A 56,320-nucleotide genomic window follows, 5' to 3' on the forward strand; every position below is an offset into this window, starting at 1 on the left:
GCTCTCTCCCGCGAATCATCACTCAACTCACGGAATCAGCGATCAAATTCCTCCGCAAGATGTGTGAATTGGACAGCCGCAAGCGGGGCGAGGTGAAGCGGAGAGAGTCGCTCGCTAGATCAGCTCGCGGCTTCCAGCCGTTCCTCAGTCAGCAGCCGCATCGCGGCATCGGCGTCCATCGGCTCGCCGAACGCAAAGCCCTGCGCATATTCGCAGCCGAGCTGGTAGAGCTCGACCGCATCCGAATCCGTCTCTGCGCCTTCCGCGACCACGTCCATGCCGAGGTCGTGGGCGAGCGCGATGATCGATTTGAGGATCACCGGACGCGTGCCGCGGCTGGTGGTGCGGACGAACGACTGGTCGATCTTGATGGTGTCGAACGGGAAGCGCTGCAGGTAGGACAGCGAGGAATGGCCGGTGCCGAAATCGTCAAGCGAGAGACCGGTGCCGAGCTCGCGGATCCGCGTCAGCATCTGCGCCGCGTGCTCCGGGTTCTCCATCACCAGTGACTCGGTCAGTTCCAGCTTGAGCGTGCCGCGCGCCACCGACGAGCGGGACAGCACCGTGCGGATGTCATGGATCAGGTCGTGCCGCAGCAGCTGGCGCGACGAGACGTTGACGCTGGCAAAAATCGGCTCGCGCGAGCGCATCGCGCGCTGCCACACCGCGAGCTGCCGCGCGGTCTGGTCCATCACGAACATGCCGAGATCGACGATCAACCCGATCTCCTCGGCGATGCTGATGAACTCCGACGGCGACATCCGTCCGAGCTTTGGATGATCCCAGCGCGCCAGCGCCTCGAAGCCTGCGATCGAGCGATCCTCCAGCCGCACGATCGGCTGGTACAGGATGGTGATCTCCTGCCGTTCGATGGCGCGGCGCAGCTCGCTCTCGAGCGTGAGGCGGTCGGTCTTTCGCGCGCGCATCGCCGGCTTGTAGACGTCGATACGGTCGCCGCCGATCCGCTTGGAGTGATACATCGCCAGCTCGGCGTCCTTGATGATTTCGTCGGACAGCTGGGTCTGCGGATCAGAGAGCGCGAGACCGATCGATGCGGTCAGGAAGATTTCGCGGTCGTTGAAGGCAATCGGCGCGCGGATAGTCTTGCGGATGGTTTCGGCAAAATTGGTGATCCGCGCCGGGTCCTGCTCGGAGAGCAGGATCAGGCCGAACTGATCGCCGGCAAGCCGCGCCAGCGTGTCCTGTGGCTTCAGGATGCGAGTCAGCCGCCGCGCCAGCGTCAGCAAAATGGAATCACCGACCGCGATGCCGACGGAATCATTGACCTGCTTGAAGCGGTCGAGATCGATCACCATCAGCGTCGGCCGCAAGGTCGGCATCGTCTTGGCGAAATTCGCGACCGCGCCGAGCCGGTCCATGAACAGCTTGCGGTTCGGCAAGCCGGTCAGATTGTCATGCACGGAGTCGTGCAGCATCCGCTCTTCGGCGTTCTTGCTCTCGGTCACGTCGGTCAGCGTGCCGACCACGCGGGAGACCTCGCCGTCGGAGCCGACCACCGGGCGCGCCTTCAGCGCAAACCACATGAAATGGCCGTCCGGGGTGCGCAGGCGGAAATCCTGCACCAGGCGGCCGCGGCGCTGGTCGAGCACGCTGTCGAGCGCGGCGCGGAAGCGGTCCTGGTCGAGCGGGTGCAGCACTTCGAGCCATTTGGCGGCAGGGCCTTCCAGCGTGCCGCGCTTCAAGCCGAGCAGCGCCTCGGTCTCGGGGCTGGTGAAAACCTTGTCGGCGGAGACGTCCCAGTCCCAGATCAGGTCGCCCGAGCCGGTCAGCGCCAGCGCGCGGCGCTCGACGTCGGAGACCACGCCGGTGGTGGCGCCGCCGCCGGCGAAGGCGTGCTGCATGACCGTGAATCCGATCAGCATCACAATCAGCACGAGGCCGCCAAGCAAGGCAGGGCCGACGATGTCGTTGGTGACCGAGCCCGCAACCGTCATGCCGGCCGCGACCACCCAGACCACCAGCAGGAACCAGGTCGGGATCAGCAGCACCGCGCGGTCGAAGCCGTGGGTCGAGAGATAGACGATCAGCGCAAAGCCGGCGAACGCGATCATCACCAGCGACATGCGCGCGATGCCGGAGGCCACGGCCGGATCGAACAAGGCGAGCGCAACGAGCGAGCCGAGGAAGGCGAGCCAGCCGATCGTGATGTGGGAGTAGCGCACATGCCAGCGGCTGAGATTGAGATAGGCGAACAGGAACACGAGAAGCGTCGCCGCCAGGATCGCTTCGCCCGCCGCGCGCCAGACGCGCTCGGCGTTGTTCGACATGTCGAGCACCTTGCCCCAGAAGCCGAAGTCGACGCCGATATAGACCAGCACCGCCCAGGCCAGCGCCGCGGCGGCGGGGAACATGATCGAGCCCTTCACCACAAACAAAATCGTGAGCACCAGCGCCAGCAGGCCGGAGATGCCGATCACGATGCCCTGGTAGAGCGTGAACGAGTTGACCTTGTCCTTGTAGGCGTCGGGCTCCCACAGATAGAGCTGCGGCAGCTTGTCGGTGCGCAGTTCCGCGACATAGGTGACGACAGCGCCGGGATCGAGCGTGATGCGGAACACGTCGGCGGTCGGGCTCTCCTGCCGCTCCGGCCGGTCGCCGACCGACGGCGTGATCGTCGCGATACGGGACAGGCCGAGGTCGGGCCACAGCAGGCCTGATGACACGATGCGATAATGCGGCGCGACGATCAGGCGGTCGAGCTGGTCGTCGGTGTTGTTGGCGAGCGCGAACACCACCCAGTACTGGCCGCCTTCGCGGGCGCGGACCTCGATGCGGCGCACGATGCCGTCGGTGCCGGGCGCGGTGGAGACCTGGATGCGATCGGTTTCGCTACGCTGATGATCGAGGACGGCGGTGAGGTCGATCGCAGGCGCGTCGCTGCGGACGCTGACGGCGTCGATCGCGTACGCGTTGGGCGCCGCGGCAAAAATCATGAGGCCCAGCGCGAGCAGCGCAAGGCACCTGATCAGACGCAAGATGAGTACTCCGCGATCAACGACCTGCCCGGGGCCGTGACCGCCCCGAATTGATCGCGATAGATGCCATGAAAGCGAAGGAAATCAAAGGGTTTCCGGCCCTGCATGGCAAGTCATCGTTAAACCGCCAACACAATTTTGCCAATATGTGCTGACGTCTCCATCCGCCGGTGCGCGTCGGCGGCCTTTTCCAGCGGGAATGTGCTGTCCATCAGCGGTTTGACGCGGCCTTCACGCAGCAGCGGCATCACCTTGGCCTCGATTGCGGCGACCATGGCGGCCTTGTCCGCATTACTACGGGGACGCAGCGTGGAGCCGGTATGGGTCAGCCGCTTCACCATCACCTTGGCGATGTTGACGCTGACCTTGGGGCCGTTGAGGGTCGCGATCTGCACGATCCGGCCGTCGACCGCGGCGGCGTCATAGTTGCGGTCGACATAGTCGCCGGCGACCATGTCGAGGATCAGGTTCGCGCCGGCATTGTTGGTCTCCGCCTTGACCAAGGCGACGAAGTCCTCGGTCCTGTAGTTGATGGCGCGATCGGCACCGAGCTTGAGGCAGGCGTCGATCTTGTCCTGCGAGCCGACGGTGACGATCACCTTGGAACCGAACGCCTTCGCCAGCTGGATCGCCATCGTGCCGATGCCGCTCGAGCCGCCATGGATCAGCAGCGTCTCGCCGGGCTTGAGTGCGCCGCGCTCGAACACATTGTGCCAGACCGTCATCAGCGTTTCCGGCAGGGCGCCGGCTTCATGCATGGAAAGGCTTGGCGGCACGGTCATGGCCTGGCCATCCTGCGCGATGCAGTACTGGGCGTAGCCGCCACCGGCGACAAGCGACATCACCTTGTCGCCGACCTTGTGCCGCGCAGCGCCTTCGCCGACCGCGACCACGGTGCCCGCGATTTCGAGGCCGGGCAGGTCGCTCGCGCCGGGCGGCGGCGGATAGGCGCCTGAGCGCTGCGCCACGTCAGGACGGTTGACGCCGGCCGCCTCGACCTTGACCAGCAGCTCACCGGGCTTCGGAACCGGCAGCGCGCGGGTCTCCGGAATCAGCACCTCCGGGCCGCCCGGCTTGCTGATGGCGACAACGGTCATTTGCGCGGGCAGCTTTTCCATGATTTGTCCTTGGCCAAGAGAGGGATCTGGATATGGATCCGAAAGCGGCCCTGATTAGCCAGCCCCGCGCAGGCTGGCAACCGCTTCGAGGTGAGGTGAGGACAGCCATGCCAGTTGAGGATGACGACCGGCCGCGGAAGAAGATCACCCACGAGATCGGCCAGGATCTCTACCTCTTGTCGGTCGAGGAATTGGCCGAGCGCATTGCGCTCTTGAACGCGGAAGCCGATCGCCTCAAGGAGGTGATGACCAGGAAGCGCGCCTCAAAGGACGCCGCGAACAGTATCTTCAAGTCCTAGGCTTCGTAGCTCGGCCATGCAAGGCGCGACACTTGCCAACTGTGAACTATAGTTTACAGTTGGCTGGTGATCGAAGTTATCCAGACGGACATGTTCCGGACTTGGCTTGCGAGGTTGCGCGACCGCCGGGCGGCTGCGCGTATCGCAAGCCGCATCGCGCTGATTGAACGCGGCACGCTGGGTGACGTGAAGTCGTTGGGCGGCGGTCTGTCTGAATTCAGAGTCGATTACGGCCCGGGGTATCGTCTTTATGCGGCGCAACGCGGAGCTGCGCTGGTCATTTTGCTTTGCGGTGGCGACAAGCGAAAGCAGGACGCGGATATCAAGCGAGCGCGGGCGCTATTGACGGAACTGGAGTAACGAGATGGCACTGAAGACAACTCCGTTCGATGCGGCAGAGTATTTGGACACGCCGGAGGCGCAGGCCGAATTCATCACAGCGGCGCTGGAAACCGGCGATGCGGCTTTCATCCGCGATGCCGTGAATACGGTCGCACGTGCGCGAGGCATGGGCGAGATCGCCAAATCGGCGGGCCTCACTCGCGAAGGGCTCTACAAGGCATTGGGCGAGGCGGGAAATCCCGAGTTCTCGACGATGCTGGGCGTGTTGCGCGCACTTGGCCTGGGTCTGACCGCCCGTCCGCTAACCGGAAAAACCGGCAAATCGCGCAGATCGACGAAACCCCGGCCTCGCAAAGCCGCCTAGACAACGCGTGGCCTGCCGTTATTTATCCGCGCAGTCGGCCTCGCCATCGACCTCTTTCGGATATTGCTCGTCGCAGAATTGATCGCACCGGCGCTTTTGCGACTGCGCCATTTCTTCACATGCCTTGTTCAACGGCAGCTCGCGGCACGCCGCCAGATTGTCGGCAAGATTCCGATCGCAGTCGCGCTGCTTGCAGATGTTCGCCGTGTGCCTGTTGGTCGCGCAGCTCATCGATGTGACGGCGGAAGCCTCGCCGGCGATCAAGATGGTTGCCATGACCGCGATCAGGCCGGCGAAGAAGGTCCGTCTCATTTCAAATCCCGCGCCGTGATCCCGGTCACGCACCTGTCCCAAACTCGGCCAATGACCGACATGGCAAATGAAGTTTAAAGAAATCGCATCATTTACGATCAATTAAGCTTTCTCGCTTATGAATTGAATTGTCCTCGTTTGGACACCGAGTGGCTCCTGTCCACTCTGTTTGACGCCTCCCTGTTATCAACTTCAAAAGCCGCCGGAAACGGCGGCTCTTTTTTGTGCGTCACCCCGGCTGGAAACCATATTTCGGGTTGCGGCTGGACTCTTCGCCACGCAAGCGCAATGATTTGTTCATCATAACCCGGCGCGTAAGACGCCGGCGGCGTAATAGTGGTGTGAGGGCGTTAACCATGTCGGATCGTTCGCTCAGCGAATCCGGGCTTGTGCTGTTCAGCGAACGGCTGACCAATTCTGCGGCCTTCGGGGCTCTGTTCCGCGAGGGCATGGACCTGGTCGAGCAGACCGCGGCCTATCTCGACGGCGACGGCCGCACCGAGGCCAAGGCGCTGGAGCGTTCCGTCAGCCTGACCTACGCCACCGAAAGCATGCGCCTGACCACCCGTCTGATGCAGCTCGCCTCCTGGCTGTTGCTGCACCGCGCGGTCAAGGAAGGCGAGATGACGCTGACCCAGGCCAACCGCGAGAAGACCAAGGTCAAGCTCTCGGCCGCCGATCCCGGCCCGGCCGACATGATCGAGAAATTGCCGCAGCAGCTGCAGGATTTGATCGCCCGCTCGATGGATCTGCAGACCCGCGTCCGCCGTCTCGACACCACGATCCATGCCGCGCCGCCGGATCGCACCACGATCGGCAACCCGCTGGTGCCGCAGCTCAACCGCCTCAAGGCGGCGTTCGAGCAGTAAGCTCAAACATCCCGTTTCATTTCAGCCGTACGTAGCGCGTCCAAAAACGCGCGCGTGCGTGCGTTTGCGCCGGGCCCCGCGGCAAACCGCACATCCTCGCTAGCGACGTCGCCGCGATTGTTGCGCAGCGTCACCGGCGCGATCGGCCGCCCGCTTGTATCGGTGACGATCACAGGTGGCTTGTTGGCGGAGGCAAAGCGGTCGCCCCACTGCATCAACGCCACCATCGCGGGCAGCAAAGCGCGTCCCTTCTCGGTCAATTGATAGAGCGGACGTCGCTCGGGGCCGCTGCGCGCCATGATGCCGGCTGCGCAAAGTTGCTGCAGACGCGTCGCCAAGATGTTTTTGGCGATCCCGAGGCTGTCCTGGAAATCGCCGAACCGCCGCACGCCGATGCAGGCGTCGCGCACGATCAGCAGCGTCCACCAGTCGCCCACGATCGCGAGTGTCCGGGCCAGCGAGCAGTTCAGTTCCGAGAGGTCGGTCTTGCCGGGCATGGTTGCAGAGTGAAACCTTCTGTTCTATGGTTGCACTCTGCAACCATATGACGCTTCTTGCAAGGGGAGGTCGGACATGACCACGGCCAGGCCAGCCGTCGGCATCAGGACGCACGCGGCCGCGGATCCGTCGGCGCTGACAGTCGGCGGCATCGCGCTCGCGTTGGGGTCGCTCGGGGTCGTCGCGACCAGCGCGCTCTATGCGCTGTCGCCGCCGGCCGCAGCACTGCCGGGCTTTCAGTCGGATCTAGCGCTGGCGGGCGCAATCGCCGGCGCGCGAAAGCTCGCCGCCGCCGGTCTGGTCGGGATATTCTCCGATGTCGTGATGGCGACCGGGGTGCTCGTCATCGCGCTCGAGTTATTCAGGCGCGAGCGGGCGGTCGCCGCCGCAGGCTGGATCGGCATCTTCCTCAGCGTGGCGATCTTCATCCTTGTCGATGCGACGGCAGCGTGGGTGCTCGGTCCGCTCGCCGGCATGAAGGATGCGGCCTTCGCGGGTTTCAAGCTGCTGTTCGACGTGCTGTTCCTGCTCGGCACGGCCGCGTTCGGCGGTGGTGCGACGTTGGCCCTGTTGGATGAGTTGCGTGCGCCGATGCCGATGGTCGGCAAGTCTCTGGCGGCAGGTGGTGTGCTGATCGGACTTGCAGCGATCCTCGCATCGGCGGCCTGCTTTGTCGGATTGCCGTTCGGGCAGGGTGTCGGCATCAGCGTCGCGCTTGGATCGGCCCTGTTCGCAGCTCTCGGCGTGCAGATCGCGCGGAGCTCGGCTTAGGGACGCCCGCAGGTCGCCGCAAGCCATCCTTGTCCATGACGTGCCGCAGCCGTGCCGCTGCCGCCTCAAGGTCGTCCGGCGCAAATCCGCCGAAGCCGAGCATCAGCCCGGCGCGTGCGGCCCGATGGTACATCGGCGAGATCGCCCGCACGACGATGCCGGCATCGAGCGCCGCCTGCGCCAGCCGCACGTCGTCGGCGCCATCGGGCAGCCACAGCAGCAGATGCATGCCCTGGTCGCTCGGCTGCAGCGCGACACCGTCGGGCATGTGATGCGCAAGCGCTGCGATCAGCGTCGCACGCCGCGCGGCGTAGACGCCGCGGATACGCCTGATATGGGCTTCGAACAAACCTTCCTGCATATAGGCTGCGAGCACATGCTGATCCGCCGTCGGTGAGTGACGGTCGAGCAAGGCGCGTGCGCCGGCGAACGCATCGATTAAGGCTGAGGGCGCGACGACATAGCCGAGCCGCAGCGAGGGAAACAGCACCTTGCTCAGCGTCCCCAGATAGACCACGCGCTGCGGGTCGAGGCCCTGCATCGACGGGAAGGGATGGCCGGAATAGCGCAGCTCGCTGTCGTAATCGTCCTCGACGATCCAGGCGCCCTGGCGCGCGGCCCAAGCCAGCAACGCCTTTCGTCTGATCATGCTGACCGGCATGCCCAGGGGATATTGATGCGACGGCGTCACGAAGGCGGCGCGCGCATCCGCACAAGCGGCGATTCCCGCATCGACGTCGATGCCTTGCGCATCGACCGGGACGCGCGTCGTGACGAGGTCGAGATCGTCCAGCACCGCCGTCATACCGGGATAGGCAGGGTCTTCGGCCCACACCCGATCGCCGCGCGACAGCAGCACGCGGCCGGCGAGATAGAGTCCCTGCTGCGTGCCGGCGGTGATCACCACCTGCTCGGGCTCGCACAGCACCGCGCGCGACTTGCGCACATAGTCGGCGATCGTCTGCCGCAGCGCCATCAGCCCGCGCGGATCGCCATAGCTCGAAGGCGCCGCCACGCGTGAGGCCCGCACGCGGTTGCCGAGCCGCCGCCAATGGTCGTCGGGCGCCACCGCGCCGGCAGGCACGGCGATCGCGAACGGCACCTCCGGCATCGGTGTGAAGGCGCGCACCACCTCCGCCAGCCTCTCTGCACGCGGCGGCAGCTCGATCGGCGCAGTCTCCGCTTTCCGGCTGCGCGGCGATCGCGCGGGCGGCGGCTGCTCGGCGAGCATCGGCGCCACGCGGGTGCCGGCGCCGACCTGCGAGTCCAGATAGCCCTCGGCCTGCAATTGCTCGAAGGCCTCCGTCACGGTGCCGCGGGCGACGCGTAGCGAGGCCGACAGCGTCCGCGTCGACGGCAGCAATTCGCCGGGCTTGAGCTCGCCCTTGGCGATCGCGGTGCGCAGGGCATGCGCGATCTGGCGGCTGACCTTACCTGCTGCGCGGTCGATCGCACCCAGCGAAGGGATGTCTGTTGCGGCGCGCTGTCGCGGCATAATGGACCAGTCAAAATTCTCGAAAGTGGACCTGATGATAGACCATTCCGCAGCTAATATGCGAGCCAATCACGCGAAAGAGTTTGCCACGAGGTCTGCGATGTATCTGCCAGCACATTTTGCGGTCACCGAAACAGGCGAGATCCACGCCGCGATCCGTGCGTCGCGGCTGGCGACGCTGGTGACCGCGACCGCCGACGGCCTGATCGGGACGCCGCTGCCGCTGATCCTCAATGAGAGCGAAGGCGAGCACGGCACGCTCTACGGCCACGTCGCGCGGCCCAACCCGCAATGGAAGACGCCGGCCATCGGCGAGGCGATGGCGATCTTCGCCGGCCCCGATGCTTACGTGACGCCGTCCTGGTATGTGACCAAGGCCGAGCACGGCAAGGTCGTGCCGACCTGGAATTACGTCGCCGTGCACGCCTATGGCCCTGTGGAATTCTTCGAGGATGCGGACCGGCTGCTCGACATCGTGACGCGGCTGACCCATCTGCATGAGCGCGAGCGCGCGGAGGCCTGGCAGGTCAGCGACGCGCCCGAGGATTTCATCCGGGCGCAGCTGCGCGGCATCGTCGGCCTGCGCATGCCGATCACACGGCTCGACGCCAAGCGCAAGATGAGCCAGAACCGCAAGCTCGAGGATCGCGCCGGCGTCATCGCCGGGCTGTCCACGAGCGATCGCGCCGGTGATCGCGAGGTCGCCGCGATGATCCCGACGACCTGACGGGGATTTGCCGACCATGGAGTTGTATCTCGCCTTCGCGATCACCACCGCGACGTTTGCACTGATGCCGGGGCCGGCCATGCTCTACGCTGCCGCGCGCACGCTGGCGGGCGGCACGCGCGCCGGCCTGATGGCCTCGCTCGGACTGCATCTCGGCGGTTATGTGCATGTGATCGCGGCGGCCGCCGGCCTCGCGTTCCTGTTTCACGCGGTGCCGCCATTGTTCATGGCGATGAAGCTCGCGGGCGCGGCCTATCTGGTCTGGCTCGGCCTGTCGCTGTTTCGCAACGCCGGCACTGCCGAGAAGCCAAAGCTTCCACCCGTGACCGCAAAGCGCGCCTTCGTGCAGAGCATCACGGTGGAGGTGCTCAATCCCAAAACCGCGATCTTCTTCCTCGCCTTCCTGCCGCAATTCGTCGACGCCACGCTCGCAGCTCCGGTCTGGCTGCAGCTGTTCGTGCTCGGCACCATCGTCAATTTGAGCTTCTCACTGGTCGATATCGTTTGTGTGGTGTTCGCCGGCGCCGTGATGACCCGGCTGCAGCGCTCCGACCGTGCGCAGCGGCTGCTGCAGCGGATCGGCGGCAGCATCCTGGTCGGCCTCGGCGCGCGGCTGGCGATCCAGGACCGCTAATTCGCGGTCGCAAATGGGGAAACAAGCCGGTAACGCCGATGAACGTTTTCCCGGATCAATGCCACTAAGCTCACGATGAGCATGTGACCTGGCGCAGGGCTCTCACGGAGATCGGAGTTCTGCCATGAAACGTCGAACAAAAGCTGTGCTGATCGGCGGCCTGGCCACTGTGGCGACTGTCGTCACGGCGTTCGTCATGCTGAATGCGGCGTTCGCGCGGGTCGTGGATCCCACTCACCAGTGTGGGTCCGGTTACTCGACCCTGGTCGACTGCAGCTACCGTCGGTTCTCGCAGACCATCAGGCAGGGCACCCCGGTCTTCCCGTCGAGCACGCCTTACAGGTTCCAGCCGACCTATACCGACACCACGTCGTGGGCTGTTGTCGATTGTCCGCAGAATGCCGTCGCCAGGCGCCTGCTCTGCGCCGTCCCCGCGGCCGCGGCGGCTGCAGACGGCGGAATGGATGACAGCAGCACGGGTCTCCCGCTGCCCAGGCCGTGGCTCCTCAGGACGGCGAGGGATTCCCGCTTCATCACGTCGCTTCACGTCGAAACGCCGCTGGCTCTCGCGTCGACGCTCGGCTTCTATCGCGCCGAACTGGGCAAGCGCGGCTGGACCGAGAACGACAATGCGGTCGTTGCGCCGGACCGAGCCGCGATTGCATTCACGACCAAGGATGGACCGGCGCTGCTCCGCCTGATCCATCAGGCCGACAGGACGATCGTGGACCTGTCGCTGCACAAGCCCGCCGAAGCTGACGACGCCATCCTGCCAAAGCCGGGGCAGGTGAGGCTCCGGCTCGGCAATTCGACCGATGAGGAGACCGTCGTCACGATCAACGAGCAGACCATCGAGCTGGCGGCTCGCACCGGAGACAAGTTGACGGACAACCCTGAAACCGGACGCCAGGCGCCTGGTGCCCACGAGATCGATCTGCCGCCGGGCAAGTACAAGGTTGCCCTCAAACTCGCGAGCGGCGTGACGCAGAACGGTGCGTTCGAGGTTGCTGCCGGCGAGACCTGGGGACTTGTCGTCGGCAAGGCTGGCGTCCTGCTCCCCGTGCAGCTTTATTGACTCGCGGCACGGCTGCACGGCTGTTCCTGTTCGCAGCTGCGCCAAATCGCCTCAGCTTGCGCGCAGGGCGCGCACGAGTTCACCGAGATGAACGAGATGAACGCCCGTTTATCTTCGTGACTCTTGTTGCGCGCGGGAACGCGCTTGCAACTTTTGCCCGCCGTTAATGTTGGCCCGACATCGAAACACCAACGATGGAGGGACGCATGAGAAAAACCGCACTTGTTCTGGCAACCGTCGGCGCGCTTGGCATCAGCGCGGTGGCGGCGCCGACGCCGGCGGAAGCCCGCTGGCGCGGCGGTTTCGGGCCAGGGCTGGCAGGTGGATTGATCGCAGGTGCCGTGATCGGCGGCCTCGCGACATCCGCTTACGGTTATGGCCCGGGCTACGGCTACTACGGCGGCTATCCCGGCTATTATGGCGGCTACGCGCCGGCTTATTACGGCGGCTATGATCCGTATCCCTGGGGTGGCTACACCACGAGCTATTACAGCACGGGTTACGCCCCGGCCTATTACGGCTACCGCTATCGGCGCGTCGTGCGTCCAGCCTATGCCTATTACGGCGGACCGTTCCCGCGGCCGTACTTCCATCATCATCGCTGGCACCGTCACTGGTGATGCGAAGCCGCGATGCAGGGCTCTGCGTGAGACGCTGAGCCCCGGAATATTTCTGGTCGATGTCTTCCGGCTTCGACTCTGAAAGGTCCGAGATGCGCGATCGCAACGATGCAACCGCGCAGCTCCCACCCACGAACAGGAGCGATGACATCGGCGCTTCGTTCATCGGGAGATTCGGAAAGCCCGGATGAGGGCTCGTGAGGCGCGTTGTCTCGAGCTCGGTCATTCGAACGTACCCATCCAGACACGCTGAAAGCAAATAGAGGAGATCGAGATGAACATGAGCAAGAGCAAGTTCCTGCTGACCACAGCAGTGCTATTCGCCGGCGTCAGCCTGGCGTCGGCGCAAGGCATGCGTGAAGGTGCTGGCGGCGGAATGGGCGCCGGTGGAGGCGCTGCAGAACAGGGCCGGTCCGGCGAAGCGCCACAAGGCGCACCGCGTGCGTCCCATAACGAAGGAATGACCCAGGGCCGCGCAGGCAATCGGGGCGAGGGATCCTCTGCGGCGCCATCGCGGGCCGAACGCAGCGAAGGCATGCGCGATAGCGGCCGCGCCGCCGGCAACGCCGACAAGGGCGAACGTCAGACCATTGGTCAGGGCCGCGGCGATCGCGACAATGCGCGCCAGTCGCAATCCGAACGCGAGAAGAGTGGCAAGGACCAGACCATCGGTCGGAGCGACCGTGACCAGGCGCCTCAGTCCAGGTCCGAGAGCGACAAGAGCGCACAGGACAAGAGCGGCCGCAAGGACCAGACCGTCGGACAGGGCCGCGGTGATCGCGACCGCGCGCGTCAGTCGCAAGGCACAGAGCAGAACAAGAGCACTGAGCAGAATAAGAACGCGACCACAGGCGCCAACACCAGGGAGAATGTCCAAGGAAAGGACCAAGGCAAGAGCGCGCAGAGCCCGAGCACGACAACGACCGGCGCGAACACCGGGAGCAACGCCCAAACTTCGCCGCAGGGCCAGAATGCACAGCAAGGCCGGAATGCGCAGCCAGCTCCGGGCACAACGACCGGCGCCAACACGCAGGGAGCGGCCAACAACCAGGCGCAAACCCAGGCCGGCACCACCCAGAGCATGTCCGGCCGCGTGCAGGTGAGCGCGCAGCAGCAGACAACGCTGCAGCAGTCGGTGCTGAACGCGCGCAATGTGAGCCGCGTGCGGGTCAATGCGAACTCCATCAACTTCGGGATCAATGCCGGCGTGGTCGTGCCGCGGAACATCTCCGTGCTCTCGGTCTCGGCATATCCGGCGCTGATCGACATCTATCCGGACTACCGCGACGACAGCTTCTTCGTCGTGGATGACGAGATCATCGTCACCGACCGGAGCCGCCGGATCGTCGACGTCATTCCCGCCGGCCCGCGGATGCATTATGCGCGCCGTGGCGGCGTGAGCGGTGGCGGCGGCAGCGTCGCTGCGCTCGATCTCAGCCCCGACGAGATCCGCATCGTGCAGCGGGTCCTGATCGAGCGTCGCCTGCTGTCCGGTGAGGCCGACGGCGTGCTCGGGTCCGATACGCGCGCCGCGCTGATCACCTTCCAGCGACAGGAAGGCTTCCAGACCAGCGGCACGATCGATAGCCGCACGGTCGCCGCGCTCGGCGTGTCGAGCCAGATCCGCGCCACGCAGGGGCAATCGAGCACCGTGGGGCAGGGTGGAAGCCAGTCGACGCAGCAGAACACGACCGGGCAAAACACCGGTCCGAGCAATGCGCCGGCGCAGCAGAACCAGACCACCACCGGTCAGGCTCCGCAGAACCAGCCGTCCACAACCGGCCAAGCTCAGCAGAACCCGCCGGCAAATTCGAGCCAGGCCGGCACGCAGCCGTCGTCGGGCCAGACCACCGGCCAGGCTCCGGCGCAAGGCAGCAACCAGAGCACCAACCAAGGTGCCAATCAGCCGAGCACCAACCAGAACATGCCGTCTGGGCAAACCAACCAGAACAATGCCCCGCCGCCTTCGACGCCGGGACAGCCGGCGCAGCAGCAACCCAGCCGGTAACGCATTCCTTGAGCCCCGCCTTTGGCGGGGCTCTTTTGTCTTGGACTGAACTCGCGGGCTCCTGCACCGCGCAAGCCGCATAACAAAAAACGCCCCCGCTTGGCGGGGGCGTTTTGCGCTCGGCGATAGGCCAAAAAGCGGAATTTAGTCCTTCTTGAGGAAGCCCGAGAACTTCTTCTGGAAGCGGGAGACGCGGCCGCCGCGGTCCATCAGCTGCTGGGTGCCGCCGGTCCAGGCCGGGTGCGACTTCGGGTCGATGTCGAGGTTCAGCGTGTCGCCTTCCTTGCCCCAGGTGGAGCGGGTCAGGTACTCGGAGCCGTCGGTCATGACGACCTTAATCGTATGATAATTCGGATGAATATCGGCTTTCATGGCAGTTCCTTCGGCGCGCCGGCGCCCGTCTCAAGATGTCTGGGATACGGGAATTTGGCGGCTCTATAACGCAAGGAGGCCCCTAAAACAAGCCGGTTTGGCCCCTCAAAACCCCTTCACCGCATTGGGACTTTACCGGATTTGCCAGCCGCGGGCCGGGGGCCTATGTCGGGGCGGGAAAAACCGGTCATCAGCATGAGCGTCGCCGAACATATCGAGCCCCCTCGTAACGCCCCGCAGCCGCCGCACGATGCGCTGCTCGAGGGCGAAGCCCTGATCGAAAGCCAGCTGACGGAGCCGGCCAAGAACCGGGCACGCTTGCGGCCGCTGCTGGCGCTTGCGCCCTATGTCGCCCGCTACAAGGGCCGCGCGATCCTCGCCTTCATCTCGCTGACCATTGCCGCGATCACCACGCTGGTGGTGCCGGTCGCGGTCCGTCGCATGATCGATTTCGGCTTCACGCCGGAAGGCATCGCGATGATCAACTCCTATTTCAGCGTGATGCTCGCGGTGGTCGCCGTGCTCGCCTGCGCCAGCGCCTCGCGCTACTACCTCGTGATGACGATCGGCGAGCGCATCGTCGCTGATCTCCGCCGTGACGTGTTCGCGCATCTGGTCTCGCTGTCGCCGTCGTTCTTCGATTCCGCGCGAAGCGGCGAGCTCGTCTCGCGGCTCACCGCCGACACCACGCAGATCAAGTCCGCGGTCGGCGCGTCCGTCTCGATCGCGCTGCGCAACATCATGCTGTTCCTCGGCGCCGCCACCATGATGGTGATCACGAGCCCCAGGCTGTCCGGCTTCGTGCTGCTGGCGATCCCGATCATCGTGATCCCGCTGGTCGCGTTCGGGCGCTGGGTGCGGCGACTGTCGCGCACCGCGCAGGATACGCTGGCCGACGCCAGCGCCTACGCGTCCGAGCTGGTCGCGGCGATCCGCACCGTGCAGGCCTATACTGGCGAGAAGCTCGCCACCGCGCGGTTCGGCCGCGAGGTCGAGCAGGCCTATGCGGCCGCGCGCAGCTCGACCAAGGCGCGCGCCGTGCTGACCCTGATCGTCATCTTCATCGTGTTCGCCAGCGTGGTCGTGATCCTCTGGGTCGGCTCGCACGACGTGCTGACGGGATCGATCAGCCCGGGCCGCCTCGGCCAGTTCGTGCTCTACACCGCGTTTGCCGCCAGCGGCCTCGGCCAGCTCAGCGAGGTCTGGGGCGAGGTCTCGGCCGCCTCGGGCGCCGCCGAGCGGCTGTTCGAGCTTCTTCGCGTCAAGCCGGAGATCGCAGCGCCCGCGGCACCGCGCGCGTTGCCGCAGCCGCCGCGCGGCGATGTCGGCTTCGACAATGTCAGCTTCGCCTATCCGGCGCGCGCGAGCGTGCGCGTGGTGGACGGCGTGTCGCTCAGCGTGCGCTCGGGCGAGAAGGTCGCGATCGTCGGCCCCTCCGGCGCCGGCAAGAGCACGCTGTTTCATCTGCTGCTGCGCTTCTACGATCCCAAATCCGGCACGATCTCGCTCGATGGCGTCGGCATCCGCGAGGCCGATCCGGGCGAGGTGCGCGCACGCATCGCGCTGGTGCCGCAGGACTCCGTCGTGTTTGCCGCCAGTGCCCGCGAGAACATCCGCTTCGGCCGGCCGGATGCGACCGACGCCGAGGTCGAGCGCGCCGCCGACCTCGCGCATGCCACCGAATTTCTGCGCCGGCTGCCGGGCGGCTTCGAGGCCCAGCTCGGCGAGCGCGGCGTGACGCTCTCGGGCGGCCAGCGCCAGCGCATTGCGATCGCGCGCGCGATCCTGCGCGATGCACCGCTGCTGCTGCTCGATGAAGCCACCTCCGCGCTCGACGCCGAAAGCGAGACCCTGGTGCAGACCGCGCTGGAGGAGCTGATGCGTCACCGCACGACGCTCGTGATCGCGCATCGGCTGGCCACCGTGCTGTCCTGCGACCGCATCCTGGTGATGGACCAGGGCAAGATCGTCGAGCAGGGCACCCATGCCGAGCTCGTCGCAGCGAACGGTCTTTATGCGCGGCTGGCGCGCCTGCAGTTCGAGGGGATCTGAGCCCGCCAGTCGCGCAGGCGCGAGGCGAAGTTCGAAAGCCGACTACCGCTCCGTCAGCTTCAGCTCGATGCGGCGGTTGCGCTTGTAGGCATCTTCGGTTTGCGCCGTGTCGATCGGCTGGAATTCGGCGAAGCCCGCCGCGACCAGGCGCTGCGCGGGCACGCCGAGCGAGATCAGATACTGCACCACCGAGATCGCGCGCGCCGACGACAGCTCCCAGTTCGACTTGAACAGCGGGCTGTTGGTGATCGGACGCACGTCGGTGTGGCCGTCGACCCGCATCACCCAGGCGATCTCGGGCGGGATCTGCTTGTCGAGATCGATCAGTGCGGTCGCCACCGTCTCGAGCTCGCTTTTGCCTTCGGGCAAGAGCGTCGCCTGGCCGGTATCGAAGAACACTTCGGACTGGAACACGAAGCGGTCGCCGACGACGCGGATGTCAGGGCGGTTGCCGAGGATGGCGCGCAGCCGGCCGAAGAATTCCGAGCGATATTTCGACAGCTCCTGCACGCGCTGCGCCAGCGCGACGTTCAGCCGCGAGCCGAGATCGGCGATCCGGCTTTGCGATTCCTTGTCGCGCTTCTCGGAGGCGTCGAGCGCTTCTTCCAGCGCGGCGAGCTGGCGGCGTAGCGCGCTGATCTGCTGGTTCAGCACCTCGATCTGGGCGAGCGCGCGCGAGGTGACTGATTTCTCCGACTCCAGCGCCTTGTTGAGCTCGTTGGCGCGGCCCTGCGCATCATTGCCGGCATTGGCGAGGCCCTCGTAGAGGCCCTTCATGCGGTCGCGCTCGCTCTCGGCCGACGACAGGCCGGCGCGCAACTGGCCGATCTGATCGTCGAGGCTGAGCTTGCCGAGCTTCTCCAGCGACAAGAGATCGTTGAGCTGCGCGATCTTGGCGTTGAGCTGCTCCAGCGCCTTGTCCTTGCCGGTGACCTCCTGCGACAGGAAGAACTGCACGACCAGGAACACCGAGAGCAGGAACACGATCGACAGCACCAGCGTCGAGAGCGCATCGACAAAGCCCGGCCAGTAGTTGAAGCCGGATTCGCTGCGGCGTGAACGGGCGAGGGCCATTCAAGATCTCTTTGTTGCGCAGTCAGCCCTGCGGCAAATGGCAGACGGCCTCGATGTTGTGGCCGTCAGAGTCGAGCACGAAGGTTCCGTAATAGTGTGCGTGATAGTTCGGGCGAAGTCCGGGCGCGCCGTTGTCCTTAGCCCCGGCCTTGATGGCATCGGCATAGAAGCGGTCGACGGTCGCATGATCGGCCGCGGTGAAGGCGATGTGCGCGCCGGTCTGCACCGCGCCACGCATCCCGATCCAGAAGAAGGCCTTGGGGCGGATGCCGTAGCCGGCGAATTGTTCGCCGTCGCCATAGAGCCTGACGATGCCGAGCGCTGATAGTGCCCGGTCATAGAAGGCCTTCGACCGCTCGAAATCGCTGACGCCGATGGTGACGTGATCTAGCACGCGACAACTCCGAAAGTTCAGCTCTTCTCAGGCTGCCGTGCCAGCCGCTCGAGCAGGCGCTTGATCTCGCGATTCTGCTCGCCCTGGCCGTCGGCCCATTCGCGGATCATCTGCTGCTCGGTGCGCATATGCGCGACCAGCCCCTGGATCGCTTCGGCGAGATTGGCCATCGCCGCCGTGGTGCTGCGGTTGCTGCCGCCTTCCTCCAGCGCGGTGCGCAGCCGATCGATGGCGCCCTGCAGATCGCCGCCGACGGCGGCCCCCTCGCCGGAGATGCCGCGCACGGTGGTGGCGAGCCAGTCTTCGAGGTCGGTGTAGAAGCGGTTTTGCGCCTGACTCGACTGCAAATCGAGGAAGCCGAGGATCAGCGAGCCGGCAAGGCCGAACAGCGAGGACGAGAACGAGATGCCCATGCCGCCGAGCGGGGCGGCCAGCCCCTCCTTCAGCGTGTCGAACAGCGCGCCGGCATCGCCGCCGACTTTCAGCCCGTCGATCACCTTGCCGACCGAGCCGACCGTCTCGATCAGGCCCCAAAAGGTGCCGAGCAGGCCGAGGAACACCAGGAGGCCCGTCATGTAGCGCGAGATGTCGCGGGCTTCATCGAGGCGAGTCGCGATCGAATCCAGCAGGTGACGCATGGTCTGCTGCGAGATCGACATCCGTCCCGAGCGTTCGCCGCCGAGGATCGCCGCCATGGGGGCGAGCAGTCTCGGGCGGCGGTCGATTGCAAGGCCGGGATCGGCGACGCGGAAATTATTGACCCAGGCGACCTCCGGATAGAGCCGGATGACCTGGCGGAACGCCAGGATGATGCCGATCAGCAGCACCGCGCCGATCAGCGCGTTCAGCCCCGGATTGGCGAAGAAGGCCGTGATGATCTGCTTGTAGAGCACAAAGCCGATCAGCCCGCACAGCACCAGGAACACCAGCATCCGGACCAGGAAGATCCGCGGTGAGGACAGTTTGGTGAGTTCGATCTCCATGTCGGAGCGGGAGGGGGGCATTGGCCTGATCATCCGTTCGCGAGACGCCGCATCAGCCAGCAATATGGCACAGCGGCAGGGGGAGAAAAGCTGGGAAAGGAGCCGAATCGGGCGACGAAAGTGGAACCTCAGACTGAAACCGGGCTTTTTCATCACCGTACTTGAAGAACTGGCCCGGTCTTTCCGGGATGATCAGGGTTTTGCATGACCGTTTTTTATTTGACGGCGCTGGCGGCGATCGCCGCGGCGCTCTCGGTCCTGATGGCCGGTGCCTGGGTGGTCCAGCAGCGCACCGGCAATTCCGGTTGGGTCGATACGATCTGGACGTTTTCGCTCGGCCTGGTCGGCGCCGGCAGCGCGCTGTGGCCGGCCGGCGATGCCGCGCCCAACGCAAGGCAATGGCTGGTGGCCGCGCTGGTTGCGGTCTGGTCGCTGCGGCTCGGCGTCCATATCGCGATCCGGACCGCCGCCATCACGGACGATCCCCGCTATGCTGCGTTCGCGAAGGAGTGGGGCGTGGATTCTCCGCGCCGCATGTTCATCTTCCTGCAGAATCAGGGCCTCGGCTCCATCCCGCTGGTGTTTGCGATTTTCGTTGCCGCCCATGTCCCGGGTGACGCCCTGCGCTGGCAGGATGTTTTGGGGGCGCTGATTTTGTTCGCAGGCATCGCTGGCGAGTCGCTGGCCGACGCGCAACTGAAAAGCTTCCGCGGCGATCCCGCCAATAAGGGAAAAGTCTGCGATGCCGGGCTGTGGCGCTGGTCGCGTCACCCAAATTACTTCTTCGAGTGGTTCGGCTGGCTCGCCTATCCCGTGATCGGCCTGTCGCTCACCTATCCCTGGGGGCTGGCCACGCTGCTCGCGCCGGTCTTCATGTACTGGATCCTGGTCCACGTCACCGGCATCCCGCCGCTGGAGGCGCAGATGCTGCGCTCGCGCGGCGCGCGCTACGCCGACTACCAGGCCCGCACCAGCCCGTTCTTCCCATTGCCGCCGCACGCATGAGTCCCAACAAGGGAGCGGTCACATGAGTTTCGTCTCATCGATCATCGGCACGGCCGAGCGGGTGCCGCTGCCGGATGCGCTGATCCGCGCCGCGATCCATCGTCTCTGCTCACGCACCGCCACCCGCCTCGCATCGGGCAATGCCGAGAGCGACGCCCGCTTCGCCGAGGACATGGCCGCCCGCGCCATCGCCGAGCACACCGACGCGGCGAACGCCCAGCATTATGAGGTGCCGGCCGCGTTCTTTGCGCTGGTGCTCGGTCCCAATCGCAAATACTCGTCCTGCTTCTACAAGGAGGCGGCGTCGACCTTGCAGGAAGCCGAAGAGGAGGCGCTGCGCCAGACCGTGGAGCATGCCGATCTCGCCGATGGCCAGGAGATCCTCGAGCTCGGCTGCGGCTGGGGCTCGCTGTCGCTGTGGATGGCGCGGCAGTTTCCGAATGCGCGCGTGGTTGCGGTCTCGAATTCCGGCTCGCAGCGCGACTCTATCGAGAGCGAGGCAGCCAGGCGCGGCTTGCGCAATCTGCGGGTCATCACGTCTGACATGAACGTGTTCGATCCTGCGGAAAAGTTCGACCGCATCGTCTCGGTCGAGATGTTCGAGCACATGATGAACTGGCGCGAGCTGATGACGCGCGTCCGCGCCTGGCTGAGCGACGACGGGCGCCTCTTCATGCACATCTTCACCCACCGCGCCGGCGCCTATCTGTTCGACCGCGCCGACCATGAGGACTGGATCGCGCAGCACTTCTTCACCGGCGGCGTGATGCCGAGCCATCATCTGATCCGCCAATATGCCGATCTCTTCACGGTCGAGAAGGAATGGCGCTGGAGCGGCACGCATTATCAGCGCACCGCGCTAGCCTGGCTCGCCCGCTTCGATGCCAACCGCGATGAGATCGAGCGCGTCCTGAAAGATGTCTACGGCCCCGAGACGGTGCTCTGGATGAAACGCTGGCGCTGGTTCTTCCTCGCCACCGCAGGCCTGTTCGGCTACGCCGACGGCAGCGAATGGGGCGTCAGTCATTACCGGATGAAGGCGGTGCGGGCCGGCTGAGTAGCCCGGATGAGCGAAGCGACATCCGGGGTTGTCACCGTCCCCGCATATCGCTTCGCTCATGCGGGCTACGCGCCGACATAAACACGTCTCACCTGACATTCGCCGGCGCATGCGTCGGCCAGAGGTCGGCGCGCCAGCGGATGGCGATGGCCATCATCGCGATGAAGCCGGCGGCGGCGTAGAGCGTGCCGGTCAGGGAGAAGCCGATCGCGTCGATCAGGCTGCCGGCGGCGAGCAGGCCGATCGGCAGGCCGTAGATCACCATCATCCGCACGCCCATCACGCGGCCGCGCAGATGCGCGCTCGCGGTGCGCATCAGGATCACGGCGGCCGCGATCATCGACATGCTCTGCGCGATTCCGGCCAGCACCAGGCAGGCCATCGCGGTCGGCATGGTCCTGAGCTCGACGAACACCAGCAGCATCGCATACCAGGCCAGCGTCGCGCCGATCAGCAGGCGGGCGATGCGGATGCCGCCGGCGAGGCTGAGTGTGATCGAGCCGATCAGCGAGCCCGCGGCAAAGCTTGCCGAGAGATAGCCGAGGCCGGTCTGGTCGGTGTGAAAGATGTCGCGGGCAACATAGGGCAGCAGGCCGTTGGTCAGGGGGAATGCGGTGAGATTGACCAGGAAGGCGACGCAGAGTGCCGCCCGCATGCCCGGGCCGCTCCAGGCATGGACGATGCCTTCCTTGAGGTCGCGCAGCAGGGCGGTGCCGAGCGCATCGCCCGGCAGGCGATCCACGCTGACATGCGACTTCGCCGGTCTTGTCAGGCAGAACATCAGCACGGCGGCCGTGACATAGAGGCAGGTGATCGCGACATAGACGAGGCCGATGCCGAAGGCGGCGAACAGTCCGGCCCCGGTCAGCGCGCCGGCGATGCGAGCGCTGTCCTGCGTGGTGCGCGACAGGCTGATCGCGCCGATCAGGTAATCTGCCGGCATGATGTCGGCGAGCAGCGCGCTGCGCATGCCCAAATCCGACGGGCGGATGATGCCCATGATCGCGACGATGATCATGACATTGAGCGGGGCCAGATGGCCGGTCAGCGCCAGCGTCATGATCGTCGCGGACAGGGCCGTGTAGGTGACGCGCATCATGACCAGCAGATCGCGGTGGCCGATGCGGTCGCCGAGCATGCCGAACACCGGCGCGATCAGGGTGCCGACATATTGCAGCGAGGCCAGCACGGTGAGCAGCAGCACCGAGCCGGTCTCCACCATGATGTACCAGCCGAGCACCAGCGTCTCGACCTCGAACGCCCAGGAGGTGAGCAGGTCGGACGGCCACTGGAAGCGATAGTTGCGGATGTAAAACGGCGCGAGCGCGGAGGCCCGCCTGGCTCCGCTCAAGATGCAATGACGCGTATCACGGCGTTCCCTGCCCGTTTCTCTTCTTCTTTGAGAAGAATGTCGTGTCAGCGTAGCCCTGACGAATCCCCTGTCAATTGAAATGGCCGCATGCGGCCATGCTCGTTCGCGCAACGCTCATGATGCGCTGCATCACCTTACGCACAGCTGACATCGCGTCAGCTAGCCGGATCGCTTCGACGGAGGCGGCGCGATGCCCATGCACATCTGCACCTCGCCGGGGACGCCATAGTCGCGCATCATCATGCGGGTGTCGCGCAGGCCGCAGGCCTCGCGCTGCACCATCAGCATCCACAGCGCGTAACCGGCCTCCGCCACCAGCGCGCGGCGTTCCGGCCGCGGTGTGTCCGAGCGGGGATGGATGGCGTCGAACTCACGCAGCGCCGCAAGGGCCTTCTCGAGGGCGCGTCCCATGCGGCCGAGCGCAGAGGCCTTCTCCTCGGCGAGCTCGTAGCTGAGGATGTCGACGGGAGCCTGGCGGAGGCGAAAGTCGCGGGACATGACCGGACTATAGCGCCTCATGCGTCGCGCGCAACGTCGCGCCTAATAGTTCATCCGGATCAGTACGTCGTTGATCTTGAACGAATCAGCCGCGCTGGCATCGCAGGCACCGCTGCGCGCGAAGATGCAGGCGCTACCGTCGCTTCCGCCGAGGCTCGTGCAGTCGCGGCGTGAAAAATCCGCAGGCAGCTCGTTCGCCAGTTCCGGCGGGGAAAGGATGCGGTTGAACGCCGCCGCGTGCTGTTTCGCCAGCGCCGGCAGGCGCTCCTTGGCGGCGGGATCCTTCGAATCAAACGCGTAGAGCGGCGCCTCGCCGGCGAGGCGCTCGCGTCCGGGCAGCAGGTGGTAGGACGTGGTGTAGAGCGCGACGCCGCAAAGCGCAGGATCGCTGCGCAATTCGCGCGCGAGATGGGCCATCCCGGTGCCGCGCGTCCAGTTCTCCTGCATCGCCTTGGAATCGTCGGCGTGTCCGACGGAGATCAGCACCCAGCACGCGGTGGCGATCGGCAACGCCCACGGCCGCCAGGCTCGTTTCCTGCGCAGCATCTGCACCCAGTCGGCGGAGCCGAGCGCGGCTGCGATGATCAGCAGCACCATCGAGAGGAAGATGAAGCGGTATTCCTTGTGCACGATCGCGCTGTGGAAGACGAGGTTGACGACCGCCGCGACGATCAAGAGCGGCGCATGGCGCCAGCCGCGCCACAGCGCGCACAGCATCAGCACGGCCGCGCCCGACCAGATCATCAGCACCAGATGGACATAGGCGATCGCGGGCGCGGTGCCGAACTCGGAGGCACGGTCATGCAGCAGATTGTATTTGATGTTCTGGACCAGCCATTCGTAGGGCACCACGCCGTGTGCGACGTCGACAAGTGCGGCAAGCAGCAGCACGGCAAGCCCGCCGCCGATCAGGGGAATCGCATTGCGCCACTGCCGCCAGCAGGCGCCGAGCGCGAACACCGCCATCGCCGGGGCATATTGAAAGCGCCAGACAAAGGCGAGCGCGAGCAATCCGCCGCCGATGAGCAGACGCTTTTGTGTCGGACCGTTCGTGAGCAGCAGCGCGGCTGGGACGATGAGCGCAGTGGCGAGCGGTTCGCTCAGCGTGTGCGGCGCGAAGTAGACCAGCTCGAACCAGACCGCGGCGACCAGCGCCGCCACGATCGCATGCGTGCGCGAGACCCGCGCGCCAAAGAACCATGCGCTGACCACGATCGACAGCGACGCCAGCGCGACCAGTAGGCGCGGCACGATGAAGGCGCCGTCGCGGCCCGGTGCCAGCCAGTCGCCGAACGCAACCGGCCCCGCGAACAAGGTCGGCAACAGCCAGCCGCGAATGCCGTCGCGCCATTCCCAGGTGATGATGCCGTCATGGCCGAGCAGGCGCCAGGCCGGCTCCAGATATTGCAGGATCTCGTCGGGATGATTGACGTTGGGCCAGAAGGCGAGCGGCAGGCGGATCGCCAGCGCCAGCAGCACCACCCAGGCCAAGGGATGCAGCCGCCATGGTGCGGTCCTGATCCGGATCGCGGGCGCAGGCGAGGAATTGGCGCTCATGGTCGTCATTCGTCTGCCGGCCGCAGGTCAGGAGGGGGCATGTCGGCCAATGCCGTGTCAGCGGATGTCATACCGCCGAACCTTTAAGGACGCGTCACTGTGTGGGCCTCGCTCGGCCATTGGCCGACCGTCAGCGCGAACCGGCGTCGCGTCCCGGCCTGACGTAGACGCTCTCGAACGGGCCGGCATAGGCCTCGGTCCAGCCGCGCTTGTCGATGAGGAAGCGCCGCAGCTGCTCATGCGCCCTCACCCAGAGCACCGCATCGATGTTGTATTTCGCGATCACGCCGTCCCAGGCGGCCTCGTCGATCTCCATGTGGACCAACTTGAAATAGTCGCGCAGCAGGTCGTCGGGATAGGCGGTTGCGGCGCGGCCGTCGACGAACACGGGCACGGTGCCGTGGGTGCGGAAGATCTGGTAGCCGCCGACGTTCCAGTGGTTGAGCACGCGCGCGCCGGCGAGATGGCTCTCGAGATAGCGGCCGTCCTGCTCGGTCAGCATGTCCGGCAGCGCGAGCGACGGTCTGACCAGCACGAAAGTGAGCGGCAGCGCGCATGCGCCCATGATGCCGGCCGCCAGCAGGGCGCCCTGTATCTTCGAAGCCGGCGCATCCCTGGACAGCAGCCGGTCGATATGCAGCGCCAGCGGCAGCGCCGAAAACAGGAAGAAGAACGCCATGTAGCGGAACTGATAGAGGCCGAGCAGGAGGAACAGCCAGGCCAGCAGCCGCGCTTCCAGCGGCACGCGCGTGGCGCGACCGAAGCGCAGCTCGAAGGCCACGAACACGGCGATGACGATCATGCCGGGAATGCTGCCGGGCAGGCGGATGTTCTCGTAGTAGGACAGCCACTCGCCGATATTGGCCTGCACGAAATGGCCGAGCGTCGCGGTGACGCCGGCATAGATATGCCAGCCGAGCGGATTGACGAGGATCGCGAGCGCGCAGCCGATGCCGGTCAGCGCGTGGGTCCGGACGTCGGCCCAGTCCCGCCGCAGCAGGGCGACGGCCCCAAACAGGCCGACGATCAGGAATCCGATGACGAAGCCGCCGTGCAGATTGGCCCATAGCACCATCGCCGGCGGCAGCAGGAACCAGCGCGTTCGCCGCAGGCATTCGGCGGTGAACATCACGGCAAACAGCATCGTCGGCGTGTTCGGCGACGCCGCAAGATACATGTTCGGCGCGGCCTCGAAGGCCGGATAGAGCACGCAGGCGATGAAGACGGCGATGCAGGTGGCGATCCCTGATGCGCCGGCGCGCAGGCAGATCGAGGTGAGATATCCGACGATCACGGCGCCGCAGGCGACCGTGAACAGCACGAGCCCGGCAAAACCCGCATGCTGATAGATCACGCTGGCGATGACGTCCCAGAGCCAGGACAGGTTGAACCAGCGCTTGTCGCCGAGCGTGAATGCCCAGGGATCCTGGACCGGAATCGCTCTGCGCTCCCTGATCAGATCGCCGGCGGCGAGGTGCCAGCCGAGGTCGTAATGGCCGAGCAGCAGCGCGCCGTTGCACAGATAGAACAGGCAGGCAAAGGAGATCAGGAAGACGTAGACGCCCGAATGCAGCAGCGCAGGCTTGATCGTCTCCGGCGTCCTGTCGAGCCTGGAGATGCCCCACGCTTCGAGCGCATCCATCGAGAAACCCTCATGATCGCAGCGAGCCTTCCTGGCCCGCATCGCGCGATGCAGACGTCCCCGTTTTAGAGGTGCGCGGTCTAAGGCTGGGTAAAGGCCGGCCTTGCAATCTGATCAAGGTGTACGAAGGCGATCGTTGGTTAAGGAATTGTTAGCGGAACGCAGCTGACGATTTCGTGCCAGCGATCGCGTCGCTGCGAATCGGTGCGTCATTATTCGGCATTCTGGGCAATTCTCGTGCACGCATTCCTTAATCGTTCTCCACAGCCTCCAAGGGAACCCGCTCACAATCCGGTGAATCCTCGAAAGCTGCCGCGAATTCAGTGCGATAGGCTTGTGTGACATTGAGCCGCCGCGAAACGGATTGCATCGCAGCAATCAGAATTTATTTTCTGTTCATCGCCGGTGCGGTGTTCGCGCCGGTTTGTTTGTGTTCACACCAATAGGGGCGATTCTTTCAATGTCTGGACGACGCGCGCAATCGGCATGCATTCTTTTGATGCTGGCCGTCACAGCGCCACTGCTGGCTGGCTGCGATCAAGCGAATACGGCAACGGCTGCGGCACAGACGCCGGAGCCCGATGTCAGCGTCGTCACCGTGAAGCCGCAGGCGCGCGCGATGCTGCGCGAGCTGCCGGGCCGCATCGCGCCGACCCGCGTCGCCGACGTGCGGCCGCGCGTCTCCGGCATCATCGTCAACCGCATGTTCCACCAGGGCACCGAGGTGGAGGCCGGCGATCCGCTGTATCAGCTCGATCCGCGTCCGTTCGAGGTGGAGGTGCAGTCGACCGAGGCGGCGCTGATGCGCGCCAAGGCGGTGCAGGAGCAGGCCACGCTGCAGGCGCGCCGCATCGCGACGCTGTTCGCCCAGAAGGCCACGCCGGAAGCCGAGAACGAGAAGGCGATCGCCAATTTGAAGCAGGCCGAGGCCGACGTGCAGGGCCGCGAAGCCGAGGTCGCGCGCGCAAAACTCAATCTGGATTACACGACGATCCGCGCGCCGATCGACGGCATCGTCGGCGCAGCCCTGGTCAGCGAGGGCGCACTGGTGGTGCAGAACGACACCACGAGCCTCGCCACCATCCAGCAGCTCGATCCGATCTATGCCGACTTCCAGCAGTCGGTCACCGAGATGAACCAGCTGCGCCGCGCTTTCGAGAGCGGCGATCTCGACCGCATCGCGCCCGACGCGATGAAGGTCCGTCTCGTGCTCGACGACGGCTCGATCTACAAGTTGCCGGGCAAGCTGCTGTTTTCCGAAGCCAAGGTCGACGCCTATACCGGCCAGGTGACTTTGCGCGGCGAGTTTCCCAATCCGAAGCGCGAATTGCTGCCGGGCATGTATGTCCGCGTGCTGATCGAGCAGGGCATCGACACCGATGCGATTGCCGTGCCGCAGCAGGCGATCCAGCGCAATGGCGGCGGCGGCAGCGAGGTGTTCGTGGTCAAGCCCGACAACCTCGTCGCGGTGCAGCCGGTGCGCACCGGCTCGCTGCAGGGCGGCCAGTGGTTCGTCACCGACGGCCTCAAGGCCGGCGACCGCGTCGTGGTCGAGGGCTTCCAGAAATTCGCCGCCGGCGACAAGGTGAAGCCGCAGGCCTGGCGCGAGGTCGACGCCGCCGCGGCCGGGACGCTCGACGCGAAACACACCGCGCACGCGGTCCGGTAATTCCGATGCCCGCTTTCTTCATCGACAGGCCGATCTTCGCCTGGGTCGTCGCGCTTTTCATTTGCTTGATCGGCGCGATCTCGATCCCGCTGCTCGCCGTCGCGCAATATCCGATCATCGCGCCGCCCTCGATCTCGATCTCGACGAGCTATCCCGGCGCGTCGCCGGAGAACCTCTACAACAGCGTGACGCGGCTGATCGAGGAGGAGCTCAACGGCGCCGCCAACATCCTCAACTTCGAATCGACCAGCGACTCGCTCGGCCAGGTCGAGATCATCGCCAACTTCAAGCCGGGCACCGACACCGGCTCGGCCTCGGTCGAAGTGCAGAACCGCCTCAAGCGCGTCGAGGCGCGCCTTCCCCGCGCCGTGATCCAGCAGGGCATCCTGGTCGAGGAAGCCTCCTCCGCCGTGCTGCAGATCATCACGCTGAAATCGACCGACGGCAGCCTCGATGAAGTCGGCCTCGGCGACTTCATGATCCGCAACGTGCTGGGCGAAGTGCGCCGCATTCCCGGCGTCGGCCGCGCCACGCTCTATTCGACCGAGCGTTCGCTCCGCATCTGGATCGACCCGGCAAAGCTGGTCGGCTATGGCCTGACCGCCGACGACGTCAACAAGGCGATCACCGCGCAGAACGCCCAGGTCGCCTCCGGCAGCATCGGCGCCGAGCCGAGCACGAACACGCAGAAGATTTCGGCGCAGGTGCTGGTCAAGGGCCAGCTGTCCTCGCCCGACGAGTTCGGCGCCATCATCCTGCGCGCCAATGCCGATGGCTCGACCGTCCGCCTGCGCGACGTCGCGCGCATCGAGGTCGGCGGCCTCAGCTATCAGTTCAACACCCGCCTCAACGGCAAACCGACCGCGGGCCTGTCGGTGCTGCTGTCGCCGAAGGGCAATGCGCTGGCGACCGCGAGCGCGGTCGAAGCCAAGATGAAGGAGCTGTCGCGCTTCTTCCCGGCCAATATTGCCTACGAGATCCCCTACAACATCACGCCGGTGGTCGAAGCCTCGATCGAGAAGGTGCTGATGACGCTGGTCGAGGCGGTCGTGCTGGTCTTCATCGTGATGTTCCTGTTCCTGCAGAACATCCGGTACACCATCATCCCGACCATCGTGGTGCCCGTGGCGCTGCTCGGCGCCTGCGCGACGCTCTATGTTGTCGGCTTCTCCGTCAACATGCTGACCATGTTCGGCATGGTGCTGGCGGTCGGCATCCTCGTCGACGACGCCATCGTCGTGGTCGAGAACGTCGAGCGCATCATGGCGGAGGAGGGCCTGCCGCCGAAGGAGGCCACCAAGAAGGCGATGTCGCAGATCACCGGCGCCATCATCGGCATCACGCTGGTGCTGATGGCGGTGTTCGTGCCGATGGCGTTCTTCCCCGGCTCGGTCGGCATCATCTACCGCCAGTTCTCCGTCACCATGGTCGCCGCGATCGGCTTCTCGGCGCTGCTGGCGCTGTCGCTGACGCCGGCGCTGTGCGCGACGCTGCTCAAGCCGGTCGAGAAGGGCCACGGCCATGCGCGCAAGGGCGTGTTCGGCTGGTTCAACCGCGTGCTCGACTCCAGCCGCGACGGCTATACCCGCACGGTGAAGGGCTCGCTGAAGCGCACCGGCCGCCTGATGGCGATCTACGCCATCCTGTTCGCCGGCGTCGCCTGGGGTTTTGTCCGTTTGCCCGGCGGCTTCCTGCCGGTCGACGACCAGGGCTTCATCACGACCGACGTGCAGACGCCGTCGGAATCGTCCTACGCGCGCACCGAAGCCGCCGTCGAGAAGGTCGAAAAATATCTGCTCGCGCGCGACGGCATCGAGAACGTCACCTTCCTGACCGGCTTTAGCTTCCTTGGCCAGGGCATGAACACCGCGCAGGCCTTCATCACGCTGAAGGACTGGGCGGAGCGCGGCGAGAAGGATTCCGCGGCCGCCATCGTTGCCGACATCAACCGCGAACTGTCGTCGATCCGCGACGCCCGGATCTCGGCGCTGCAGCCGCCGCCGATCGACAACCTCGGCAACTCGTCGGGCTTCTCGTTCCGCCTGCAGGATCGCGGCCAGAAGGGTTATGCCGCGCTGATCGCCGCAAGCGACCGCCTGATCGCGGAAGCCAATGCCAGCCCGATCCTGCAGAAGGTCTATGTCGAAGGCCTGCCGCCGGCGCCGCAGGTCAATCTGATGATCGACCGCGAGAAGGCGGGCGCGTTCGGCGTCACCTTCGAGGACATCAACCAGACGATCTCGACCAATCTCGGCTCGAACTACATCAACGACTTCCCGAACCGCGGCCGCATGCAGCGCGTGATCGTGCAGGCGGACAAGACCAGCCGCATGAATGCGGACGACATCCTGAATTACAACGTCAAGAACAGCCGCGGCCAGCTGGTGCCGTTCTCGGCTTTCGCCACCATCGAGTGGACCAAGGGACCCACTCAAATTGCCGGCTTCAACTATTATCCGGCGGTGCGCATCTCCGGCGAGGCGAAGCCCGGCTTCACCTCGGGCGATGCGATCTCCGAGATGGAGCGGCTCGCCGACAAATTGCCGCGCGGCTTCGGTTACGAATGGACCGGACAGTCGCTGCAGGAAAAGCTGTCGGGCTCGCAGGCGCCGTTCCTGCTCGGCCTCTCGGTGCTTGTCGTGTTCCTGCTGCTCGCCGCGCTCTATGAGAGCTGGACGATTCCGATTGCGGTGCTGCTCACCGTGCCGCTCGGCATTCTCGGCGCCGTGGTCGCCGCGACGTTCCGCGGCCTGCCCAACGACGTCTATTTCACCGTCGGCCTGATCACCATCATCGGTCTCGCGGCCAAGGACGCCATCCTGATCATCGAGTTCGCCAAGGATCTGCGCGCGCAAGGCAAGCCGCTGGTGGAAGCGACGATCGAGGCGTGCAGCCTCCGTTTCCGTCCGATCCTGATGACCGGCCTTGCCTTCGTCTGCGGCGTGCTGCCGATGGTGGTCGCGACCGGCGCCGGCGGCGCCAGCCAGCAGGCGCTCGGCACGAGCGTCATGGGCGGCATGATCGCGGTGGTCATCCTCGCGCTGCTGCTGGTCCCCGTGTTCTTCGTCAGCGTCCAGCGCGTGCTGGCCGGCGACCGGGAGCCGAAAGTGACGGAGAACGCGGAAGCGTACGGTCCGCCGGCGTCGGCCAGCACCGGCCGCTAGGCGAGCGCATCGGGATCATCTAGGATCAAGCCCAGCTGTACTAGCCTGGGTGCGTTCTCCATGACCGGACGCGGCTTCACAGGACTGCTTTGCGCCGCCTGCGCAGCGGCAATTCCCTTCATTCTGGATGCGTTCACACTGAGTTCGCATCGAGCCTTCGCCCAGGCCGCACCGGCCTCACAAGATGCCGGTCCACGCTTCCGCGCGGACGGCCCGAATGCGGACGCGTTCGGCCGCAAGGAGGGATATCCGAGTTGCAAGGGAATTGCCTATGTCAGCGAGACGCGCTGCCGCGTCGGTGCGTTGAGCCGCTATGACACGCTGTTTCCTGCGCGCACCATCGCCGCCCCGAAGCAATCGGCGCCGCTCGCGCGCGCAGCCAGCGAACCCGTCATTCGCTACGGCTTCGCCGGGCTCGAGCTATCGCTCGACGACTACCTCGATCGTCACCCGGTCACCGGCCTCCTGATTGCGAAAGACAATACGATTCTGGTCGAACGTTACCAATACGATCGCACCGACAGGGATCGACTGGCATCCTTCTCCCTGGCGAAGTCCATGGTTGCACTGCTGATCGGCATCGCCGTGAAAGAGGGCGCCATCCGGTCCATCGATGACCTTGCGGAAGCCTATGTCCCTGGTTTGCAGGATACCGAATACGGCCGCACGCCGATCAAGGCGTTGCTGCTGATGGCCTCAGGCGTCGCCTTCTCGGAGGACTACGACAGCAAAACCAGCGATATCAACAAACTGGCGCGCCTGACGCTCGAGAGCCCGGCCGGCAGCCTCGCCGCGGTGAAGGAGTTCAACACCCGCCGTTCCCCGCCGGGCACGCGCTTCTCCTACGCGTCGGCTGAAACGCTGGTCCTCGGTCTCGTGCTTGCGGCTGCCACGAAGCGAACCGTGTCCGACTATGCCGCCGAAAAACTCTGGCAGCCGCTGGGGGCGGAGGCCGATGCGACATGGATCATCGATGCGACCGGGCAGGAAGTCACCTTTGCCTATGTCAATGCGGTGCTGCGCGACTGGGCGCGTCTCGGCCTGATGCTGGCCAATCGCGGCACGTGGCAGGGCAAAACGGTCGTCCCCGAGGACTGGCTCGCGGCGTCGGCCACGGATGCGCTTCCGACCGATTCACCGCTGGCGAAGTACGGCTATCAGATCTGGTATTCCGCAGACACAAGACGTTTTTCGCTGCGCGGCCTTCGCGGCCAGTTCGTCTTCGTCGATCCGGACCTGAAGCTCGTTCTCGTGCAGACCGCGCTCAGCAGTAGCCCGCCTGAGGCCGCCGAGCTGTTCGCTCTCTGGAACGCGATGAGAGCACAGGTCAAGTAGGCGGCATCCGCCGGCGCGCAGCTACGCTGAATGTCAGATGAACCCCGGCTTGCTTTCCCGCGACGGGCAATCCAGATTGCATCTCTGGATTGAACAGGGGAGGCGCAGGCAACCTGCGCATTGACGGCAGGCGATGCGTCCGACCGATATCTCGATCTCGAACTACCGTTCGATTCGCCGGCTCTTCATGCCCATCCAGCCGCTCTCCGTCTTCGTCGGCGAGAATGGCGTCGGCAAATCCAATCTCTACAAATCCCTGTCGCTGCTGCGTGACGCGGCGACAGGCCGGATTACCCGCACCATCGCCGACGAAGGCGGGCTGAGCTCAGTCTGCTGGTCCGGCATCCGCAAGCGCGGCGAGGATGGCCGGCTGCGCCTGGCGGTCAGATTCGACAATTTCAGATACTCCATTGAACTCGGATTTCCCGCGCCGACGGAGGCGGCCTTTTCAAGCGAGCCGATGATCAAGTCAGAACGCATCGAGGCCACCCGGGGGAAGCGAACAGTTCTGATGATGGAGCGGACCAATGCGCTCGTCAGCGTCCGCGATGAGAACGGCTCGTGGAGCGACCACAAGGATGCGCTGCTGCCGTCGGAAACCGCGCTTGCGAATTTTACGAACGGCAAGGGATGTCCCGAGATCGACCTGATCAGAAACACGATGCTGGGCTGGCGATTCTATCACGACTTCCGCACCGATCCGGCGTCGCCGATCCGAAAGCCTTGCCTCGCGATCACGACGCCGTCGCTGAGCGCCGACGGCAGCGATCTGGCCGCGGCCCTCGCAACACTCTTCGCGATCAGGGACGATGCCAAGGACCTGCAAGACGCAATCCGGGATGCATTCCCGGGCGCCCAGCTCTACGCAGGGGAAGCACATGGCCTGTGCGGATTCGAGCTGAAGCTGCCGGATATGCCGCGTCCGTTCAGCGCCCACGAACTATCCGACGGGACGCTGAAATATATCTGTCTGCTCGCCGTGTTCATGGGCTACCGGCTGCCGCCCTTCATCGCGCTGAACGAGCCCGAGACCAGCCTGCATCCGTCGCTGCTGGCGCCGCTGGCGCGGCTGATCGCCAAGGCCTCCACGCGCGCCGACGTCTGGATCGTCACGCATTCGGAAGCTCTGATGGAGGCGCTGCGCAACGAGAGCTCGGTCCCGCTGCGCCGGGTGATCAAGGACAAGGGTGCCACGGTCATCGAAGGCCTGACCCTCGGCGGCGAATTTCGCGACGAGGAAGATGACGAGGAGGACTAGGACGCGCACTCACAAATCATTCGCGATGTCCGCATTGCCGCAGCCGGGATCAGCACCGTGGTTCGTCTGTCAGCCCCCGGGGCCGTCCTTCATGATGTAGCCCATCAGGTCGTCCACGTTGTGTTCCAAATCTCGGATGATGTCCTTGACGACGTCTCCGACCGAGATGACGCCCACGAGCTTGCCCGCGTCCAGCACTGGCAGATGGCGAAAACCGCGCACAGCCATCATTGCCATGCAGGCTTGCAGCGGATCGTCCGGCTTTACCGTCACCGGGTTGCGCGTCATCACCTGGCCCACCGGCGTCTGCTTCGCATCGAGTCCTGGCAGTAGCACTTTGATGGCGCAGTCACCCTGGGTCACGATACCGACCAGCACGCTGTCGTCGATCACCAGCACGGACCGGACCCGGTTGTCGCGCATCTGGAGCAGGGCTTCGACGACCATGTTGTCGGAACGAACATGGATCAGGGCACGGCTCTTGTGGGCCAGAGCGCTTTTTACTGTGCTCATCGATCTCGCCTCGTGGGCTCTGTTCTGCCCCGCCTAGATGATCCGCATTGAAGGTTAGTCAAAATATCTCGCCTTGTCAGCACCGCGCCGATGTCGCCTTTGGGACGCAATCATCCTTTGGTTCGGCGCGGATGCGACCAGACTTTGCACAACGAGCAAAGGCCCCAACCCTGTGAGGGGATCCTCAGTGGAAGACGCGTCCCGCGTCGATGACGACGGTTTGACCGGTCATGGTCTCGGTGCGGCACATCGCGACCACCATGTCGGCGCAGTCGTCCTTGTCGGCCGGTTTCTTCAAGAGCGAGCTTGCCGCGGAACGCTCGACCTGCTCGGGCTTGAGATTGGCGGTCGCGCGCGTGCCTTCGAGCAACCCCGGCGCCACGCAGTTGACGAGCGTCTCCGGCGCCAGTGCCACCGCCATGCAGCGTGTCAGGTGAACCAGCCCTGCCTTCGACACGGCATAGGCGATGGAAGATCCGGTCGGGCTGAGCCCCGCGACCGAGGCGATGTTGACGATGCGACCGCGCCCTTGCGCCTTCATGACGGGAGCGACCGCCTTGGTCAATTGCATCGGTCCGGTCAGGTTGACGGCCATGATCTTGTTCCAGACATCAGGTGTCAGACTATCGAGATCGCTGAACGGGATCGAGACGTTGTAGGCGGCGTCGTTGATCAGAAGGTCAAGGCGGCCGAAAGCCTTTGTTACGTCGCCGACCAGCCGATCGACGGCCGCGTCGTCGGTGATGTCACAGGCGAAGGCTTGCGCTTTGACCTTATGGCGGGACATCAGTTCGTTGGCGACGCCTTCCGCTTGCTCGCGACTGCGCGCATACATCACAGCGATATGGGCCCCTTCCTGCGCCAGCGCGTGGCAGATGCGCTGCCCAAGACCGCCATTGCCACCCGTCACCAGTGCCACTGAGCCCTTTAGGTCCATCACGTCTCTCCCTTGGTGCGAATGCAGGCCGTGGCTGCAGTCCCGGGCAGCTCGCGCGCTCGTTGCTTGTGCTTCTCGACTACGCTCAAACGGCCGCGCTGTCGATTGCGCCGAAAGCAGCGAATCGAGGTAGCGGCCAGTGCCGGACGGGCGCCGGCTACTGTGCATGGGGTTGTTTTCGATGTTTTGATCGGGAGTGCCGTCGCAGTGGCGGTCGCGCCGCGCCTTACTGCCCCAGCGGCTTCAAAATCTTGATCAGCTCGCCGTGCACGAACTCATTCCCGCACACCACGTGCCCGGTCACCAGCGGGTCGTCATTGCCCTGGATGCCTGACACGGTGCCACCGGCTTCCCTGATCATGAGCAGGCCGGCTGCGATGTCCCAGGCGTTGAGATTGCGCTCCCAGTAGCCGTCGAGGCGGCCGGCGGCGACGTAGGCGAGGTCGAGGGAGGCGGCGCCGAAGCGGCGGAAGCCTGCGACCTTGGGCTGCAGCGCGGCCATTTCCTGCAGAGCCAATTGATGATTGCCGCGGCCGATATGCGGCAGGCCGCAGGCGACGACGCATTCGTCGAGCTGGCGGCGGCCGGCGACGCGCAGGCGCGTGTCGTTGAGGAAGGCGCCCTTGCCGCGCTCGGCGATGTAGAGCTCGTCGGTCGCCGGGTTGTAGATCACGCCGGCGATGATGGTGTCCTCGCGCTTGAGGCCGATCGAGATCGCAAATTGTGGGATGCCGTGCAGGAAGTTGGTGGTGCCGTCGAGGGGATCGACGATCCAGGTGTGGCTCTTGTCGGTGCCTTCGCGAATTCCCCCTTCCTCGCCGAGGAAGCCGTAGCCGGGGCGGGCCTTGGCGAGGTCGTCGTACAGCATTTCCTCGGCGCGCTTGTCGGCCTTGCTGACGAAGTTCGCCGGGCCCTTCAGCGAGACCTGCAGCTGCTCGATTTCGCCGAGGTCGCGGCTGAGGCTGCGGCCGGCGCGGCGCGCGGCCTTGACCATGACATTGATGAGCGCGGAATAGAGCATGTTGGAAACGCTTGTGTGATCGGGGGAAAACGGCTGACTTCGCCGAAAGTTATGGACTGGGTGCCCTCTGAAGGAGGCGACGTCAAGGCGTCATTTGACGTTGTTTCCGATCCATTTCCGGGCAGCTGCCTCGGCCTTGGCGCGGTCCGCGGGGCTCAGGTCGGACAGCATGCCGTCGAGGTCCGGGTCACCCTTGCCGGCGGTCTTGGCGATAATGTGCCATTTCAGCGCCTCGACCTTGTCCTGCGGCACGCCCGCGCCGACCGCCAGCACATGGGCGAGGCGGTTCTGCGCGATCGGCGAGTTCTGCCGCGCCGCCTTGCCCAGCAGGGCCACCGCGGCCGGCTTGTTCTGCGGCGTGCCGGTGCCGTTGAACAGCGCGATGGCGTATTCGACCTCGGCATCGACATTGTCGGCGAGCGCCGCGGCCTGCAGCAGCCGCGCCGCCTTCTCGAGGTCCTTTGGCACTCCGGTGCCCTCCTTGTAGAAGGTCGCGAGCGCGTATTGCGCCTCCGGGCTGCCGGCGTCGGCCGCCATGCGGAGCAGCTCGGCGGAGCGCCTGGTGTCCTGCGGCAGCGTCTGGCCGTCGAGATAGAGCAGCGCGAGGTTATAGGCCGCCTTGGGCTCGCCGAGCTTGGCCGCGGAGGCCAACAGCTTCACGGCGTCTTCCTTGTTCACGGGGCCGCCGCGCCCGGCGATCTTCATCATCGCCAGTGCGAACATCGCCTCGCGGTCGCCGGCGTCGCTAGCGCGCTGATACCATTGCAACGCCTTGCCGTAGTCGCGCTTGACGCCGAGCCCATTGGCATAGAGCTCGCCCAGCATGGTCATTGCCTTGGGGTCGTTGTTGTACTGCGCGCGCGAGGTGGCGAGGTCGAGCGCGGTCTTGTACATGCCGCGCTGATAGGCGCCGTAGACGAGATCGACACTGGGATCCTCGAAAGCCGGCGAGGGCGACGGCGATGGTGTCGGCGTCGCGGCCGGCTTGGGCGCGGCCTTCTTGGCGGCGGCTGCCGCCTTGGCCTTGGCGGCATCATGGGTTGAGGCTTTCGGCGCCTCCTTCTTCGCAGCCGGCGACTCTTTGCTTGCCGGCGCCTCCTTCGGCGGTTTGGGCGCAGGCGTCTGCGCGACCGGCGGCGTGATCGAGAGCTGCGCCAGCGCACTGCCCGCGAGCATCGTGCAGCCGAGCGCGAGCGCTATCGGACCGAGACGCTTCATTCCTGTGCGGCCCCGGCGTTGGCAAACGTCTCGGCATGCGCCTGCGCAATCGTCTCCGCGACGTCAGTCAATGCCGCCTTGGCGCCGCGCGGATCGGCCCAGATGAAATCGCCGACCAGCACGAAATCGGCGCCGGCGGCAGCGAACTGATGCGCCTCCTCGCGCGAGATCGCATAGCCGACGCAGGGCGGCTCGAACAATTCGTCCCACCAGCCGAGCCGCTCGGCGATCGCTTCCGCAGATGGCCGCTGCCCGCTCGCATCGGGCTCGCCGAACAGCACGTAGTCGGCGCCGGCTTCGCCCGCGGCCATCGAATCGTGTCGGGTCGACAGCCCGCCGACACCGACGATGCGGTCGGGCTTCAGCGACGGCATCGCGTCTTCCATCGCAGCGATGCCGGTGAGATGCGCGCCATCGGCGCCGCCGCGCGCGACGAGATCGGCGTGGCCGTCGATCAACAGCGCTGCGCCGGCATTCTGGACGACCGGTGCCAGCGCCTTCACCCGCGAGATCATGCCGCGCTGATCGGTCTCGCGCAGCCGCACCAGCACGGCTGCGACGTCGGCCGCCGCCAGCAGCTCGGGCAGGGCGCCCACAAGCGCGGTCGTGTCATCGACAACAGGCGTCGCGAGATAGAGCCGCGGCGCCGGGCGCGGTGGAGGAGGTTTTGTCGCCAATTACGCCGCCTTTTTCTCGAGACCTGCGTCCCATTTGCCGGTGCTTGCCAGGCCATTCATCTTCGCGCGATGCGCGAAGGCCTGCTGGCCGGCCACAACATTTTCGACCTTGCCGGACCACGCCTTCTGCGGCGCCGCCTGCAGCGCGCGGCCGTAGGAGAAGGTCAGCTTCCAGGGAAGGCCGCCGATCTTGTTCATGGCGTCGAGATGCGCGGTCGCTTCCTCGTCGCTCTGGCCGCCGGACAGGAAGGCGATGCCGGGCACCGCGGCGGGCACGCAACTCCTCAGCAGGCGGATGGTCTTCTCGGCGACCTCCTGCACGGAGGCCTGCTTTGCGCATTTCTTGCCCGAGATCGCCATGTTGGGTTTCAGGATCATGCCTTCGAGCGCAACACGCTGCACGCGCAATTCCTGGAAGGTGCGGTTCAGCACACGCTGGCTCACCTCATAGCAGCGGTCGATATCGTGATCGCCGTCCATCAGCACTTCGGGCTCGACGATCGGCACGATCTGCGCGGCCTGGCACAGCCCGGCGTAGCGCGCCAGCGCATGCGCATTGGCACGAATCGCGGTCTGCGTCGGAATCCGTGCCCCGATATCGATCACCGCGCGCCATTTCGCAAAGCGCGCGCCGCGCTCGTAATATTTTGTCAGCCGCTCGGCGAGCCTGTCGAGGCCGACGGTGACGAGCTCTCCCGGACAGTTCGGCAGCGCCTGCGTGCCCTCGTCGACCTTGATGCCGGGGATGGCGCCTGCCTGCTCGATCAGTCTGACCAGCGGCGTGCCGTCCTTGGCATTTTGCCAGATCGTCTCGTCATAGAGGATGACGCCGGAAATATACTGGCTCATCGCTTCCTTCGAGCGGAACAGCATCTCGCGATAGTCGCGGCGGTTGTCCTCGGTCGACTCGACCTTGATGGCGTCGAAACGCTTCTTGATGGTGCCGGAGGATTCGTCGGCGGCGAGGATACCCCTGCCTGGGGCGACCATGGCGACGGCAATTTTGTTGAGGTCAGTCAGATTCATCGAGAGGTCCTCCCAATTCGCTTCTGCCTTGCCTGCGAAAATAGACCGTTCTCGGGCAATTGCCGAGTTAACGTTCGTCGCAGGGTAAAGGGGGAGGGGCGTAAGGAAGGCATATCGGACGAGGCGCAGCGGCATCGGCACCGCGCTCCCTCTCCCGCTTGCGGGGGAGGGTCGGGGTGGGGGTGCTTCCGCGTTGGGATTCCCTGTGTGGAGAGAGCCCCCACCCGCCGTACTCTTCGAGTACGTCGGCCTCCCCCGCAAGCGGGAGAGGCGAAGAGAGTTCGCGGATGTTGAAGATCGATCAGGCCACCCGCGCGATCGCTACGCGACCTTGGGATCCAGATCGCCCTTGGCGTAACGCTTGGCCATGTCAGCGGTGGTCAGCACCTTCTTGATCTTGCTGGCTTGCCCCGCGGTGTTGAATTCCTGCAGGCGCTGCTTGCACAGCTTGGTCATGGCTTCCATGGCCGGCTTCAGGTATTTGCGCGGATCGAACTCTTCCGGATTGTCGTTCAGCACTTTCCGGATCTGGCCGGTCATCGCCATGCGGTTGTCGGTGTCGATGTTGATCTTGCGCACGCCGTTCTTGATGCCGCGCTGGATCTCGGCAACCGGCACGCCCCAGGTCGGCTTCATCTTGCCGCCATTGGCGTTGATGATCGCCTGCAGGTCCTCCGGCACCGACGAGGAGCCGTGCATCACGAGGTGCGTGTTCGGCAGCTTGCGGTGGATCTCCTCGATCACCTTCATGGCGAGGATGTCGCCGTCAGGCTTGCGGGTGAACTTGTAGGCGCCGTGCGAGGTGCCCATCGCGATCGCCAGCGCGTCGACCTTGGTCTCCTTGACGAACTTCACGGCCTCGTCGGGATTGGTCAGCAGCTGGTCATGCGACAGCTTGCCCTCGGCGCCATGGCCGTCTTCCTTGTCGCCCATGCCGGTCTCGAGCGAGCCGAGCACACCGAGCTCGCCTTCCACCGAGATGCCGCCGAGATGGGCCATGTCGGTCACGGTCTTGGTGACGCCGACATTGTAGTCCCAGTCACCCGGCGTCTTGCCGTCGGCCTTCAGCGAGCCGTCCATCATGACAGAGGTGAAGCCGGCCTGGATCGCGGTCATGCAGGTCGCGGGCTCGTTGCCGTGGTCGAGATGCACGCAGACCGGAATCTGCGGATAGATCTCGGTGACGGCGTCCATCATGTGCTTGAGCATGACGTCGTTGGCGTAGGAGCGGGCGCCGCGCGAGGCCTGGATGATCACGGGCGCGTCGACCTCGGAGGCTGCCGCCATGATGGCCAGCGCCTGCTCCATGTTGTTGATGTTGAACGCCGGGACGCCATAGTCGTGCTCGGCCGCGTGGTCGAGCAGTTGCCGCAACGTAATGCGAGCCATTCCAATTCTCCCTGTACTTGCAGCGCTTTCGCGCCGATCGATGTGAATTAGCGCTTCTTCAAGACCTCAACGCCGGGCAGCGGCTTGCCTTCCATCCATTCAAGAAACGCGCCGCCCGCGGTCGAAACGTAGGAAAAATCTCCGCCGACGCCGGCCTGGTTCAGCGCCGCGACGGTGTCGCCGCCGCCGGCGACCGTGATCAGCTTCTTCGCCCTGGTGCGCTCGGCGGCGTGCTTGGCCGCCGCCACGGTGCCTTTGTCGAACGGCGTCAGCTCGAAGGCGCCGAGCGGGCCGTTCCAGACCAGGGTTGCCGCGTCGTCGATCGCGGCATGGATGCGCGCGATCGATTGCGGGCCGACGTCGAGGATCATGCCGTCGGCCGGGATGGCGTCGAGGCCGTAGGCGTGCGACGGCGCGTTGGCCGCGAACTGGTTGGCGACGACCGCATCGACCGGGAGGATGATCGCGCAATTGGCTGAATTGGCCTTCTCGACGATGCGCAGCGCCGTTGCGGCGAGATCCTTCTCCGCGAGCGACTTGCCGACCGCTGTGCCCTGCGCATGCAGGAAAGTGTTGGCCATGCCGCCGCCGATCACGAGCGCGTCGACCTTGGTCACGAGGTTTTCGAGCAGGTCGATCTTGGTCGAGACCTTGGCGCCGCCGATGATCGCGATGACAGGCTTGGTCGGGGCTTCCAGCGCCTTTTCCAGCGCGACCAGTTCGGCCTGCATGGTGCGGCCGGCATAGGCCGGCAGCTTGTGGCCGAGGCCTTCGGTGGTGGCATGCGCGCGATGCGCAGCCGAGAAGGCGTCGTTGACCCAGATGTCGCCGAGCTTTGCGAGCTCAGCAACGAAGCCGGCGTCGTTCTTTTCCTCTTCCTTGTGGAAGCGGGTGTTCTCGAGGCAGAGAATGTCGCCGTCCTGCATCGCAGCCACAGCCTTGGCGGCGGGCTCGCCGATGCAGTCGTCGGCAAACGCAACGGGCTTCTTGATCACCCTGGACAGCGCGTCAGCGACCGGCTTCAGCGAGTCTTTGGCGTCGCGGCCCTTGGGCCGGCCGAAATGGGCGAGCAGGATCACCTTGCCGCCCTTGTCCGAGATTTCGGTGATGGTCGGCGCAACGCGCTCGAGCCTTGTCGCGTCGGTGACGCGGCCATTTTCCATGGGGACGTTGAGGTCGACGCGCAGCAGCACGCGCTTGCCCTTCACGTCGACGTCGTCGAGGGTGCGGAATGATTTTGTCATGAGGCGATATCTCTTGTCCCGGGCGCTGCGCAGCGCGTAGCGGTGCGCTGCAGAACCGGGACCCACGCAGGGGTGGGTCCCGCGGTGGCATGGGTCCCGGCTCAGCAGTGCAGCGTCTCGACGCTGCACTGCGTCCGGGACACGAGACTTCGGTTACAGCAGCTTGCCGATCGCAACCGCCGTGTCGGCCATGCGGTTCGAGAAGCCCCACTCATTGTCGTACCAGGACATCACGCGCACCAGCGTGCCGTTCTGCACCTTGGTCTGGTCCTCGTGGAAGGTCGAGGAGTGCGGATCGTGGTTGAAGTCGATCGAGACGTTCGGCGCTGACGTGTAGCCGAGGATGCCCTTGAGCTGCTGCTCGCTGGCGCGCTTCATCGCCGCGTTGATCTCCTTGGCGTCGGTGGCGCGCTTGGCAACGATCTTCAGATCGACCACCGAGACGTTCGGGGTCGGCACGCGGATCGCGACGCCGTCGAGCTTGCCCTTCAGCTCCGGCAGCACCAGGCCGATCGCCTTCGCCGCACCCGTCGAGGTCGGAATCATCGACATCGCCGCCGCGCGGCCGCGATAGAGATCCTTGTGCAGGGTGTCGAGCGTCGGCTGGTCGCCGGTGTAGGCGTGGATCGTGGTCATGAAGCCGGTCTCGATGCCGACGAGATCGTTCAGCACCTTGGCGACCGGAGCGAGGCAGTTCGTCGTGCACGAGCCGTTCGAGATCACCATGTGATCCTTGCTCAGCGTGTCGTGGTTGACGCCGTAGACGATGGTGGCATCGGCGCCATCGGCCGGCGCGGAGACCAGCACGCGCTTGGCGCCGGCGGTCAGATGCGCCGAGGCCTTGTCCTTGGCGGTGAAGATGCCGGTGCATTCCAGCGCGACGTCGACGCCGAGCGCCTGCCACGGCAGCTTGGAGGGATCGCGCTCGGCGGAAACCTTGATCTTGCCGTTGCCGAGTGAGAGCGAGTCGCCGTCGACGGTCACGGTGCCGGGGAAGCGGCCGTGCACGCTGTCGAAGCGCAGCAGATGTGCATTGGTCTCGACCGGGCCGAGGTCGTTGATGCCGACCACCTCGATGTCCTTGCGGCCGGACTCGGCGATGGCGCGCAGGACGTTGCGGCCGATGCGGCCAAACCCGTTGATCGCGACGCGAATTGCCATGCTGGTGTCTCCTCTAATAGCTGCTGCCGGCCCCGAGGGATGGCTCCCACGAGGGTTTTACGGCGGAACGCCCGGTTCGGCCGGGCGGAAGCGGAAGATTGTGGGGCTTTGGTAATCCTTTTTTGCCCCAAGCTCAACCGTCTGCAGCGATGTTCCAGCGAGGCCTCAAACCCGCTTCATGGCAGCGTTAACAACGGCCTCGGCGGTAATGCCGAAGTGCTTGTAAAGCTCCTTCGCCGGGCCGCTTTCGCCGAAGCCGTGCATGCCGATGAAATCGCCGTCATGGCCGATCACGGCATCCCAGCCCCAGCGCACCGCGGCCTCGACCGCGATCTTGACCGGGGCATTGCCGATGATCGCCTTCTGGCGCGCTTCCGGCTGCTGCAGCAGCAATTCCAGCGAGGGCACCGAGACCACGCGCGTTGGGATGCCACGCTCGGCGAGCTGTTTCTGGGCAGCCACGGCGATCTCGACTTCGGAACCGGACGCGAACAATGACACTTTTGCGTCACCGCTGGCTGCGACCAATTCGTAGGCACCGTGGCTGCAGGGATTGTCGGATGGAGCTGACGTGCGCAGCTGCGGCAGGTTCTGGCGGGTCAGCGCCAGCACGGTCGGGCCGTCGACGCGATTGAGCGCCAGTTCCCAGCACTCCGCGGTCTCGATGGAATCGCAGGGGCGGAACACGCGCATGTTGGGCATGGCGCGCAGCGCGGCGAGATGCTCGACCGGCTGGTGGGTCGGGCCGTCCTCGCCGAGGCCGATCGAGTCGTGCGTCATGACATAGACAACGCCCGCGCCCATCAGCGCCGACAGCCGAATCGCGCCGCGCGCGTAATCGGTGAACACCAGGAAGGTGGCGCCGTTCGGCGCGAAGCCGCCGTGCAGGAAGATGCCGTTCAGGCACGCGGCCATGCCGTGCTCGCGGATGCCGAAATGGATGAAGCGGCCCTTCGGCGTCTTCGCGGCGAAAGCTGTCGCCGACTTCGCCTTGTTGTTGTTGGAGCCGGTCAGATCGGCGGAGCCGGCGACGAACTCCAACGGCATTGCCGCTGCAATCGCCTCGATCGCAGCTTCGGATGATTTGCGCGTGGCGACGTTGAGCGGCGTCTCCAGCAGCGACTTCTTGTGCGCGCGCAGCGCCTTCGCCAGCGACTGCGGACGCTCGTGGCGCAGGCGGCGCTCGAACTCGGCTTTCTTGCGGGTGCCGAGCTGTGCGAAGACGTCGTTCCATTCCTTGTGCGCAGCCGCGCCGCGCGCGCCGGCCTCGCGCCAGGCCTTCAGCACGTCGTCCGGCACCGAGAACGGCTCGAGCGAGATGCCGAGCTTCTCCTTGGCGCCCTTCAATTCCTCGGCGCCGAGCGCTTCGCCATGGGCCTTGGCGGTGCCGGCCCGGGTCGGCGCGCCAAAGCCGATCGTGGTCTTGCAGGCGATCAGCGATGGCTTGCTCGCCTTCTGCGCCCGCGCGATCGCAGCCGCGATTGCCTGCGGATCATGGCCATCAATGAGTTCAGCAGCCCAGCCGGCCGACTTGAAGCGCTTCACCTGGTCGACAGAGTCGGCGATCGAGGTCGGGCCGTCGATCGAGATGCCGTTGTCGTCATACAGCACGATCATCTTGTTCAGCCGCCAGTGGCCGGCCATCGCGATCGCTTCCTGCGAGATGCCTTCCATCAGGTCGCCGTCGGAGGCGAGCACATAGGTGTGGTGGTTGACGATCTTCTTGCCGAACTCGGCGGCCAGCATCTTCTCTGCCAGCGCCATGCCGACCGCGGTCGCGATGCCCTGGCCGAGCGGGCCGGTGGTGGTCTCGATGCCCTTGGTGCGGAAGTTCTCGGGATGGCCGGGGGTGAGCGAATCGACCTGGCGGAAATTCTTGATCTGGTCGAGCGTCATGTCCTTGTTGCCGGTCAGGTACAGCAAGGCGTAGAGCAGCATCGAGCCGTGGCCGGCGGAGAGCACGAAGCGGTCGCGATCGGGCCAGGCCGGATCGGCGGCGTCGTATTTCAGCACCTGGGTGAACAGCACGGTCGCGATGTCGGCCGCGCCCATCGGCAGGCCGGGATGGCCGGACTTGGCCTTCTCGACGGCGTCCATGGCGAGGCCACGGATCGCATTGGCCATACGGGTGTGATCGACCTGCGTCATGATGAAAATCCGCCTGAAATGAAGAGCTTGGGGAGCTTACGGAACGGACGGGCAGCCGCGAACCGCGCGCGATGGCTTTTAAGGGGTCGGCGTGGCTTAGCACCTCGTTTCCCCGACTCCAAGGCGATCAAACGCCCGAAAACGGGGAAAAGTTGCGCAAAAAGGCCCTGAGTCCTGCCATTTCGATTGCCCGGGAACCGGGCGCCGGACAAGCCCCTCATGGTGAGGAGCGCGTAGCGCGTCTCGAACCATGAGGCCCCGTCCGGGCCCGCATCCTTCGAGACGCCCGCTTCGCGAGCTCCTCAGGATGAGGGGTGAGAGCGGTTGTGCCGCAGTGGGACTTGTCCGATAGATCGGTGCATAGCTTTGCGGCGGCGTTGCGCATCGCTCGCTCACCACGTAAATTTCGTCTCCTAAACGCTTGCCGAAGCGCCGATTTTGCCCTGCGGCAGGCTCGACCAGGGGTCCGCGCCGCGTCTCATGAGTAATCGTCCCGCCAACGGGTCAGCAAACGCCGAGCCAGCCGTGGCCGAAATCGACGCCGCCACGCGGCGGCTGATGACGGCGCTGGATGCGTTGGAGAGCGCGGTGGAACGGCGCCGCGAGGCCGACCGCGACGAGGACGAACTGGCGAGCCGCATCCACGCGCTCGGCACCGACCGTGCGCGGCTCGCCGACGAGCTCGACGGCTCCCTGGTCAAGACGCGACGGCTCGAGCGCGTCAATCGCGAGATCGCGGACAAGCTCGATACGGCGATCGGCACCATCCGCGCCGTGCTCGATGCGGAGAACAGCAAATGAGCCACATCAACGTCACCATCAACGGCCGGCAATACCGGATGGCCTGCGAGGAAGGCCAGGAGGTGCGCCTGCTCAAGCTCGCAGAGAATCTCGAAGCGCGCGTCGAGTCCTTGCGCGGAAAATTCGGCGAGATCGGCGACGCGCGTCTCACGGTGATGGCCGCACTCACCGCCTGCGACGAGCTGCTCGATGCCGGCAATCGCATCCGCACCCTGGAGGAAGAGCTCGAGACGCTGCGCAGCGCGCGCGTGGCCGCCGCGGATCGTGCGCGGCAGACGCAGGTTGCAGTGTCGGCTGCGCTCAATGCTGCCGCCGAGCGGATCGAGCGGACGACGCAGACGCTGAACAGGACGATCGGCGGCGGGATCGCGATCGGGTGAGGCGTGGAGAGCATCGGAAGAGAGGGCTGCGACCGAGGATGCTTCCGACATCATGCCAGTCGAACTGACCAGAGAGATCATCGAGAAGGCCTTCGATGAGGTCGGTCGATTGGCGGCCGAGCGCGGCATCGTTGTCGAGATCGCGGTCTATGGTGGCTCCTGCCTGATCCTCGCCAGCGATATCCGCACCGCCTCTGGCGACGTCGATGCGGTTTTTCTGGTCGAGGCCAAAGCGACCAGGGAGATCGCCGACCAGGTGGCTGTGCGTCTGGGATTGCCTCAGGAATGGATCAACGAGGGTGTCAAGCGTATGGCGCCGCCGCCCGGCGATCCTCAACCGAACCTGATCCTGGCGGGAGAGTATCCTCGGACAACGAACTCGATCGTCGGTCTCCGGGTCCACCTGCCGCCGCCGGCCTACATGCTGGCCATGAAGATCCTGGCCAATCGCCTCGTGGCGGACATTGAGAAGGTCGAGAGCGATTTGAAGGACGCGGTCGCCCTCATGAAGGTCACGAAAATGACCACCGAGCAGCAACTCGTCGATCTCCTCAAGGAGTGCTACCCTAACCTCCCGGGCATCGCCGTTCCGACGGTGTATCCGCGGATCAGGGTGAAGATCGAGACGCTGCTCGATGAGTACCGGAGAACCGAAAATGAGCCTCACCCGACCTGGCACGCTGGCACAGGTCCTGCTGTTCGTCCGTGATGGCGAGAAGTTCAGGTTCTGCATCGCCGGCTTCCTCGACGAGTTCTACGGAGACGTGTCCGATCGATCGCGCGCGGCGCGTATCGCGGACGATCCCGGGCTAACGGGTGATCCGAAGACGAACGCGCTGCTGGGGGCGATCGGAGAGCATCTTTCGATCCGATGGAATTTGGGACCTGCCCCGACATGGACCTGCCAGCCCGAGCGCTTTCTCGGCAGGCCATGGTTCATGGGGCACGAACGGATGAAGGGTTTCCTGCTCGCGGAAAGCCCGCTGGCGTTTCGGCGCCGGTTCATCTTCACGGAAGCTGAGCCGCTTCGCCGGGCGAGCATGCCGAGGGACGGCCGCTGGTGGGCTTATGAAACCATCCGTACCGGACTGACCCCCACCGCCGAAGAGCAGGCGGAACTTGACGAGCCGCATTCGCCGGCCCTGACGGGATGACGAGCCGGCGAAGACTAAACGTCTTGCCGGGGACGCCGGGTCTGAGGCCTAATCCGCGCGTCTTGGAAGCAACCCGTGGGAGCGAATAATGCCTGCTTACATGATTGCTTTGAACCGAAGCGTGCATGACCTCCAAAAGCTCGAAGCCTATTGGAAGGCGGCCGGTCCGACATTCGAAGGGCGGGACGCCAAGCCTCTCTCCAGCTATACGCAGGTCACGCCGCTGGAAATGATGGGGCCTCTCGAAGGGGTCGTCCTGATCGAGTTTCCCGATGTTGCGGCAGCCAAGGCTTGGTACGAAAGTCCCGCGTATCAGCAGGCAAAGCGGCACAGGGAAGGCGCAGCGGATACCGAGTTCTTCATTATTGATGGCGGCAGGGTCCCCGCTGAAGAGCGCCTGCCGCACATCCGAAACCGGAAGGCCTGAGATTGCGGTGCAGTGCACTCAACTCGCCGAGTGCACTCTCCTGATCAAGTGCACTCGCTCCGGAAGTCGCGTGCACGCGCCGCTGTCTGCTTGCGATCGCCGGATCAAACCGCGTCCTTGGCGACCTTCAGCGGCGAGGCCTTGACCGACTTGCTCGCCGGCTTGGCCGCAAACTGCATCGGCTCCTTGGTGAAGGGATTCACGCCCATGCGGGCTTCGGTCGCAGGCTTGTTCACCACCGACATCTTCACGAAGCCGGGAATGACGAATTCGCCGGATTCGTTGAGCTCCTTGTATCCGACGGTCGCCATGTACTCGATGACCGACTTCACGTCGTTCTTCGAAAGCTGCGTGCCCTCGGCAATTGCATCGATCAATTGGGTCTTGGTCATCTTCGCCATGTCTGGAATCCTTTGAATGGGCTTGCGCGTGAGCTGCGATGCAGCTCTGCCTGGGAAGCGGTCATACGACGCAGCGCGCTTCTGTTCATGCCTTTGGCCATGAAGCGACCGGGCTTAGAACCTATCGAGACCAGAAATGCAAGCCGCAGTCCGGCCAATTTCGATGACGGTGCACACAATGCGACTGTCGCGCGCGAGTGTCGGTGGACCGGTCGCAGCATTGAAACTACCCCTGATTGCGTGCAGTTTGTGGCGAGTGTATCGTCCACAGCCTTTACTTTGCTTCATTTGGAGGAAGAGGAATGAGAGCGCTTTGTGTTGCGGCCATGGTGGCGATCTTTGCAACGTCTTGGGCTGCGGCTGCCCCACTCTACGAATGTGGAGGCGATCCTGCTTGCCAGGCCAAGCGGGACAGGATGTCTCGGTCGACCTACAGCAAGAACATCAAGCGCTGCGTGGCATCAGCGGGTGCCACGATGGAGCAGTGGGTTGCCCATGCAGTGCCGAGACCACAGGCCGATAAGGTTCGAGCTTGCTTGACCGCGAACAACTAGCTTTAGGTTTCTCGGAGACCGAGGCGCCGCAGCCGGGGAATTGCGGTGACCGTGCTGCACTCAATTGCTCCGCTCACCGTCCCGCAACGCTCTCCCCACGCACCGCCCCCCGCCTGATCCGCACCGCTAGCCCAGCCAGCACCCTCATCGCCGCCACCAGCACCAGCGCGCAAAGCGCCACTTTGGAGACCGTCTCCATCGTCCCCTCGATCAGAACGGCATGGGCTGCGCTGCCGACCACGATCACGATCGCAAGCCCCATATGGGCGATGCGCCATCGTCGCAGTCCCAGTCGCCGGCGGAAGATCGCCAGCAGCGCCACCGCGAAGATCGCCCACATCGCGGTGACGCCGAACGGCGAGAACGGCGTCGGCGATGTGTAGGTCAGCGCGTCGATCATGTCGGGCGGGCTGGTGATCCAGAGGCCGGCGACGTGGAGCGCGATCGCGACCACAATCGCGCCGCCGGTCCAGTGATGCACGCGGCGGCCGCGATAGGCCGACAGGCCCGGCAGGTATCCGGCAATCAGCAGGGGCTGCACCAGCATCAAGCCCAGCGCGACGATCCCGGCGAAGCCGGCGATGATATAGACCGGGCCGCGCCAGGCGAGCTGCTCGCTCACAGCTGCCAGCGCGATCGGCACGCCAATGGCGGTCGCGAGGGCGATCCAGATCAGGGCCGCCCGGGCCGATCTCATTCTCTACATTCCCGATTTGGTCAGGCTGGTCCGAGGACGAAATGCGCCTCCAGGCTGGTCTCCTTCGGGCTCTTCATCACCGGCCGCAGGAAGACGGTTTTGAACTCGCCGCTGTCATAGGCGAGGTGGCCATGCGGCTGGCCGAAGATCGGGATGATCTGCGGCATCTCGAGCCGGAATTTCCCGTCCTTGTCGGTCAGCGTGGCGCCGTGGCTCTGCGGCTCGTGCTCCTGTCCCTCGACCGTGTGGGCCCAGATCTGGATGCGCTGCCCGGCGAGCGGCGCCCCGTCGCCGGCGCGGCGCACGGTGCCGCTCATCCAGAAGCCGCCCTTGCCGATCCGCTCCACGATCGCCGCGCCCTTGCGATAGTTGTTGGCCCCGCCCGTCATCGTCTCCGTTGGCGCGAGGCCCTCCGCGCGGGCCGGCAGCAGCAGCCCGGAGACGCCGCCTGCCATCACGAGGCCGCCGGCGGTGAGGAGGGTGCGGCGGTTGAAGACGATCTGGGTCATGTGCATTCCTCCTGGCGAGGCGGACTTGCTTCAGGCTGAGGCTACAACAACGCGCGTGATCCGCCCAGTTGGGGAGGGGGCGAGATCGCCTGCAATAACAGTGTTGTGAGGTGCGACGGGCGCTCGACCGGCGGCGCCGATGGATGGTCCGGTGCCCCTGAATTGTTCACCTTGGCGGTGGCGGCTATGCATCGGCCACCATGTGTCTATGCATGTCCATTGGAGAAATCTTTCTTACCTTCAGTCGCCAAGCTGAAAAATTTCCGCTAGGAGTTGTATTGTAACGTCTTGCAATGGGACGGCACCTCCGTCCTCGGAAGGACATGGTCATGAGATCGTCGTCACGCTTTCTCGCGCCCTCTGCTGCCGTTGTCTTGTCAATCGTCATGCTGTGCGCTCCGGCCGCATCGCAGATCCCGACCGGCCCCGCCAGCACGCTTCCCCCCGTTTCGATCGACGCGCCAAAGCAGGCGGCAAGGCCGCATCGGGCGGAGCCGGTGGTCGGCACCACGGCATCGCGCCGGCCATCGATAGCCGCGCGAACAACCGCTCGAACGTCACCGGCCACGACAGAAGCAATCATGGCAGGGCCAGGTACAGCGAAAGACAAGCTTGGCAGGCTGGAGAAAATCAGCAGCAATTGCAACGGCGGCTGCGAGTCGAGCCTCCCGCACGGCAAGGACCCCTGGGTCGGGTGCAGCGGGGCGTGGGGCGACAGCACAACCATGCCTTTCTCGACAACGTGCAGGGACAACCTCACCTACAATTCCTTCGCGTCTTGCGCCGAGACCAAAATTTTCCTGGGTGAGAACCGAAACAAGGCCTGGTGGCTTTGCAGCAGCCTGCTGGCCGGCGGGAAGTTCAAGGTCGCTGATCTGAAGCGGTCACGACGGTAGTTCAGGCCGTAGGGCGGATTAGCGAAGCGTAATCCGCCATCTTTGCGGGGGCACGTATTGGCGGATTACGCCTTCGGCTAATCCGCCCTACGGCGCTACGGGCATTCGTCGTTCCATGGGCAAAATCCTTTTCAGAAATTTTCTTCAGCCGTAAAGCCATCGCGCAGGGAAGGCCGGATGCCTCCGCCGAACCTGTATGCTCGTGCGCGCACTTCTTCTGTGCACATGGCGCACGGGACCGCGGGTGCGGCGTGCACCCGGTCTTCCCTGCGCCCTCGCTAACGAGATGGAAAACTCGGGCAGATCATGTCGCGAGACTGCGGATGCATATTTCAATGTCATCCCCGCGAATGCGGGGATCCAGTACGCCGCGGCCCATCGATCTGATCACAACCGTCTCTGGAATACTGGATCACCCGCATGCGCGGGTGATGACACCGCGCTTAGCCATATGGGCCCTGGCCTTCGCCAAGGCGACGGCAACCCCGCGCCGACTTGCGCACAACGCCCGACCGAAACGGTCCCCTTACCGCTGGCGGAACCGACCCATCGTCGCTACATTGTCCCCGCGAAGCTGCGTTGCGCGTCAGGAGCCATATATCCCCGGGGCCTTATCGATCCTTTAGGGAACTGTCCCTGGCCGGGCCCGTGGGCCCGGACATATGGTGCCCACCTACTTTCGTAGGGAACTCCGGGATCGAGCGCTTCAACGGCCTCTGCGGCTTCGCACTTATTTTTGGTCGTTTCCCTGTCGTCGCGTTGCGGCGGTTCGATTGGTGCCAGCGTTGCCCCGCTGATGCGGGGCCCTCCGCCGCAGCCTGGAAGTCAGATTGCAAGCGTCTCTCGAACATTCGATCGCCTGCACGTCGCGGGCGACGGCAGCGGAAGATGGTCATGCACGCAACTCCGTCGAAGGCTGAACTCCGGTCCCTTGCATTGGCCAAGCGCGATGCGCTGAGCGACGAGCAGCGCGCCACCGCGGCCGAAGGGCTCGCCAAGCGCGGCATCCCGATCGAGATCGCGCCGGGCATGATCGTCTCGGGCTATGCGCCGATCCGCAGCGAGATCGATCCGAAGCCGCTGATGCTGAAGCTTGCGGAGCGAGGCGCGCGGCTCGCGTTGCCCTGCGTCAATGCGCGCGGCCAGTCGCTGACCTTCCGCGCCTGGTCGCCGCAGGACCGGCTGATGCTCGGTCCCCTCGGCATTCCCGAGCCGTCGCCGGCCGCGGCCGAAGTGCATCCGGACGTGATGCTGGTGCCGCTCGCCGCCTTCGACAAGCTCGGCCACCGCATTGGCTACGGTGCCGGCTATTACGACTATACCTTCACCCATCTGCGCAAGGCCAAGCATGTGATCGGCGCCGGCCTGGCCTTCGCCGTGCAGGAAACCAAGGCGATCCCGGCATTGTCGCACGACGTCCCGCTCGATTTTGTGCTAACCGAGCGGAAGACATTCGACTTCCGGAGCCCCTGATTTGCGTATTCTCTTCGTCGGTGACGTCGTCGGCCGCACCGGCCGCACCGCCATCACAGACCATCTCCCCGGCATGATCCGCGACTGGTCCCTCGATCTCGTCATCGTCAATGGCGAGAACGCCGCCGGCGGTTTTGGCATCACCGAGGCGATCTACCAGGAATTCCTCGACGCCGGCGCCGACGCGATCACGCTCGGCAACCACGCCTGGAATCAGAAGGAGGCGCTGGTCTTCATCGAACGCGCGCCGCGCCTGATCCGGCCGCTGAATTTTCCGCGGCATTCGCCGGGCCGCGGCTCGGCGCTGGTCGATACCAAGAACGGCAAGCGGGCGCTGGTCGTCAACGCGATCGGCCGCGTCTTCATGGAGCCGTCGCACAACGATCCCTTCGCCGCGGTCGAGCGCGAGCTCGATGCCTGCCGGCTCCGCGAATCGGCCGACGCCATCGTGGTCGACTTCCACGGCGAGGCGACTTCCGAGAAGCAGGGCATGGGCTATTTCTGCGACGGCCGCGTCAGCCTCGTCGTCGGCACCCACACCCATGTGCCGACCGCCGATCATCAGATCCTGACCGGCGGCACCGCCTATATGAGCGACGCCGGCATGACCGGCGACTACGACTCCGTCATCGGCATGCAGAAGGAAGAGCCGCTGCATCGCTTCATCACCGGCATCCCCTCGTCCCGCTTCGAGCCGGCCGGAGGTGTCGCAACGCTGTCGGGTGTCGCAGTCGAGACCGACGATGCCACCGGCCTCGCGGTGAAGATCGCGCCCGTGCGCGCCGGCGGCCGGCTCGAGCCCGCAGTGCCGGGATTCTGGACCTAGCGCTTGTAGCCCGGATGCAGCGAAGCGAAATCCGGGACCCATCCCACCGAGTGCGAGAGACACCCGGATTGCGCTGCGCTCCATCCGGGCTACGAATGAAGAAGTGAGGACACCCGTGAAAACCTATCAGCTCTACATCAACGGCCAGTATGTCGATCCCGCCAATGGCGAGTGGTTCGAGAGCATCGATCCCTATCGCGGCGAGGCCTGGGCCAAAATTCCGCGCGGCTCGAAGGCGGATGCCGACAAGGCGGTGGCCGCCGCCAACGAGGCGATGTGGCGCGGGCCGTGGTCGAAGATGACGGCCTCGGCGCGCGGCAAGGCGATGCGCAAGCTCGGCGATCTCGTCGCTGACAATGCCGAGCGGCTCGCCGAGATCGAGGTGCGCGACAACGGCAAGCTGATGGCGGAGATGCTGGGGCAGCTGCGCTACCATCCGGAATGGTGGTGGTACTTCGGCGGCCTGGTCGACAAGCTCGAAGGCGGTCTCGTTCCGATCGACAAGCCGGATACCTTTGCCTACACGACGCATGAGCCGGTCGGCGTCGTCGCCGCGCTGACCGCGTGGAATTCGCCGCTGCTGTTCGTCGCCTGGAAATGCGCCGCCGCGCTCGCCGCCGGCTGCGCCGTGGTGGTCAAGCCGTCGGAATTCACCTCGGCGAGCACGCTGGAATTCGCCGCGCTGACCAGGGAAGCCGGGATTCCCGACGGCATCTTCAACGTCGTCACCGGCTTCGGCCCGGAGATCGGCAGCGAACTGATCACCCATCCGGGTGTCGCCAAGATCACCTTCACCGGATCGGATGCGACCGGCGCCCGGGTCTATGAGACCGCGGCGAAGAGCCTGAAGCGCGTCTCGCTCGAGCTCGGCGGCAAATCGCCCAACATCGTGTTCGAGGATGCCGACCTGACCGCCGCTGCGGCCGGCGCGATTTCGGGCATCTTCGCAGCTACCGGGCAGACCTGCATCGCGGGCTCGCGCCTGCTGGTGCAGAACTCGATCAAGGACCAGTTCGTCGCGCGCGTCCTGGAGCTCGGGCGGTCCGCCAAGATCGGCGATCCCATGAAGTCGGACACCAATGTCGGCCCGGTCACCACGCCTGCGCAGTACAAGAAGATCCTCGACTACATCGAGATTGCCAAGGCCGAGGGCGCGCGCTGCCTGCTCGGCGGCAAGCCGGCCACAGGCGCCGGGATCATCGGCGGGCAATTCGTCGAGCCGACCATCTTCACCGACGTCGACAACTCGATGCGGATCGCGCGCGAGGAAGTGTTCGGTCCGGTGCTCTCGATCATCGGCTTCGACACCGAGGAAGACGCCATCCGCATCGCCAACGACACGATCTACGGCCTGGCCGCCGGCATCTGGACCCGCGATCTCGGCCGCGCCGTGCGCGTGCCGAAGCAGCTGCGCGCCGGCACCGTGTGGGTCAACACCTATCGCGCCATCAGCTACATGATGCCGTTCGGCGGCATGAAGCATTCCGGTGTCGGCCGCGAGAGCGGCATCGATGCTGTGCGCGAATATCTGGAGACCAAGAGCGTCTGGATCTCGACCGCAAAGGATGTGCCGGCCAATCCGTTCGTGATGCGCTGAGCGAAGCCGCCCTTGGGCGGCTTCGTCTCAACTCTGCCTGAATCCCATCCGGAACGCGCCCCAGTGGCGGCCACGGACGATGATGGGGGAGGAGAGATCCTTCATCAGGACGAACTGGCCGCCGCCCATGTCGCGGCGGTAGGTCTGCAGCAGGAACGGTTTTGTATTCGCCGCCACCTTCTTCACCGCGCGATCGCTGAACAGCCGGCGGTTGCGGCAGTTGGCGTTGTTCCAGACCGGGTCCTTGCCCTGCGGCAGGCGGTAGTTCGGATTGTGCGTCGGCAGATAGCCGCCTTTGGCCCAGGCGACGCAGAACACGATGCGCGGATCGCTTTTCTGGATCGGATCCTGGATCGCCGGCAGCACGCGATCGGTGAAGGCGACGTAGTCGGTCAGGTACTGCTTCGGATCGGTGCCTGATATCTCGCGGTACTTCTCGTCCATCAGCTGCTCGATCGTGATCTCGCCGCGCGCGATCGCGTCCTCGAACGTCTGCGTGATGCGCTTGGCGGTGTCGACGACGACGCGGATCAGCGGCGCATCCGAGGTCTCCACGCCGCTGTCGGCGATCAGCGCGATCAACCCTTCCGATGTCTCCAGCAGCTTCGCGACGCGCTCGTCGGCGTTCTTGAGATCGCGCGAGGACAGATCGACGCCCTTGGCGAGCTCGTTCAGCTCGGAGATCACGGTGTCGCAATGGCCGAGGTTGGAGGTCGCGGCGCGCGCGACGCTGTCGATCTCCGCGCCGACCGACGCAAAACCTTGCTGGACGCGCGAGATGATGCCGGAAATCTGCTGGGCGCCTTCGCCGGCGCTCTTGGCGCGCAGCGAGGCGTCGCTGCTCTCGCCGATCAGATTGCCGATCTGGCCGTCGAGATCGCGCACCGTGTCGGAGATCTGATGCGTCGCCTGCCGGGTGGCTTCCGCAAGGCTCTTCACTTCGCTGGCGACCACCGCAAAGCCGCGACCGGCGGTGCCGGCGCGCGCGGCCTCGATGGTGGCGTTCAGCGCCAGCAGGTTGGTTTGCTTGGCGATCGCCTCGATCGAGCCGGAGACTTTTGCGACCTGGCTCAGCGCCGCGCCGACCGCGCTCAGCCGCGCCTCGATCCGCCCCACCGCGGAGACGAGCTCGGAGATGTGGCTGACCGCGGTGTCGACCGCGCTGCGCGATTCCGCGATCTGGCCGACTGCGGCGGACGCGGTCGATTGCACGGCCTGCGAGGCATTGGCGATGTCGTGGTTGGCCGTGACCATGGTCTCGGCGGTCTTCTGCAGATGGTGAAACCGCTCCGACTGGCTGGTGACGCGGTTCGCGACCTCCTGGACGTTGCCGGCGATGTCGGCGAGCTCCACGCCGAGGCCGCCGATGCGATCGGCGAGCTGGTCGACCAGACGTTCGGCCAGCGTCCGGTTGGACATCGTGTCCAGAACTGCGAGCTGCACGGCGGACATATTCGAACTTCCTCTCGTCAGGGCAGCCTGTCAGGCGCGGCCCGCGACATTCCCATTTCAAGTCTAAGACGTGATTCGCCCGCTCAGTCTTGCCTGAGCGTGCACTCGCCCCTCGATATCTGCTCCGTACTATTCCGGATCATGCGCCTAGAGCTTGTATGCGGTGCGGAAGCCGCCCCAGTGGCGGCCGCGGACGCGGATCGGCACGTCGATCTCGCGCATCATCACCGTGTTGCCGTTGCCCATATCGCGCGCA

The 56,320-nt window shown here is 65.2% G+C and carries 54 protein-coding genes and 1 other RNA gene (1 of these 55 cut by a window edge); 27 read left to right on the plus strand and 28 right to left on the minus strand.

What is annotated here, in order from left to right:
• Positions 1–119: 119 nt before the first annotated feature.
• The gene (locus JQ604_RS27380) at positions 120–2,996 is read right to left on the minus strand and encodes an EAL domain-containing protein (protein WP_212363787.1); all 2,877 of its coding nucleotides are present in this window, start codon (positions 2,994–2,996) and stop codon (positions 120–122) included.
• Positions 2,997–3,115: 119 nt separating this feature from the next.
• Positions 3,116–4,114 (minus strand): NAD(P)H-quinone oxidoreductase, encoded by a 999-nt coding sequence (locus JQ604_RS27385; protein WP_212363788.1) that lies wholly within the window; start codon positions 4,112–4,114, stop codon positions 3,116–3,118.
• A gap of 107 nt (positions 4,115–4,221) precedes the next feature.
• On the opposite strand from JQ604_RS27385, the gene JQ604_RS27390 reads away from it, so the two are divergent.
• The 3 genes from JQ604_RS27390 to JQ604_RS27400 all read left to right on the plus strand — a co-directional run bounded on the left by JQ604_RS27390 (position 4,222) and on the right by JQ604_RS27400 (position 5,119).
• Positions 4,222–4,413: a DUF1192 domain-containing protein gene (locus tag JQ604_RS27390; protein WP_212363789.1), complete on the plus strand. Its 192-nt coding sequence runs from the start codon at positions 4,222–4,224 to the stop codon at positions 4,411–4,413.
• A gap of 66 nt (positions 4,414–4,479) precedes the next feature.
• Positions 4,480–4,773, plus strand: a complete 294-nt coding sequence (locus tag JQ604_RS27395; protein ID WP_212363790.1) for a type II toxin-antitoxin system RelE/ParE family toxin — start codon at positions 4,480–4,482, stop codon at positions 4,771–4,773.
• A gap of 4 nt (positions 4,774–4,777) precedes the next feature.
• Positions 4,778–5,119 (plus strand): addiction module antidote protein, encoded by a 342-nt coding sequence (locus tag JQ604_RS27400; protein ID WP_212363791.1) that lies wholly within the window; start codon positions 4,778–4,780, stop codon positions 5,117–5,119.
• 18 nt (positions 5,120–5,137) lie between these two features.
• On the opposite strand, the gene JQ604_RS27405 is transcribed toward JQ604_RS27400, so the two are convergent.
• A complete protein-coding gene (locus JQ604_RS27405; RefSeq protein WP_212363792.1) occupies positions 5,138–5,533 on the minus strand; it encodes a hypothetical protein in 396 nt (131 codons plus the stop codon).
• Between the two features lie 254 nt (positions 5,534–5,787).
• Between JQ604_RS27405 and JQ604_RS27410 the strand changes: the two genes are divergently transcribed.
• A complete protein-coding gene (locus JQ604_RS27410) occupies positions 5,788–6,300 on the plus strand; it encodes a DUF1465 family protein (RefSeq protein WP_212363793.1) in 513 nt (170 codons plus the stop codon).
• 2 nt (positions 6,301–6,302) lie between these two features.
• Here the strand turns inward: JQ604_RS27410 and JQ604_RS27415 are convergent, their stop codons facing one another.
• A complete protein-coding gene (locus JQ604_RS27415; protein WP_212363794.1) occupies positions 6,303–6,797 on the minus strand; it encodes a winged helix-turn-helix transcriptional regulator in 495 nt (164 codons plus the stop codon).
• Between the two features lie 76 nt (positions 6,798–6,873).
• On the opposite strand from JQ604_RS27415, the gene JQ604_RS27420 reads away from it, so the two are divergent.
• Positions 6,874–7,569, plus strand: a complete 696-nt coding sequence (locus JQ604_RS27420; protein WP_212363795.1) for a hypothetical protein — start codon at positions 6,874–6,876, stop codon at positions 7,567–7,569.
• Here the strand turns inward: JQ604_RS27420 and JQ604_RS27425 are convergent.
• Positions 7,502–9,064, minus strand: coding sequence for a PLP-dependent aminotransferase family protein (locus tag JQ604_RS27425; protein ID WP_212363796.1), 1,563 nt, complete (start codon positions 9,062–9,064; stop codon positions 7,502–7,504). The genes JQ604_RS27420 and JQ604_RS27425 overlap by 68 nt on opposite strands.
• 100 nt (positions 9,065–9,164) lie before the next feature.
• On the opposite strand from JQ604_RS27425, the gene JQ604_RS27430 reads away from it, so the two are divergent.
• From JQ604_RS27430 to JQ604_RS27450, 5 genes are all read left to right on the plus strand, one after another.
• Complete coding sequence (locus tag JQ604_RS27430) at positions 9,165–9,791, plus strand: FMN-binding negative transcriptional regulator (RefSeq protein ID WP_212363797.1); 627 nt, start codon at positions 9,165–9,167, stop codon at positions 9,789–9,791.
• A gap of 7 nt (positions 9,792–9,798) precedes the next feature.
• Positions 9,799–10,425 carry a LysE family translocator gene (locus tag JQ604_RS27435; RefSeq protein ID WP_212363798.1) on the plus strand — a complete coding sequence of 209 codons (627 nt, stop codon included), beginning with the start codon at positions 9,799–9,801 and terminating at the stop codon, positions 10,423–10,425.
• Positions 10,426–10,549: 124 nt separating this feature from the next.
• Positions 10,550–11,500: a hypothetical protein gene (locus tag JQ604_RS27440; protein WP_212363799.1), complete on the plus strand. Its 951-nt coding sequence runs from the start codon at positions 10,550–10,552 to the stop codon at positions 11,498–11,500.
• A gap of 206 nt (positions 11,501–11,706) precedes the next feature.
• Positions 11,707–12,120: a hypothetical protein gene (locus tag JQ604_RS27445; RefSeq protein WP_212363800.1), complete on the plus strand. Its 414-nt coding sequence runs from the start codon at positions 11,707–11,709 to the stop codon at positions 12,118–12,120.
• Between the two features lie 274 nt (positions 12,121–12,394).
• Complete coding sequence (locus tag JQ604_RS27450; protein WP_212363801.1) at positions 12,395–14,128, plus strand: peptidoglycan-binding protein; 1,734 nt, start codon at positions 12,395–12,397, stop codon at positions 14,126–14,128.
• A gap of 144 nt (positions 14,129–14,272) precedes the next feature.
• Here JQ604_RS27450 and rpmE read toward each other — a convergent pair whose 3' ends face one another.
• Positions 14,273–14,500: a 50S ribosomal protein L31 gene (rpmE, locus tag JQ604_RS27455; RefSeq protein WP_212363802.1), complete on the minus strand. Its 228-nt coding sequence runs from the start codon at positions 14,498–14,500 to the stop codon at positions 14,273–14,275.
• A gap of 195 nt (positions 14,501–14,695) precedes the next feature.
• Here rpmE and JQ604_RS27460 point away from each other — a divergent pair, with 195 nt between their 5' ends.
• Positions 14,696–16,552, plus strand: a complete 1,857-nt coding sequence (locus JQ604_RS27460) for an ABC transporter ATP-binding protein/permease (protein WP_212363803.1) — start codon at positions 14,696–14,698, stop codon at positions 16,550–16,552.
• A gap of 42 nt (positions 16,553–16,594) precedes the next feature.
• Here the strand turns inward: JQ604_RS27460 and JQ604_RS27465 are convergent, their stop codons facing one another.
• Genes JQ604_RS27465 through JQ604_RS27475 form a run of 3 tightly spaced genes read right to left on the minus strand, consistent with a single transcriptional unit; the run spans position 16,595 to position 19,024 of the window.
• The gene (locus JQ604_RS27465) at positions 16,595–17,626 is read right to left on the minus strand and encodes a peptidoglycan -binding protein (protein ID WP_212363804.1); all 1,032 of its coding nucleotides are present in this window, start codon (positions 17,624–17,626) and stop codon (positions 16,595–16,597) included.
• A gap of 22 nt (positions 17,627–17,648) precedes the next feature.
• Positions 17,649–18,020 carry a VOC family protein gene (locus tag JQ604_RS27470; RefSeq protein WP_212363805.1) on the minus strand — a complete coding sequence of 124 codons (372 nt, stop codon included), beginning with the start codon at positions 18,018–18,020 and terminating at the stop codon, positions 17,649–17,651.
• 17 nt (positions 18,021–18,037) lie between these two features.
• Positions 18,038–19,024, minus strand: coding sequence for a flagellar motor protein MotA (locus tag JQ604_RS27475; RefSeq protein WP_249158732.1), 987 nt, complete (start codon positions 19,022–19,024; stop codon positions 18,038–18,040).
• A gap of 183 nt (positions 19,025–19,207) precedes the next feature.
• Here JQ604_RS27475 and JQ604_RS27480 point away from each other — a divergent pair, with 183 nt between their 5' ends.
• Together JQ604_RS27480 and JQ604_RS27485 are read left to right on the plus strand one after the other, a co-directional pair.
• On the plus strand, positions 19,208–20,008 hold the full coding sequence (locus JQ604_RS27480; RefSeq protein WP_212363806.1) for a DUF1295 domain-containing protein: 801 nt from the start codon (positions 19,208–19,210) through the stop codon (positions 20,006–20,008).
• 22 nt (positions 20,009–20,030) lie between these two features.
• Positions 20,031–21,065: an SAM-dependent methyltransferase gene (locus JQ604_RS27485; protein WP_212363807.1), complete on the plus strand. Its 1,035-nt coding sequence runs from the start codon at positions 20,031–20,033 to the stop codon at positions 21,063–21,065.
• A gap of 91 nt (positions 21,066–21,156) precedes the next feature.
• On the opposite strand, the gene JQ604_RS27490 is transcribed toward JQ604_RS27485, so the two are convergent.
• From JQ604_RS27490 to JQ604_RS27505, 4 genes are all read right to left on the minus strand, one after another.
• The gene (locus tag JQ604_RS27490; RefSeq protein WP_212363808.1) at positions 21,157–22,419 is read right to left on the minus strand and encodes an MFS transporter; all 1,263 of its coding nucleotides are present in this window, start codon (positions 22,417–22,419) and stop codon (positions 21,157–21,159) included.
• Between the two features lie 180 nt (positions 22,420–22,599).
• The gene (locus JQ604_RS27495) at positions 22,600–22,938 is read right to left on the minus strand and encodes a DUF6665 family protein (protein WP_212363931.1); all 339 of its coding nucleotides are present in this window, start codon (positions 22,936–22,938) and stop codon (positions 22,600–22,602) included.
• Between the two features lie 42 nt (positions 22,939–22,980).
• Positions 22,981–24,495, minus strand: coding sequence for a 4-amino-4-deoxy-L-arabinose transferase (locus JQ604_RS27500; RefSeq protein ID WP_249158733.1), 1,515 nt, complete (start codon positions 24,493–24,495; stop codon positions 22,981–22,983).
• Between the two features lie 130 nt (positions 24,496–24,625).
• Positions 24,626–26,137, minus strand: a complete 1,512-nt coding sequence (locus JQ604_RS27505; RefSeq protein WP_212363810.1) for a hypothetical protein — start codon at positions 26,135–26,137, stop codon at positions 24,626–24,628.
• 460 nt (positions 26,138–26,597) lie between these two features.
• Between JQ604_RS27505 and JQ604_RS27510 the strand changes: the two genes are divergently transcribed.
• From JQ604_RS27510 to JQ604_RS27525, 4 genes are all read left to right on the plus strand, one after another.
• Positions 26,598–27,806: an efflux RND transporter periplasmic adaptor subunit gene (locus tag JQ604_RS27510; protein WP_212363811.1), complete on the plus strand. Its 1,209-nt coding sequence runs from the start codon at positions 26,598–26,600 to the stop codon at positions 27,804–27,806.
• A 5-nt stretch (positions 27,807–27,811) separates the two neighbouring features.
• Positions 27,812–30,970 (plus strand): multidrug efflux RND transporter permease subunit, encoded by a 3,159-nt coding sequence (locus JQ604_RS27515; RefSeq protein WP_212363812.1) that lies wholly within the window; start codon positions 27,812–27,814, stop codon positions 30,968–30,970.
• Positions 30,971–31,030: 60 nt separating this feature from the next.
• Positions 31,031–32,305 carry a serine hydrolase domain-containing protein gene (locus tag JQ604_RS27520; RefSeq protein WP_212363813.1) on the plus strand — a complete coding sequence of 425 codons (1,275 nt, stop codon included), beginning with the start codon at positions 31,031–31,033 and terminating at the stop codon, positions 32,303–32,305.
• Between the two features lie 133 nt (positions 32,306–32,438).
• Positions 32,439–33,563, plus strand: coding sequence for an AAA family ATPase (locus JQ604_RS27525; RefSeq protein WP_212363814.1), 1,125 nt, complete (start codon positions 32,439–32,441; stop codon positions 33,561–33,563).
• 69 nt (positions 33,564–33,632) lie between these two features.
• Here JQ604_RS27525 and JQ604_RS27530 read toward each other — a convergent pair whose 3' ends face one another.
• The 10 genes from JQ604_RS27530 to tkt all read right to left on the minus strand — a co-directional run bounded on the left by JQ604_RS27530 (position 33,633) and on the right by tkt (position 44,897).
• Positions 33,633–34,076: a CBS domain-containing protein gene (locus JQ604_RS27530; protein ID WP_212363815.1), complete on the minus strand. Its 444-nt coding sequence runs from the start codon at positions 34,074–34,076 to the stop codon at positions 33,633–33,635.
• 184 nt (positions 34,077–34,260) lie between these two features.
• The gene (locus tag JQ604_RS27535; protein WP_212363816.1) at positions 34,261–35,181 is read right to left on the minus strand and encodes an SDR family NAD(P)-dependent oxidoreductase; all 921 of its coding nucleotides are present in this window, start codon (positions 35,179–35,181) and stop codon (positions 34,261–34,263) included.
• A 58-nt stretch (positions 35,182–35,239) separates the two neighbouring features.
• Positions 35,240–36,034: an inositol monophosphatase family protein gene (locus tag JQ604_RS27540; RefSeq protein ID WP_212363817.1), complete on the minus strand. Its 795-nt coding sequence runs from the start codon at positions 36,032–36,034 to the stop codon at positions 35,240–35,242.
• Positions 36,035–36,124: 90 nt separating this feature from the next.
• Positions 36,125–37,252: a tetratricopeptide repeat protein gene (locus JQ604_RS27545; protein ID WP_212363818.1), complete on the minus strand. Its 1,128-nt coding sequence runs from the start codon at positions 37,250–37,252 to the stop codon at positions 36,125–36,127.
• Positions 37,249–37,929, minus strand: a complete 681-nt coding sequence (locus tag JQ604_RS27550; protein ID WP_212363819.1) for a thiamine phosphate synthase — start codon at positions 37,927–37,929, stop codon at positions 37,249–37,251. The genes JQ604_RS27545 and JQ604_RS27550 overlap by 4 nt, the downstream gene beginning before the upstream one ends.
• Positions 37,930–38,955 (minus strand): class I fructose-bisphosphate aldolase, encoded by a 1,026-nt coding sequence (locus JQ604_RS27555; protein ID WP_212363820.1) that lies wholly within the window; start codon positions 38,953–38,955, stop codon positions 37,930–37,932.
• Between the two features lie 321 nt (positions 38,956–39,276).
• Positions 39,277–40,344 carry a class II fructose-bisphosphate aldolase gene (gene fba / locus JQ604_RS27560; protein ID WP_212363821.1) on the minus strand — a complete coding sequence of 356 codons (1,068 nt, stop codon included), beginning with the start codon at positions 40,342–40,344 and terminating at the stop codon, positions 39,277–39,279.
• 47 nt (positions 40,345–40,391) lie between these two features.
• Complete coding sequence (locus tag JQ604_RS27565; protein ID WP_212363822.1) at positions 40,392–41,588, minus strand: phosphoglycerate kinase; 1,197 nt, start codon at positions 41,586–41,588, stop codon at positions 40,392–40,394.
• A 153-nt stretch (positions 41,589–41,741) separates the two neighbouring features.
• A complete protein-coding gene (gene gap / locus JQ604_RS27570) occupies positions 41,742–42,749 on the minus strand; it encodes a type I glyceraldehyde-3-phosphate dehydrogenase (RefSeq protein WP_212363823.1) in 1,008 nt (335 codons plus the stop codon).
• A gap of 165 nt (positions 42,750–42,914) precedes the next feature.
• Entirely contained in the window at positions 42,915–44,897 is a 1,983-nt protein-coding gene (tkt, locus tag JQ604_RS27575) for a transketolase (protein WP_212363824.1), read from the minus strand.
• A 480-nt stretch (positions 44,898–45,377) separates the two neighbouring features.
• Between tkt and JQ604_RS27580 the strand changes: the two genes are divergently transcribed.
• From JQ604_RS27580 to JQ604_RS27600, 5 genes are all read left to right on the plus strand, one after another.
• On the plus strand, positions 45,378–45,698 hold the full coding sequence (locus JQ604_RS27580) for a DUF4164 domain-containing protein (protein ID WP_212363825.1): 321 nt from the start codon (positions 45,378–45,380) through the stop codon (positions 45,696–45,698).
• Positions 45,695–46,078 (plus strand): cell division protein ZapA, encoded by a 384-nt coding sequence (locus JQ604_RS27585; RefSeq protein WP_212363826.1) that lies wholly within the window; start codon positions 45,695–45,697, stop codon positions 46,076–46,078. Before JQ604_RS27580 ends, JQ604_RS27585 begins: the two co-directional genes overlap by 4 nt.
• A 52-nt stretch (positions 46,079–46,130) precedes the next feature.
• Positions 46,131–46,787, plus strand: coding sequence for a hypothetical protein (locus tag JQ604_RS27590; protein WP_212363827.1), 657 nt, complete (start codon positions 46,131–46,133; stop codon positions 46,785–46,787).
• On the plus strand, positions 46,735–47,232 hold the full coding sequence (locus JQ604_RS27595) for a hypothetical protein (protein ID WP_212363828.1): 498 nt from the start codon (positions 46,735–46,737) through the stop codon (positions 47,230–47,232). Before JQ604_RS27590 ends, JQ604_RS27595 begins: the two co-directional genes overlap by 53 nt.
• An 88-nt stretch (positions 47,233–47,320) precedes the next feature.
• Positions 47,321–47,659 carry a DUF1330 domain-containing protein gene (locus tag JQ604_RS27600; RefSeq protein WP_212363829.1) on the plus strand — a complete coding sequence of 113 codons (339 nt, stop codon included), beginning with the start codon at positions 47,321–47,323 and terminating at the stop codon, positions 47,657–47,659.
• Positions 47,660–47,763: 104 nt separating this feature from the next.
• Here JQ604_RS27600 and JQ604_RS27605 read toward each other — a convergent pair whose 3' ends face one another.
• The 3 genes from JQ604_RS27605 to JQ604_RS27615 all read right to left on the minus strand — a co-directional run bounded on the left by JQ604_RS27605 (position 47,764) and on the right by JQ604_RS27615 (position 49,820).
• Entirely contained in the window at positions 47,764–48,060 is a 297-nt protein-coding gene (locus JQ604_RS27605; protein ID WP_018323108.1) for an HU family DNA-binding protein, read from the minus strand.
• Between the two features lie 627 nt (positions 48,061–48,687).
• The gene (locus JQ604_RS27610) at positions 48,688–49,311 is read right to left on the minus strand and encodes a ferric reductase-like transmembrane domain-containing protein (protein ID WP_212363830.1); all 624 of its coding nucleotides are present in this window, start codon (positions 49,309–49,311) and stop codon (positions 48,688–48,690) included.
• A 20-nt stretch (positions 49,312–49,331) separates the two neighbouring features.
• On the minus strand, positions 49,332–49,820 hold the full coding sequence (locus JQ604_RS27615) for a Twin-arginine translocation pathway signal (RefSeq protein ID WP_212363831.1): 489 nt from the start codon (positions 49,818–49,820) through the stop codon (positions 49,332–49,334).
• A gap of 329 nt (positions 49,821–50,149) precedes the next feature.
• Here JQ604_RS27615 and JQ604_RS27620 point away from each other — a divergent pair, with 329 nt between their 5' ends.
• The 5 genes from JQ604_RS27620 (at position 50,150) to JQ604_RS27640 (ending at position 54,612) form a co-directional block, all read left to right on the plus strand.
• Positions 50,150–50,716, plus strand: a complete 567-nt coding sequence (locus JQ604_RS27620; RefSeq protein WP_212363832.1) for a hypothetical protein — start codon at positions 50,150–50,152, stop codon at positions 50,714–50,716.
• Between the two features lie 568 nt (positions 50,717–51,284).
• A non-coding RNA gene (ssrS, locus tag JQ604_RS27625) (6S RNA) lies at positions 51,285–51,445 on the plus strand.
• Between the two features lie 165 nt (positions 51,446–51,610).
• On the plus strand, positions 51,611–52,189 hold the full coding sequence (locus JQ604_RS27630; RefSeq protein ID WP_212363833.1) for a 5-formyltetrahydrofolate cyclo-ligase: 579 nt from the start codon (positions 51,611–51,613) through the stop codon (positions 52,187–52,189).
• A gap of 1 nt (position 52,190) precedes the next feature.
• On the plus strand, positions 52,191–53,015 hold the full coding sequence (locus tag JQ604_RS27635) for a TIGR00282 family metallophosphoesterase (protein WP_212363834.1): 825 nt from the start codon (positions 52,191–52,193) through the stop codon (positions 53,013–53,015).
• 115 nt (positions 53,016–53,130) lie between these two features.
• Positions 53,131–54,612 carry an aldehyde dehydrogenase gene (locus JQ604_RS27640; protein WP_212363835.1) on the plus strand — a complete coding sequence of 494 codons (1,482 nt, stop codon included), beginning with the start codon at positions 53,131–53,133 and terminating at the stop codon, positions 54,610–54,612.
• A gap of 27 nt (positions 54,613–54,639) precedes the next feature.
• Here JQ604_RS27640 and JQ604_RS27645 read toward each other — a convergent pair whose 3' ends face one another.
• Both JQ604_RS27645 and JQ604_RS27650 read right to left on the minus strand, forming a co-directional pair.
• Positions 54,640–56,064 carry a methyl-accepting chemotaxis protein gene (locus JQ604_RS27645; RefSeq protein WP_212363836.1) on the minus strand — a complete coding sequence of 475 codons (1,425 nt, stop codon included), beginning with the start codon at positions 56,062–56,064 and terminating at the stop codon, positions 54,640–54,642.
• Between the two features lie 147 nt (positions 56,065–56,211).
• Positions 56,212–56,320, minus strand: partial view of a methyl-accepting chemotaxis protein gene (locus tag JQ604_RS27650; protein WP_212363837.1) — the 3' end only. 1,655 nt of this gene lie beyond the right edge of the window; the window shows 109 of its 1,764 coding nt (coding positions 1,656–1,764); its start codon lies beyond the right edge, outside the window; it ends in the stop codon at positions 56,212–56,214.

This window comes from Bradyrhizobium jicamae (assembly GCF_018130695.1).
Classification (GTDB): Bacteria; Pseudomonadota; Alphaproteobacteria; order Rhizobiales; family Xanthobacteraceae; genus Bradyrhizobium; species Bradyrhizobium jicamae_B.

Bases quoted from the DNA above. Each gene is read 5' to 3' on its own strand.
- JQ604_RS27385 (WP_212363788.1), bottom strand. From the start codon at position 4,114: ATGGAAAAGCTGCCCGCGCAAATGACCGTTGTCGCCATCAGCAAGCCG.
- JQ604_RS27390 (WP_212363789.1), top strand. From the start codon at position 4,222: ATGCCAGTTGAGGATGACGACCGGCCGCGGAAGAAGATCACCCACGAG.
- JQ604_RS27400 (WP_212363791.1), top strand. From the start codon at position 4,778: ATGGCACTGAAGACAACTCCGTTCGATGCGGCAGAGTATTTGGACACG.
- JQ604_RS27410 (WP_212363793.1), top strand. From the start codon at position 5,788: ATGTCGGATCGTTCGCTCAGCGAATCCGGGCTTGTGCTGTTCAGCGAA.
- JQ604_RS27415 (WP_212363794.1), bottom strand. From the start codon at position 6,797: ATGCCCGGCAAGACCGACCTCTCGGAACTGAACTGCTCGCTGGCCCGG.
- JQ604_RS27420 (WP_212363795.1), top strand. From the start codon at position 6,874: ATGACCACGGCCAGGCCAGCCGTCGGCATCAGGACGCACGCGGCCGCG.
- JQ604_RS27425 (WP_212363796.1), bottom strand. From the start codon at position 9,064: ATGCCGCGACAGCGCGCCGCAACAGACATCCCTTCGCTGGGTGCGATC.
- JQ604_RS27430 (WP_212363797.1), top strand. From the start codon at position 9,165: ATGTATCTGCCAGCACATTTTGCGGTCACCGAAACAGGCGAGATCCAC.
- JQ604_RS27440 (WP_212363799.1), top strand. From the start codon at position 10,550: ATGAAACGTCGAACAAAAGCTGTGCTGATCGGCGGCCTGGCCACTGTG.
- JQ604_RS27445 (WP_212363800.1), top strand. From the start codon at position 11,707: ATGAGAAAAACCGCACTTGTTCTGGCAACCGTCGGCGCGCTTGGCATC.
- JQ604_RS27450 (WP_212363801.1), top strand. From the start codon at position 12,395: ATGAACATGAGCAAGAGCAAGTTCCTGCTGACCACAGCAGTGCTATTC.
- rpmE (WP_212363802.1), bottom strand. From the start codon at position 14,500: ATGAAAGCCGATATTCATCCGAATTATCATACGATTAAGGTCGTCATG.
- JQ604_RS27460 (WP_212363803.1), top strand. From the start codon at position 14,696: ATGAGCGTCGCCGAACATATCGAGCCCCCTCGTAACGCCCCGCAGCCG.
- JQ604_RS27465 (WP_212363804.1), bottom strand. From the start codon at position 17,626: ATGGCCCTCGCCCGTTCACGCCGCAGCGAATCCGGCTTCAACTACTGG.
- JQ604_RS27475 (WP_249158732.1), bottom strand. From the start codon at position 19,024: ATGCCCCCCTCCCGCTCCGACATGGAGATCGAACTCACCAAACTGTCC.
- JQ604_RS27480 (WP_212363806.1), top strand. From the start codon at position 19,208: ATGACCGTTTTTTATTTGACGGCGCTGGCGGCGATCGCCGCGGCGCTC.
- JQ604_RS27485 (WP_212363807.1), top strand. From the start codon at position 20,031: ATGAGTTTCGTCTCATCGATCATCGGCACGGCCGAGCGGGTGCCGCTG.
- JQ604_RS27495 (WP_212363931.1), bottom strand. From the start codon at position 22,938: ATGTCCCGCGACTTTCGCCTCCGCCAGGCTCCCGTCGACATCCTCAGC.
- JQ604_RS27500 (WP_249158733.1), bottom strand. From the start codon at position 24,495: ATGAGCGCCAATTCCTCGCCTGCGCCCGCGATCCGGATCAGGACCGCA.
- JQ604_RS27505 (WP_212363810.1), bottom strand. From the start codon at position 26,137: ATGGATGCGCTCGAAGCGTGGGGCATCTCCAGGCTCGACAGGACGCCG.
- JQ604_RS27510 (WP_212363811.1), top strand. From the start codon at position 26,598: ATGTCTGGACGACGCGCGCAATCGGCATGCATTCTTTTGATGCTGGCC.
- JQ604_RS27515 (WP_212363812.1), top strand. From the start codon at position 27,812: ATGCCCGCTTTCTTCATCGACAGGCCGATCTTCGCCTGGGTCGTCGCG.
- JQ604_RS27520 (WP_212363813.1), top strand. From the start codon at position 31,031: ATGACCGGACGCGGCTTCACAGGACTGCTTTGCGCCGCCTGCGCAGCG.
- JQ604_RS27525 (WP_212363814.1), top strand. From the start codon at position 32,439: ATGCGTCCGACCGATATCTCGATCTCGAACTACCGTTCGATTCGCCGG.
- JQ604_RS27530 (WP_212363815.1), bottom strand. From the start codon at position 34,076: ATGAGCACAGTAAAAAGCGCTCTGGCCCACAAGAGCCGTGCCCTGATC.
- JQ604_RS27535 (WP_212363816.1), bottom strand. From the start codon at position 35,181: ATGCACAGTAGCCGGCGCCCGTCCGGCACTGGCCGCTACCTCGATTCG.
- JQ604_RS27540 (WP_212363817.1), bottom strand. From the start codon at position 36,034: ATGCTCTATTCCGCGCTCATCAATGTCATGGTCAAGGCCGCGCGCCGC.
- JQ604_RS27545 (WP_212363818.1), bottom strand. From the start codon at position 37,252: ATGAAGCGTCTCGGTCCGATAGCGCTCGCGCTCGGCTGCACGATGCTC.
- JQ604_RS27555 (WP_212363820.1), bottom strand. From the start codon at position 38,955: ATGAATCTGACTGACCTCAACAAAATTGCCGTCGCCATGGTCGCCCCA.
- fba (WP_212363821.1), bottom strand. From the start codon at position 40,344: ATGGCTCGCATTACGTTGCGGCAACTGCTCGACCACGCGGCCGAGCAC.
- JQ604_RS27565 (WP_212363822.1), bottom strand. From the start codon at position 41,588: ATGACAAAATCATTCCGCACCCTCGACGACGTCGACGTGAAGGGCAAG.
- gap (WP_212363823.1), bottom strand. From the start codon at position 42,749: ATGGCAATTCGCGTCGCGATCAACGGGTTTGGCCGCATCGGCCGCAAC.
- tkt (WP_212363824.1), bottom strand. From the start codon at position 44,897: ATGACGCAGGTCGATCACACCCGTATGGCCAATGCGATCCGTGGCCTC.
- JQ604_RS27580 (WP_212363825.1), top strand. From the start codon at position 45,378: ATGAGTAATCGTCCCGCCAACGGGTCAGCAAACGCCGAGCCAGCCGTG.
- JQ604_RS27585 (WP_212363826.1), top strand. From the start codon at position 45,695: ATGAGCCACATCAACGTCACCATCAACGGCCGGCAATACCGGATGGCC.
- JQ604_RS27590 (WP_212363827.1), top strand. From the start codon at position 46,131: ATGCCAGTCGAACTGACCAGAGAGATCATCGAGAAGGCCTTCGATGAG.
- JQ604_RS27595 (WP_212363828.1), top strand. From the start codon at position 46,735: ATGAGCCTCACCCGACCTGGCACGCTGGCACAGGTCCTGCTGTTCGTC.
- JQ604_RS27600 (WP_212363829.1), top strand. From the start codon at position 47,321: ATGCCTGCTTACATGATTGCTTTGAACCGAAGCGTGCATGACCTCCAA.
- JQ604_RS27605 (WP_018323108.1), bottom strand. From the start codon at position 48,060: ATGGCGAAGATGACCAAGACCCAATTGATCGATGCAATTGCCGAGGGC.
- JQ604_RS27610 (WP_212363830.1), bottom strand. From the start codon at position 49,311: ATGAGATCGGCCCGGGCGGCCCTGATCTGGATCGCCCTCGCGACCGCC.
- JQ604_RS27615 (WP_212363831.1), bottom strand. From the start codon at position 49,820: ATGACCCAGATCGTCTTCAACCGCCGCACCCTCCTCACCGCCGGCGGC.
- JQ604_RS27620 (WP_212363832.1), top strand. From the start codon at position 50,150: ATGAGATCGTCGTCACGCTTTCTCGCGCCCTCTGCTGCCGTTGTCTTG.
- JQ604_RS27630 (WP_212363833.1), top strand. From the start codon at position 51,611: ATGCACGCAACTCCGTCGAAGGCTGAACTCCGGTCCCTTGCATTGGCC.
- JQ604_RS27645 (WP_212363836.1), bottom strand. From the start codon at position 56,064: ATGTCCGCCGTGCAGCTCGCAGTTCTGGACACGATGTCCAACCGGACG.